This window comes from Arachnia sp. (genome assembly GCF_057238465.1).
On record NZ_DBHHFZ010000021.1, the window covers coordinates 1 to 45,515 of the forward strand.

Below are 45,515 nucleotides of genomic sequence, written 5' to 3' on the forward strand. Positions count from 1 at the left end.
AGGGGCGGACGAGCCGACCTGTACGCCGGGTTCTGTTGCCGCCGACCGTTGCCGGTGCGGCGGTGGCGACCATCCATCTTGGCCCGCCGTTGCCGGCGGGCTCACGCGACCTACCCGCAGGCTCGGGCGAGCAGCCCTCGGGCGCCTGCTGCGCGGTCTTGCTCCGGGCGGGGTTTGCCGAGCCGCCGCGGTCGCCCGCGGCGCTGGTGGGCTCTTACCCCACCGTTTCACCCTCACCGGCCGGGGCCGGCGGTCTGTTCTCTGTGGCACTGTCCCGCGGGTCGCCCCGGGTGGCCGTTAGCCACCGCCCTGCTCTGTGGAGCCCGGACGTTCCTCGATCCGCGGGTCGCCCCGCGGTACCGCGGCCGCCCGGTCGGCTCGTCCGCAGGACGCACTCTATCCTCTCCCCCGCCCGAGCGCAGACCGGGCACGGCCCAGGACACCCCCGCGACTCACTCCTCCATGCGCACGAGTATGACGTCGTTGGCCTCGGCGTGGATGACGGCATCCTGCGGTGCGGCTGCGATCCGGGCGTGCTCGGCGGGGCTGATCTCGACGGCGCCCTCGACCCGCCGTCCGTACAGGGCGATCGCGCCGATGCCGCCGGTCGCCGCCCGGGCGGCGTCGTACTCGTCGAGCAGGGCGGCATCGATCGTGCCGGCCAGCTCGGCGCGTCGGGCGCGGAGCCGCTCGATCTCGCCGTCGAGACGAACGAACTCGGCGTCGCGGGTCGCGGTGAGCTCACGGCCGACGGCGCGGATCTCCTGCTCCTCGGCTGCGAGGCGATCGGTCTCCGCCTGAGCGGATTCCATGGCCTCCATGGCGGTGAGCTGGGCGTCCTCCAGGACGCTCTGGCGTCGGCCGAGCTGGTCGATCTCGCCCTGGATGGCGCTGAGGTCACGGGCCGCAGCGGTACCCGAGGAGAGCCGCTCCCGCAGAATCGCGGCGCGGCGCACAACCTGCCCGACCTCGCCCTCGGCACGTGCGGCCTCCGCCTTCGCGTCAGCCAGGGCCCCGGCGACGACAGCGGCGTCGCGCCGGTTGGAGCGCAGACGCCCGACAGTGGCCTCAATGCGGCTCAGGACGGGCAGGTGGGTCCGCTCATGGGTGAGGCGGGCGAGACGGGAGTCGAGACTCTGCAGGTCGATGAGGCGACGCTGCTGGCGGAGGGGGGCACTCGTCACTGCTGTGGTCCTTCACTGGCTGGGTATCGAGCTCTGAGCGGTCCCGGCACCGGCTCGGGAGCCCGTGCTCAGACGCAGGGTCCAAGGGTCGGTGACGATCTCGGACACGTATGTGGTGAGTCTACGTCCACTCGCCGCGGCGGCCCGCTCCAGGCGGGCCGCGAGCGGCGGCAGGCCGACCCACTCGGTCGCCCAGTGGGTGCCGCACAGCAGGTAGGGGCGTCCCGCCTCCAGGTGCTCCGACGCCGGGTGGTGACGCAGGTCGGCGGTGAGGAAGGCGTCGGCGCCGGCGCTGCGTGCGGCAGCGAGCAGGGAGTCCCCGGCACCGCCGGACACGGCGACGGTCTCCACGGTCGCGTCGAGGTCCCCGCCGACGAGCAGGCCGGGTGCCGAGTCGGGAAGAGCGGCGGCGACGGCGACAGCCAGGTCGCGCAGCCGGGTGGGAGTCTGCAGGCCGCCGACTCGGCCAATGCCCTGGGTCGGGTCAAGCGGGTTGGGCTCCAGCGGCGTGGTGGCGAGCAGGCCGACGGCGGCGGCGAGCGCGGCGGCGACGCCCCCGTGGGCGGCGTCAAGGGTCGTGTGGGCGTTGGCCAGGGCGATTCCGGCGCGAATGAGGCGGTGCACGGAGCGGCCCTTGGGGTCGGTGGCGGAAACCTGATCCGTACCGCGCAGGTAAAGAGGATGGTGGGTGATCACCATGTCGGCGCCGCGTTCAATGGCCTCGTCGACGACGGCGGTGACCGGGTCGACGGCCAGAAGGACGGAAGCAACGGGCTCGGCGGGATCGCCGCATATGAGCTGGTTGGAGTCCCAGGGCTCGGCAAGCTCGGGCGGGGCCGCGGCACGCAGCACGGCGACGACGTCGGCCACGCTCAGCGGCGTGGCGGGGGAGATTTCGGACTGGCTCATGAGTGAAGACTAGACTCACCCGGGGCCACTGGGCACGGTTCTAAAATTAACCGACTGCTAACCGCCAAGATTGAGCGAAATATCATGAAAGGGTAACGAAGCCCCCGTTCATCTTCTACTCTGTAGATATGCGTCGAGGACTCAAGTCTCAAAAAGCTGACCTGCGCACGTTCCTCGCCGAACATCGTGCGGTGGTCACCCCGGCGATGGCCGGCTTGCCCGCCAACGGCCTGCCGCGCCGTGTGCCCGGGCTCCGTCGCGATGAGATCGCTCGGCTGCTCGGCGTCGCCACCGACTACTACACGGACCTTGAGAAGGGCCTGCTGCCCTCGGCGCCGGAGACGTCATTGCAGGATCTTCTCAGCGACGTGCTCGCGCTGAGCCCGGCCGACCGCAGGCGCCTCGGCCTTCTGCTCAACGCGGCCTATCCCGACACCAGTGCCGTGACGCAGCAGGCCGCCGTCGCGCCGCCCGTCCAGCAGCCGAGCGCCTCCGGAGCCGGACGGGTCACGGAGCGCAGTGCGGTGTCCGAGCCGACCCGCCGGCTCCTGGACTCCTTCGACATGCCGGCCTACCTGCGCAGCCGGTCGCTCGACCTCGTAGCCGTCAACAGGCCGGCTCGCCTTCTGTATGCGCCCGTGCTGGAGTGGGCCGGCACCCAGAAGAAGACGGTGAACCTGCTCGAGTTCGCCTTCTTCGACCAGGAGTCGGCACAGAGCTTCTGGCCCGACTGGGGAGATGTGATCACGCGCGCGGTGGCGGACCTGCGAGGGGCGCTTCAGGAGTACCCGGACGATCCCGACCTCATCGGCGTCGTCGGTACGTTGAGCGCCCGCAGCCGCCTGTTCTGCCGGCTGTGGATCGACCAGGACCTGCCGCCACGCTCCTCCCAGGGCGAGGAGAGGATCTTCCACTCCCTCATCGGAGATGTCACGGTCCCCTTCCGCATGCTCGCGGAGGACGACGGCGCGCAGGTGGTCGTCGTCACACCGCCCACCGGCTCCCCCGTACACGAGGCCATGCAGCGCCTGCGCGCCTGGGCGGCAGCCGGCTGAGACGTACAGCCCCACGGCCCGGGCCTCCACCGTCTCCGCTGCCGCCCGACCGGGCGGACCGGGGCTGTGCGACTGCTCAGTCCCTGCGGGTGGTTGTGCCGTCGCCGAAGAAATTGTTCCTCGTGTGGTACACGGAGCCGTCCGATCCCCGGGTCGTGTACCCGCCGCCGAAGAGATCCTTGGTCGTGTGGTAGGTGGTCCCGTCCGATCCCCGGGTGGTTGTGCCGTCGCCGAAGAAGTCCTTGGTCGTGTGGTAGGTGGTCCCGTCCGATCCCCGGGTGGTTGTGCCGTCACCGAAGAAGTCCTTGGTCGTGTGGTAGGTGGTCCCGTCCGATCCCCGGGTGGTTGTGCCGTCACCGAAGAAGTCCTTCGTGGTCCGGTAGGTGGTCGACATTCCAAAACCACTGGCCGGCGCGGTACCAGAGGTATTCCCGTGCGACGAGCCTGTCATCGCATATCCTCCGGCGTAATACCCTCCACCGTAATACCCTCCGGCATAGCCCGCGCCTTTGAGGCGGCCGCTCGACCGGGGCGGCTTTTCCTTGCTGAGGACAGTGAGCAGGACGACGACAGCCGGTATCAACCACAGACCTGAGACAATGATCTGTCTTTGGTACTGGAGCCAGTCGATGCCAGCGGCCTCCAGGATCGCAAGTATCAACGAAATCACTGCGGCGAACATTATCGAGCCGAAGAATGTGCCGATGGGGATGGCGACCGCCTTGACAACGCCCAGCCTCCTGCCTCGCTTGCTCTCGCCCGGAAGCAGGCTGATAACGACCCCGGCGATACCGCCCACAGCCCCTCCCGCAATCGCGAGGATATGCGCCATCGCAATAGCCATGTCCGAGGTCACAGACAACTCGCCGGTCGAGAAGTCTATGTCTGAGAAGATCAGGACGAGTATGCCCGTGGATACGCACATAAGGGCGCCGAAAACAGCATATGAGAATCCCAGCTTCAGTGTCGTAGCCATAACGCAAGTGTCAGGATCCCACCGCGGGCCCGTCAAGTATCAGAACTTGTACTGCCGCCAGCCGCCCCGGGACGGCGCGCGATACCGGCGCGAGCGCCTCCGGCGGGGCTGGCACTCGCAGGCTCTCCGGACGACGCCGCGCCGAGGGGCCGGCTACCGGCGGCTGTCAGGAGGCTTCGCACCGGAGCCAGGAGACCGAACGAGCCTGTTGTGAGGACCCGAGGAGCAGCACGAGGCTGAGCAGAAGCATGAGGGCGGACAGCGCCCCCGTCACGTACCGCTCCGCGGGGCTTGAGGTGATGAAGAGGTTGAAGACCGACGCGAGCAGGAGGAACACGGTCATGACGACGAGGCCCGAACGCAGGCGCCCGCGCGAGGCACGATGGGCGACGACGCCGCCGTAGGCCAGGTACGCCCACCCGCACACTCCCCACAGCACCACCAGAAGGGCGTTGACGGGTCTCATGGCGACAGGCATGACCTCGTGCCCGCCGCCGAGCACGAGCGCCCCCAGAGGCATGCCGGCGAGGAGCAGCAGGTGGAGCAGGGCGTTCGCGAACCATCCGAGCGCGCACACGGTGGAGACCGCACGGAGCACGGCGCACATCTCGGCGGCATCTTCCCTGCCGGGGTCTGAGCGAGATCTCATGCCACGATTCTAGGCCGACCGGCAGCGCGTCCCGGAGCAACGCGGCACTGTCTCGGCCCCGACCCGGAGAGCAAGGCCGAGGCGAGCGCGCCCCGGAGCACCGCGGCGCTGTGCGCCTCGCCACCGCAAACACGAACCACTGGTCGACGTTGTTGGCGTTTGGCAGGACGCTTGCATCGCACGGTTCCCGTCAGGGTGGCGATCTGGCCATCGATTCTAGAACTACCAGCCCCAGGAGCGACAGCCTCGGCATGCCTAGTTATGCCGACTGCAGTGTCAAAGGTCCTAGCAGTGTCCTTGGTCATACTGACCCCATCACGTCCGACCACAACAGCGCCAACCGTAACGATCCGGCCAGCGGTGCCAACCAGACGAGCAGCGCTACCGACAACCCTGCCACCGATCCTGCTCGTGCCCATGACGGCAGCGATGCCCCCTCGTCCTCAGGCCTGCCTGGAGGCTCAAACCTTCCGGATGTACTCGAAGACGCAGGTCTCCCAGTCTCACCCGAAGGCTCAGAGTCCCCAGTAGTCTCGCCTGAAGACGTAGATCGTCGACCGACGGGGCCTGTTAATCCCAAGTACCGACCCCTGCCGCCAGCCACGGCTGCGCGGATACAGGAGTTGCTCGGTCAGGGCCTTGGCATCACTGAAATCGCCAGGCGGGTCGGTGTCCACAGAGATGCGGTACGTCGTATCCGCCGTAAACAGCTCTATCCTACAGGGCGGAAGCGTCGCTTCACCGATGAGGATCGTCAGCGAGCCCAGGCGCTTCGGCGTCAGGGAAAAACCTTCACGCAGATTGGCCTTGAACTCGGCTTCACCCGCTGCACCATCAGCAAGCACCTGGCTGAGCATTCTTCATAGCGCTACCTGCGACTGACATCTCAGCGGGTCAGGACCAATTGAGGCTGGGCTTGTGAATAGCCCTCATCGCAAGCCACCCCACTAAAAACCCTCCGCGATGCAGCTTAAAAACTACCTGCCGAGGATCCTTTGGGCGACACGGCGTATGTCTGTGTTGGATAGAGCGGAGTCGGTGGAAGAAGCCAAGGGGATGTAGGATTTTATGCATCAATAAAGAATGAAGTGTTTTGGTTGTATGGCTACGTTGGCTATGACGATCAGACCGTAGCAGCAGGCACTGCCTCTCGCCCACTGACGATGGTAGAGTGGCGTTCCCTGGCCCTAGTTTAAAACCGTACGCAATCTACTCCCGCGCGAGTAAGCGTGTGCTTTCAGGATATTGCTTTGGTCTCACCTGCTCGGCTTAGATTTGTGCCATGAGATATCACGTGGTCGGTTGCTGCACAAGATCTGGGAACTTGGCCTCAACCAGACGCAGCCGCTTGTCGAGGGCCTGGTATTTTTTATCCTGCATTTCATAGACGGCTTCATCTGCTACCTCACGTGACCCCTCCTCAATGAAGAGACCATGTTTTAACTCTGCAATATCTGCACGAATGGTAGCCTGGCCTGTTTCCAGCCTGCTGAACCGTCCGTCGACTCTGGCAAACCGTCTGTCAATACGGAGCCCCATATCTTTCACGACATCTGTGAGGTTCTTATGGTCGGTGCGAATGTCGGCCAACTGGCCTTCGATATGTTCGAAGCGATCGTCCATCTGTTCGAACCGTTTGTCGATTTGCTTGAACTTGGCGTTCATTGTCTCGGCCAGCGTCTTAACAGCGTCTGTAAGGCTCTGAACCTGGACGGTTAGATCTTTTACTTGGATAGCGAGCTTTTCATTTGTCATAGTTCTATTTAAGCACAAATGGGCTGTGTTACCAAAGGGATTTGTTCTTTTACTCCGGAAAGCTTATACTAAGAGAGCGCAGAGTTATCGTCAGCGTCAGGGGGTTCCCAGGAGAGGCTCCAGATTTGTCGCCAATGAGGAACGAGGTCGGCCCGCCTTGCGGCCCAACTAATAGGATCGCGCAGACGTCCCTCAATCTCGTCCCGATCTTTTTCGCTGGCGTCGTCAGGAGACAGAACAACGAGTAAAGCCGCCATACGTAGCAAGACAGCAGCCTCGTTCTTTGGCAGACAGAAGCGATGCCCATGCGCTAGCGCGTTACGCCAGGTTGATACCGGATTACGCAGGCAGCGCAGCCAGTCAATATCAAAATCGACTTTCTCAAGTTCTTCAATATATTTTTCCAATGATGGAAACTTTCCATCACTTTTGCCTGTCTGAATACGATAGAGTGGTTTGCCAAGCAACTTGAGAAGCCCCCGTGCTCCCGCCTCCACCAACGGAAATGAAGCCCGACCAGCATCTGAGTAACGCTTTTCCCAGAACGATACAAGTGCCTTACTAAAGGCCTCTGCCAATGTAGCGTTGCATTGGTATTGTAGCGACAGGTGAGTCGTCACGTCCTTTGTCGACACCTCGCCATATTCTGTGTTGATCGCCTCCAGTTCATGAGCAAGAAGTGTGCCATATATTCTCGCTTTCAGCAGTTCCGCTCGTTCCAGATACAATTCTACCGAATCGACGGGTTCTGTCGTACGTGTGGGGAGCCCCTGGTCATACGTGACGCGAGTAAATAATGCCTGAAGACTGCCTTCCGTCGCACTTTTCGCAATCTCTAGATTACTGTCGTATTTTCCAAGCGGAGAGGGCGTTACCAGCCAGATGTCCAAGGCGGTCCCGAAGTTACGACATTGCCTGTATATAGCAAGACGATAGTCGTTGACATATCGCGGTATTACCAGTTCGGATGATACAGTATGCATATCCTGCCGACCCAATGGATGCTCTTGAAGTCCCTGGATAGCATATTCATAGAGATCATGGCATTCATGACGTTTTGCCATGTCGGCAGCCTTTTGATACTGCAAGGACGCTCTCATGCCTGTCTCTGTCTCAGCCATGCTCAAAAGCGCCTGTATAAGCAGTCGCCAAGCTTCATACTTTTCTGCTTTGCTAGCGGCAACCCTGACAAGTAATTCGGTAACATCCTCGGCCAGAGCAACATCACGCCAGGTCCAAGAACGAAGAATTTTAAGCATTTCCTGAACTTTGTGGCGAGTCGGGTTCTCGAAATCACCATATCGCGGCTTACACACCAGAAGCTCAAACAATTGAAGCAAAACACTTATCGAAGAAACGCCCTCTACAAATGTCAACTTCTCTGCCGCCGTGAAGGCCAATTGCCTGCCCTGTGCTTCCAGGTCAGGAAGATTGTACTGGCGAGCGATACTCCATACACGCCGCAAGCACATTGCCTGATAATAACTGTCTATGTTATCGGTGCCAGCGACCTTAACATACAGTTCGGCAATCTCCTTGGCTCGATCGCGGCCTCGACAAACACCTGTCAACAGGGCTAGATCTAGAAGGTGTGCCCGTGGGAGTGGCTCTTTGCATCGATCTGCTGTATCGCTCCAAGCTTTCTTCTCTTCGGCCGTTGTCTTATCAAAGGCTGGAGGCCAGTTCCCTTGAGCTGATGAAAAACGACATCCAAGCACAACCGCGCCAAGGCGATTCGGCTTCGGATCATCTACAAAGGCATAGGCAAGCGCTCTTTCAATGTAGCATGAGACGACCGGGAGATTTTCAGGGGCTGTCTTATGCTCGTGGGGACGGCGTTCCCATAACTTTTGCAATAAATCCCAGGGGTCGGAGGCAGAAGTTGCCAGACTATCCAGAACACCTGCCACTCGCTCTAACTCTTCTGGTGAAGGAGTTGTTTCACCATTGGATTTCATTATTTATTTTAACCTTCGATACGTTGTCGCGCGATAACAAAATTAACGCAGCATTTGATCGCAAGTAAACCTTTACGATACTTCACCACATTAATCACAAGCCAACAAAAGTCGGCTTGTGATCACCAGCGTGGCTTTACCAAACTCATTCCCTCACCCCCGCAATCCTCTCACCAGCTCCCCGGGGTCTACGCCGAGCGCCTGGGCGATGCGCAGGATGTTGTGCAGGGACAGGTTGCGCTGGCCGCGCTCGACCTGGCCGATGAAGGTCCAGTGCAGGTCGCTGTTCTCGGCCAGCGCTTCCTGGGACTGGCCCAGCTCGTGACGTCGGGCGCGTACCCGCGCTCCGAACTCGCCGGCGGCGGGCGAGACGGGCGGCTTGGGCGAGGTACCAGACACCTCGCCATCTCATCGATCCCAACTCTCTGCGTCCAGAGACTATGTATCTCAAGCAAATATGTCCTATGCTGTGGTGCGACCCGACCAGGAGGAGGTGATCGCCATGGGTGGCTGCTGACCCTACGTACCGGCGTCGGTATGCGCGCCGTGACAGCGTCCGTCAGGCAGCTCGTGCCGGGCGGACGCTGTCGTTATGGCTGCTAGCCTGTCGACCAGGTTGCTTTCGCGTAGCGTGGCTCACTGTTCGCTGCTGCTCCTCCGGTAGCGTCCAGGCGAAGACCAGGCCCGCTCTCGGGAAGAGCCAGCCGTCGTAGCGGTAGCGCACCGCGGCGTGCTCCGGCTCCTCAAGCGCCCGGCCGCCATCGCCGCGGGAGGCGAAGTCTATCACCCGCATGGTGGCGATGTCTGCTGAGTCGTAGCTCAGCTCAACGTCCAGCCCCTTGGTGGGGCGGTCGATGGCGAGATGGAAGGTGTGGCCGTCCTGTGGCGCCATGGTCCGGAACCGAAAGGCCACTACCACCGGCCGGCCGTGCTGGATGGGCTCCTGGCCCAGGTCGACCACGTAGACCTGGGAGACCTCGTCCGCCTGGCGCTGGAACGGCACCTCGACGCCGTCGACGGTGAAGGACTCCAGGGCGAAGACCGCCGGATCAGTCACGTCAAAGCCAGGGGCCGGCCGGCGGTACCACACACTGGTCTCCCCGCGCTGGGCCACCAGCTCCTCGTAGCGCTGGCGGTCCGAGACCACGGCGAACTTGCGGAAGCGGTGGCGCGGTACTACCCGGTACTCCCAGCGGACCACTAGGTCGAAGAACGGGGTAGGAGCAACGCTCCTACCCCTCGCTATAGCGAGGCGCGCGTCGACACGGGCGTCATACCAGCGCTCCTCCGCAGCGATGGCCTGGTGCTTGATATCCCCATAGACCTCCCGGCCGAAGGCTGCGTCACCGAAGCGCAGGCCCAAACTGGTCTCAGCCAGATCATCGAGCAGCTCCGGGGTGGCCACCCGGGCCACATCGTCCGACTCAAACCTGAACGCCTCGATGACCGCGTCACGCAGCGCCGGGGCCTCATCGCGCAGCACGCGGCGGAACTGGGCCCGCACCGACGCTTCCTGATCGCGGCGCACCGCCATGTCCAGAATGGTGCCGATCAAGCCAGCCGCCAGCAGCGTCCCACCAACCTCACTGACTGGCAGCGCCCGCAACCAGCCCCACGCACCCAGATCCAGACCACCCAGCCAGGCGTTGAGCATCAGCAAAAGGATACCGGCCAAGGTGAAGGACACCGCCAACAATGCGGTTTTGAGGCGGAGGATACGGTATAAGTGAGAAGTGGATTGTGGGCTGTTCAAATGCATCATATCCTAGTAAACTATACCAAAATCATTGCGTATTTGCTATAATTATAGGTACCTATGACCACCGCGGAACGCCTCAGAAGACAACGCATCGTCGACGCCGTTATCGGCTCGCAGGAGCTGGAGGGCGGAACGGTTAGCCCTGAAATACGGACAATCCTGACCGCTTTTGTCGAGGGACGGATATCGGCCGACGATTTGCAACATTCAGCAAACGAACAACGTAACGGCACTGCGGCCACCTAAGCGAGGCCATGGTCTACCAACTGCTGCGCGACCCGTACCTCGATCCGGACACCGGAGTGATGCGTAACAGATTGGGTATCACTGATGCGGATGAGCTGGCGCAGCGAGAGGAGGACGAGGCAGCGTTGGCTACCGCTAAGCTGCTCTTCACACTCCGCCCCGCCCACTGGGACCCGAGCCTTCTATGCTTCCTCCACCAGCAGCTGTTCGGCCAGCTCTACGACTGGGCCGGGCAGTACCGGACGGTAGAGATCAGCAAGGGCACCTCGCGCTTCGCCGCTGCTCAGCACATCCCAGCGCAGGTCGAGGCCGTCCTGGCCCAGCTGGAGCAAGAGCGCGCCAGCTGGTCTCCCGGTGACGACGCTGTGTTGGACCGCTTGGCCCACTTCTACTCCGAACTGAATGCCATCCACCCCTTCCGCGAGGGCAACGGCCGAACCATCCGGCTGCTGCTGTCCCTCCTGGCCAACCGCTACCACTGGGACCTCCAGTGGCAGCACACCACCGCCGAACACAACCAACACGCCTGTGCCCTCGCCTTCTACGGCGACGAAACTGCGCTACGGGAGATGATGCGACGGGTAGCCCTCAGCTCGCATGGAACCAGCCGACGGTTGTGATTCAGTGGGCACAAGACCATCGGCACACGCCTCACCTTCTGTCCGTCATACACCGCATGGAGACAAACCAGCAGCCAAGACGCCGGCGGAGACGTGAGGGAGGAGGATGTCAGGCTGGCTGGCCCGGGTGGCTGACCCAGCCTTGACAGACCAGGCAGTGGTGCACGCCCGGCCGCGATGGGTGCCAGGGCCTACGGCCACCCAGCATCGCCCGCAGCCTGGCTGCACAAGCGACCTGTTCCAGCCTGGCGAGGATCCGAGGATCATCATGGCTGCGGAGACACGGTGGAACAGTTGCTGCAAGGGGTTGCATAACGTCCTGATGTTACGGTATGGTAACGCCAGGTCCACAACAGCGCGTGGACGTCGCCCGAGGAACTGCATCTGGTTCCTCGCACAGGCTGCCTTTCTGGCACTATCCCGTAGCTCTTCGCTACCTCTGGTTCGATCCACTGGTGCAGGTTCCATACCAAGCACTCACTGACCGCTACCCGTACGCATGAGCGGGCAGAGACAACACGGTTTTCTTTGCTCGGGAAAGGAGCCATCATGGCTCGCATCACTACGCCGCCGGCCTGGGCGGCACTCCTGGCCACCATCCTGGTGACAGTCCTGGCAGTCGTCCCGACGAGCACTGCGCAGGCTGACACCCAGTTCACCGCCACAGTCCTCACTGTTGAGGGCTGGGACCACGCTGATCTCTACGCTGCTCCCGGCACCAGTTACGCCATAGCCGGAACTGCTGCCGCAGGATTCGACATCACTCTTGGATGCTGGATCCAGGGTGACATGACAACAGGGCCATCAGAATATAGCTCGCGCCTCTGGTACACCGTCGTAGGCAGCAAGAGCGAACTCGGCACCGAGAGCTACATCAGTGACACCATGATCTGGACCGGAACCAATGATCCGGTGACCGATCCGTGCGGTGGGCTTCCTGATCCGGAAACCACCCCGCCTACTCCCGCTCAACCATCACAGAAGTACGACCGACAGGACGCTGTGGACTGGGCTCTCGCGAACGTAAACAGTGGTCACCGTTATGAGCAAGATTGTACTTGGTTCGTCTCCCAGGCGCTCTGGGCCGGTGGAATGCCTAAGACTGAGGAATGGAATCCCGACCCTGGTTTTGGTGCGATTGATCCACCTCCCGCTGCAAGAATAGCCGATGATTTCACGACCTACCTTACGCATGAGATGGCCTCTGCCTATGCAGGAATCGACGAGCTCTCCTGGAATCAAAACGACGTGCCTGAAGCTCAGTTGGGAGACGTGATTGTCTATGATTATGGGAATGCAAACACCCCGGCTGACGGAATCATTGATCACGTCATGATCATCACTGGATTCTCGGGTCGGTACCCGCTGGTGTCCGGTCACACCAACGATGTCTCCAATCAGGGGTGGACGTACTCTCAGACGGGCGGCAATTGGATTAGCCAGGATAATCCTGGCTCTCGGGTCTACCTCGTCCACATTATTTACTAGTTGACAGATGTCGATGAATAACCGATAATACCAGTGAGCGGAGTGAATTTTTGCTCAGCAGTGTCATCATGTGCTCAATTGCAGAATATCCATATTACGATGAAGCCGGTGTTCCACTACTTAGTCCGATTCATGGCAAAGTAACCTGTGGTGGTAGACATGTTGCGCATCAAACCCCCTGGGTTGTGCCAATAAACGACAAGTATGGCTTAGACCTAATAGGTTTAAGCGGCGAAGCAGTGATCATCACTGCCTTGATGTTCGTCATATTGGCTACCAAGAAAACTACCGAAGGCAAACGAGTCAAGCGCTGGTCCAATCTATCTGTCGTGAGTTTCGTGCTGGTAACTATATACATATTCGCCATCATCGTCACAACATGTGTGCGGCTGGGTGTTGGCAGGACCTGAGACAGCACGATGTGTTTTTCGCTAGTCGTGGGATATCTTCTCGGCGCATCGAGATCGACAGCCTAAACGTCATCGGTTCTAGTCTGCGAAAACACGGGTCTTAAGTGCCGCTGCGAATAGTCTTTATCCGGTTGTAAACCGCTTGGTCGGTGCTGCGGTGCCGTAGCGTGACTGTGTAGAGTTCGGCCTCCTCGCACCCGTTACCTTGTTGGTGGTCGCGGGGAGAAGCCTCGCGGCTGGGCCGGCGACGGCCGGCATGATGTCTTGCCCCTGTCTATCGAATGATCCGGGGGGTGTTGTCACCGGCCGTCGTACGGCGACGTGTGACCGCTGATAAGGGGAATGACCCACCACCTGCTACTGGTGGCGAGGTCTTTCGCAGGCGTGGGTGCGGGGCTCGTCGTCAACAGCCGGCCCTCGTCCCACGGAGCGAAGGAGCGTGTCATGCAGGTGGACGACATCGGCGTCTTCATCGGTATCGACGTCGGTAAGAGCGAGCACTGGGCCACAGCCCTGGACCGGGACGGGCGGAGAATCCATGACAGGGCCCTACCCAATGACGAGTCCCGTCTACGGGACCTGTACAAGCATCTGGCGGAGCACGGCCGTGTGCTGGTGGTCGTGGATCAACCCGCGACCATCGGGGCCCTGGCTGTCGCGGTGGCCCAGGATATGGGTGTCACAGTGGGCTACCTGCCGGGACTGTCGATGCGCCGCATCGCAGACTTGAGCCCAGGAAACGCCAAGACCGACGCCCGTGACGCAGCCGTGACCGCCCAGGCCGCCCGCACCATGCCTCACACCCTGAGAGCTGTCAGCACTTCGGATGAGGACACTGCAGCCCTGGGCATGCTGACTGGTTTCGACCTGGACCTGGCACGCCAGGTCAACCAGACCGCCAACCGCATTCGGGGCTTGTACACCCAGATCCACCCCGCCCTCGAGACTGTCCTGGGATCCCTCTTGGAGCACGACGCCATCTTGGAGGCCATAGCGGCCCGACGCCGCCCCCACCGCACTGAAGAAGGCCGGCAAGGCACGCATCGATGCCAGGCTGAACAAGCACGGAGCCCGCCGCCATGCCGCCTGGGCCCAGCAGATCTGCGATGCCCTGGACAAGCAGACCGTGACGGTGGCAGGCACTGATGCCGCCGGGGCGGTCCTGCCCCACCTGGCCCGCCAGCTCATCGCCTTGCACGCCCAAAGGGCTGATATCGCCGGCCGTGTCGAGGCCCTGGTGGAGGCCCACCCTCTCTTGCCCGGTCCTGACCTCCATGCCCGGCACCGGGGTCCCGGCCGCCGCCGTCCTCCTGGCCGAGACCCTGGGCAAGACCTTCACCACCGGGGCCCAGCTGGCCTCCTACGCCGGCCTGGCACCGGTGACCAGGAGGTCAGGATCCTCGATCAAGGGCGAGCACGTCTCCCACGCCGGAAACAAAAGACTCAAGAGAGCCATGTTCCTATCCGCCTTCGCCTCCCTCAGATCCGACCCCATCAGCCGCGCCTACTACCAGCGCAAACGAGACCAAGGCAAACGCCTGGGCCAAGCCGTCCTCGCCCTGGCCCACCGCCGCATCCTGACCCTGAACGCCATGATCCGAGACGGAGCCCTCTACGACCCCCAACCAGCAGCACAGCTACCCACCACCGCTTGACACACCACATAGGGGCACCCCCCTTTCGCCCCGCCGCACCAGTCCCGCTAGTTCCTCCACAATCACCACGCGGCGACTGAGACTATACGAGGCCGGTAGGCGGGGCCGCCCTCCCCCCTTGTCGGAATGGACGTTGATGTGAAGTGGCGCCAATATCAATTGATCAACGGCCGGGCCGCCGAGATGCCAGCGGTTGGGGCGTACCTGCCGGCCAGGGCCCGCACCCGCTGCCGCACCGTCGTGCGCGCAGTGCTGAGGGCGGTCTCGACCACCTCGATGTCCCGGGCCAGGCTCTTCATCAGCCGCGAGATAGTGGCGTCGGAGGCCACAAATGTCGACGTGGTGGTCGAGGCTGACGTCATGATCGGTGGTGGCTTTGGGATGGCGAGACAGCAGGTACGGATACGTCAAAGACATCGCGGGCTTTGGAGCGGCGCACGAAGGCATTGATCTTGAACGAAGCGAACCTGTCCGGCCGGGTGAGTGCGGATACCGTCCTTCTCAAGAATGTCCCCCTCATCACTCTCCCACATACTCTCCCAGCGCCCGTACTAGGCGGCGGGCACTCTCGGGGCTTAGGTCCAGGCCACGGATGCCATCACCGATGTAGACCCAGTCCTCGGTCTCACCGTTGAAGCGGTAGCGAACGATGTCGAGGGTAACCGCCTCAGGGTGGTGCTGCACGATCACGGGCCGAGGCGGGCTGGGGCTGCTGGAGTTGTGGTCGATGTCCTCATTGCTAGCGCTGTCGCTCGCAATACCGCCGATGCTGGTACTGCTCGTGCTGGAATTCCCCTTGGTACCGTTCGAGTTCTGGCTGTCACGAGCACTGTTACCGCTACGCGTGGAACTATCACTCCCGCCAGCACCAGTGTTGGTGATTCCGCATTCACCGTCTCCACCAGCACCGGCACCGTTGCTGTTAACCCAGGAATCACCGCTGCTCCCACTGCTCACCCTGCTGCCGCCATAGCCCGCGGCATAGCGCCGCTGCCGCCACAACTCCACACAGGCCACACCACGACGGGCGGCGGTGTGGACATGCTCATCCGGGGCTTCACCAGGCTCACGCGGGATGATGCACCAGGCAGGACAGGGCTCTGGCTCCTGGTAGTGGTCTTCGGGATAGTCGATGAAGTGCGGCATGGCGGGATATTCCTTCTTCTCGTGCGGCTGTCTGGGAAGGCAGCCAATCCAGCGGCAGCCCACAGACAACGCCTCCAGCGGCCAAGCAGTCCAGCACGAGAGTGAGGAGAACGCTGAGGGCAGAAGAGGGAGGATGACACATCGTGCAGACGAGTGTCAGGCAGTTCCACTGCCCTTATTTGGCTGTATACTCGCCCGGTGACTAGCGACAACAACCAGCCAGACCCCACTGATGCGCAGCAAGTGTGGTCGCTGATCCTGTCTGGGTAAGCCTTCGCGCCCTTCCACGTTCATGCCTGTCAGCGCGAATGGTAGAATCACTCCATGCTCAACCCTTCGCCTTCGGACAGTTTGAACACTGACATGGCCGCTGCTCTCAACACCAGTATCGTCCCGCTAGGTGAGCGTGCCTGGCGAAGCATTCTCGACCACATCATCGCCGTTGGAGATGAGGCAGAGACGTCCTATCTTGAGGTCAAGAGATGTCTGGACATGAGCGGCAAAGACAAGGCTGCCACGGCCAAAATAGCAAAATTCCTTCTCGGAGCCGCCAACCGTCTGCCGCGCCAGGCAGCCCAGTACTTCCAGGGCTACGCCGTCCTAGTAATCGGCTCTGAGAAGGGCGAGGCCCGCGGGGTGCCGCGCGGTACCGAGGCTCATGAACTCGAAGATCGGCTCCGCCCCTACCTCGGTTCGCAGTTCCCCGCGTTCGAGTTCGGACGGATCGCTCTTGACGACGATCGTGAGGTGCTGTTCATCATCGCGCAGCCACCGCAGGATGGCCAGCCGATCTTCCCCTGTTTCAAAGAGTTTCATGGAAACGACAAGCGTGACAACCTCGAGGATGGCGCCATCTACGTGCGGGCATCTAGCAATACGCGGCGTGCCAAATCAGGTGAAGTTCTGGCACTCGTCGAACGTGCCCAAGCAAATAGCAAACCACCGATCGATCTCGAGGTAAAGCTGGTCGGTGGAATCCACCGTGTCGACCGCGTTGAGGAGGTTCTGGAGCAGTTGCTGGACTGTGAGGAGGAACAGTTCAATGAGAAGTTGCAGGCTGAGATAGAGAGCACCTCCATCCCTAGCCCCATATTCTGTATAACATCACCGAGTTTCCCCCGCCCTCCAATCGCTGAGGATAAGTATAAGGCTCTGGCAGCTTGGCAGCGCAAAAAAACTGAGCATATCAAGGAGGGCAGGAAGTACTTTCTGGGAATCGGATTGACAGGGGCCGGAATCCGCGTGATCAGTCGTGACCGCTTCATCGCTAATCCGCATTTGACTGTGACCTTCCATAGTTGCGAAGTGTTCGACTACCTCGATCCGGATCGGGTCGACATCGATAAGGTGGTTGAACCTGTGATACGAACACAGGGCCCGTTTGGGTCGTCCTTCGATCCAACCGCCCTTCACGTCCATCCACGAGACTATCCGGTTGATTGGCGGAACCACGGCGATGACGCCGAAATTACGCTGACGCCGGAGTCCTTTCGTCCGAACACAGCATGGACAAGCAATCAGGACGATTACGTGATCGTCTCAAGGGATCTCGAAGTTGACTCAGTGAATGTCTCCTGGGCCCTCACGGAGGACGGCAACGATAACGTAACTACTGGCGAGTTCAGTGTTCCTACTGAAAATTTGTTAGACGCTGCCGAGCTGTTTAAAGCGGTGTTTTTAGAGGAGACTTGAAGAAGCAACTGATCTCTAACATCTTCTTGGTTATCTTCGACGTGTCCGTCACAATGCTGTCGGTAGGGGTAGTCAGCACCCTCTAGCCCTCTACAGCCTGCGCTGTCGTCGGAGCATGCCGACGTTGTCGATCAGGGCTACGGCCACGTGGGTCAGGTCGTGGTCGCGTAGGATGCGGTCGTGTTGCATGATGTTTTCTAGATCATCCAGGCCGATGCGGTCGATCAGGTCATCGATGCGCGAGCAGGTCGGTGTCGCTGATCTGGTCTGGGTAGCGCTCCAACAAGTAGCTGACGCCGAAGATGTAGTGATCCGGCGTGGTGACAGGGATCTCCACCTGACGGGCGGGCCGCACCAGTCGCTCTGTATATAAGCCTGGCTGGGATGGCATCATGGAGAACTCTTTTTACGGATTGCTGCTATTACGATGGTATTGATGTGATATAGCATGTTCGCGGGCGGGATTGAAATCAGTAAGAGCGCATTCATATTATTCGCTTGCCGTTCAGTGGCGGGAACGTCCAAGAGATCACGGGGCCTAATGGCGAGAGCATTACGGCGGTCTTCGACAGGACGACGGGTGTCAGAGGGTCGCTGTTGTGGATTCGGGCCAGTTGACGCACTGTAGTATTATGAAAATGCGAGAAGATGTGCTCGGCCTGTTGTCCAACGAGGTGAGGCTGTGATGCAGTGCGAGAGATCGACGGGGTCCGATGGGCAATGTTGTGCTTGCCAATATGATCCTGAATTCCTGGAAGGATGTCCTGTGCAGTCTGATTGACTTCGAAAACGAGCGACATAGTGTAGCCCTGCCAAGCATCCCCCGGCGGGGGTGGAGGCACCGCTATGCGGGGAGTGGCCAGGGGTAGTGGAGATGATTCATTTTCGCGTAGGCTGCCGCAAACGGGCCCTTGGCCACGGGCGAGTACTCATGAAGCAGTTAGCTGGTAGCTGCTCCACTGCCTGCTGCTACTCAAAAGCTGGCCATTCCTCAGCGCCATCGTCTGTCGCGTCACTCTCCATGGCTTTGAGGGTCAGGCGACCGTCATGCTCAACCTGCAGAAAGGCCGTCATCCGCCCGGTAGACGGCGTAAAAGACTGCCGCACCGATGATCATCAGTCTGCCATACTTATAGATCTCGTCCGGGTTGAGTGACACCCACCTCGGCCTGCCATGATACATGCTGGCAGCTTCTATAACATCCGGCGCAAACACCAACGGGACCGAGGTGTCACCGTTGACTTTCCTGTGACGGCGAATGGATAGTTCATCGGGCTGTTCAACCACCAGCAGGTGGATTGTCAGGTTGGACAGCGGTGTGGCTTGTATCCGCTGTTCTAAGACGGATCGATTGGGCGGTTCGATGACGGTGCAGTCTAACTGTCTCATGAGGGTGTGGACTTAGGAATGATACCTATCGGTGGTGAACGTTTGGAGGTTTAGGAGAGACAACTAGGATACCCTTCAGGCTAATTAGTTGACTTTCCCCATGAAACGGCCCCTGACCGTGACCCATCTGAAAACACTGTTTATCGTGAGGAAGGTAAGTGATTTGACGTCAGAACCGTATACTAACTGCTACCTAATGCGAAGAAATTGAAGCAAGAAAAATACGCAATAAATGATGACAATTATCACGACGCAAAGTAAAATCTTTACAACACAAGAGCCTGTCTGCATATATTTTCGTTCATCTTCATCTCTGCATCCCAGCATGCCACTATGTTTAAATTTTCGAGTACGGCAGGACACTAGAGTGCGCATAGCAGTTATTCGCATTACCTGAAAAACTGTCAGCACAAAGCCACCTAATGACAAAAGTACGCCAGTGTGCAGGAATTTTAGCAACACACCTTCGGAAGCAGCACTAAAATATTCTTTTGAATCAAATATGATCAATGCACCGGACACTATTGAAAGTATTCCGACTACGGCCAGCAGCAGTCTATGCAAACCAAAAATTTTCGACATTCGTTCATGCTCACGCTCGCGAAACAGCATGGCCATTAGTATGGATGGTAATATGAACAGTGCAGGAGCATAAGTATCGGGAAGATGCTGCTTAAAACAGTCACCTTGACCTTGCATTTCTACATAATAATGAAGCGGGATAATAAGAAGTGCGGCTAGAAGAATAAAACTTCCGAGAGCGGGGATAACGAACAAAGCTCGTTTCGGATTAATTTTTACTTTGAGTAGCCCGCCAACTTCGCCAATGCTATCACGATGAAGTATCGCTCGTTCATGATGGAAAAGTGCATAACTTACGTCAATATGCTCCGTTTGAGCACTACGTTCAGAGCCTCGCTGTTTTAGTATACAATCATCTATGACCATTCCATCAGGAGCAATAAAGCGGATATGAACCGGATATAAATCACCACGAACTGGATTCAATGGGACACGGCACCAATCAGAACTAAGACCTAATAGTGTAGGTAATTGTAACACTCGCTTTATAAAAACATCCCCATGAAGCCGTCTCAATATTGCTTTAGACCTTGAGGTTTTTTGAATATTTTTTCCAACTAGAGCACCTGACCTGTCGATATTATTAGCAATAATAATGTTATCGAACGCCCCTAGTGGCTCAACTCTCTTTCTTACAACAAACTTGATAATAGCGATCTCTGGACATGGATCGAAACTGTCGCTCTGTATACATTGAATATAATTGCTGGACATAAGAATCAGCAATTCCGTAAATAACCAAAAATCTTCGTCTAGGGCTAGCGAATAACGTGTCCCCAAATCGGCAATAATTTTGTCCAGTTCATTATCGCTAATTCTGTAAAATTCCTTCTTTAGAAATTCGCTAAAATGCTCATACATATCTTCGTACTTCGTTTGCGAAACACCTAGAGAGAAGCATAGTCCGATCAATAACTTTGCCGTTACATCAATATTGATGCGTTTTCTACATAGATGAAGACTTACACCAGCAGATGAGAATAAATCGACATCGTAATAAAGTCCTTTCTTCAATACGACTAAAGGCAAGAACTTCGGAACTGGCACTCCCTTCTGTTTACATGTTTCATCTAGCAATTTTTGGCTAGCATCAAACGTGTACGAGTGCTCATAGATTGATCGATCGACTATGCTATAGGTGTCGATTCTTCTTTGTATTATCTTCCTTCGATTTTTCCAAATCTCCCACAATCCTATACACTCATCAATATTATGGTTGCAAATCTGGCTGTCGAAGGATTTTTCATTATCGCTGTTTTCCACTTCGCAATCGTCTGTTGGGGCATCGGACTCGGTGACTTTTTCGATCTTGTTTTTCCATACTTTCTTCCAAAGCAAACTAATTAGACCAGTGATATGTGAATACATAATCTCAATCAAAGTAAAGTACAAACTATCGTGTTTACAGTCATAAACCAACAGCTGGATCAAATGTCAAAGCTATTCCCTTATCGTTCAAGGTAACCGACCGCCGACGTAAAGTTCTATAGTCGCCTATCGCAGCAGCAATCATGCTCAAAATCGCCTTTTCTTCTATAAACTCAGAGGTATGCTCAGGATTCGCTGCATCGGGAAGTGAAGCGAGCTTCTTTCTCTGCTGGTGTAGTCGCTCTCTCAGATAATTAATCACTTTTCGACAAGAGTCGATCCGAATTGTAATAGATGCATTCTCGTCCTGATACGATCGCAGTGCATCATGTGCCTCGTCAGGAACTGAAGTTCGAACAAAATAGGTTCGATTGTTATAATCGGTGACAGTCCAAAACTCAGCGCCAGGTATTTGCTGGCCCAAAACTTCGCGAAATTCCTGAGGAATGCGACCTGGCTTAGTTTCAGATTTGGTACTCCACTCGGGTGACACTTCGTATATCTTATGCTCCGCGTCAATAAAACCAGGATGGTGCTCACGACCGCCTAATTCATTTTTGAGAGAAATAGCGAACGACAATTTTGATACCCACTTTCCAAGACGTTGCCGTATCCCCGATGAATTGTCTTTATTTTTAATTGACTCTGATAAGGCACCATCATTACTGGCCGGTGTGTCTTCATATGTTGACTTACTTTCGTTCTGATCTTGCTTTGGGGATATTGACTCTATCATATAAACTGATCATATCAGCATATACAAATTACGAGAAGAGTCCGAGAGTCAGAATCCATTATGTAATTCAAAAGCATCGCAATACGATTACTGCGGAAGACTGCCCTGACCAATTCTATCCGTCGTCGAAAAACATTGCGCTGCGCCTCCAGCCTGATCCGCCAGCCGCGTTGCCGGGGCTGTCGCCTGCACAGGCCGCGCAGCCAGCAGGACGGGTAGTCCTGGCCAGAGCGTCGAACAGACACAAGCAGATCCTTCATGCCGGCTGTCCTGGCGGCAGTTCCTGCTGCCAGCCTGGTGGAGGCCGGTACGTCAGATAGTTGGATCGGCACCATTCGGTCAACTGTTGCAGCGAGTGGACCCTGTCGAAGGTCTCTGAGTAGTCTGCACGAAACCGGTGATAGAGATAGAGATGGTAAGCGTCGAGGCACGGCAGTCGTCCTGGCGTTTGCGCGCCGCACAGAGCCCGGCAGCGCAGCGACTGACTGCGTGGCCGTCTGGACCTGGTCGGTCCGGTGCGTCCCGGCTGCCTTACACATGACTCCTCACTTGGCACCACAGCAGGCGTGACGCCCTGGTGCTTCCTTCAGCAGCCATTGCCTCGGGCGGTACGTGATGGTATGGCGCTCCTGCTGGAACAGTGATGCCATATCGCAATACTGCCCGGCGCGTAACTGCTGCCCTCACGCCTCCAGCGAAACTGGGTGCATGAAGACCGTCATGGTACCGAACACCCCGGCAATTCAGGCCCCACAACCATGCGCAAAGCGGCTCCCTCGTGGTAAACTTCACAGTGAAATACATCACGACATATGGATGTTCGGGTCGTGAGTGGGACCTCAGTCCCACACACATATGGCGATGGGTCCGTCATGTGTACGGGCGGTTGTTGGGGCCCACCCTCTTTGACCACCCTCGGCCACCGTTGCTGGCGCATCGATGCGTGCTGTCGGCTGAAGCAGGACCCACGCGATCCACCACGCCAGCCGTCCCAGCCCGCACCAGCAGCCACCTGGCGCTGAGGCAGGATACTGGTCGGGCGATTGGGACGCAGGCTGCACAAGGCCGTCGCTGGGCCGCATCGGACTGAAGCATGCATGGCCTGTTGCCGCGTCCGTCTCAGTCCCGCCGGCCGGCGCTGTCCACTGGCGACACCTCGATGGTCACGATGGAGCGGTAGGTGGTCAGGCGGGTCTGCAGGTGAGGCGGCAGGTGGCTGTGGTCCTCGAAGAAGACGCTGCGCATCGGTGCGTCCCGCCCGGTGATGGACACGGACAGGAGTGGGATGTCGTCATCGTCGTTCTGCCGCTTGGCCAGACTGGCCAGTACCTCCTCGTGCGCCCGTGCTGCTCCATCGTCCTGAATAGCACGGGCTTGGCCACCGCTGCCGGCCTGACGGTCGAGACAGTTTCTGTCGGGAAGGCGGCCGCCACCAGTATCGCTTCCACTCTCAGCGTCAGCCTCACCAGCACAGTCCTCCGCCGTGGCCGCCTGATCAGGCAGCTCCAGTAGCAACCGGTAACGGCGCATCATCCGGTCTGGGCGCCTCACCTCAGTACTGGCGTAGTGGTCCAGATCCAGCTCCACCTGCCGCGGCTCCTCACCATCTGGGTAGTGCCAGACCTGGATCAACGGCGAACGCACCGGCAGAGCAGTCGTGGTCATCTGGTCGATGATCACCATAAGACCAGCCTGAGCATCACCACCCAGCGTGACAGACAGCGTCTCACTCCCCAACCGCCCACTGACCCGGGCGAAGTAGACCAGGTCCCGGGCGATCACCGGCATACCCGCATCACTCCAGCGCCGAGCCGTGCGCTGATCACGCCACGCTTCCCCCGGTGAAAGCGCCTCAGCCGTCAGCTGGAGACGGTCCAGCACCGAGTCCGCCGCAGACGAGAGAGACAAAGCAGCCGCCGCCTCATTGCGCCCGGAGTGCCGGTAGCGCTCCAACTCCCGCTGAAACATCAGATAGGCATCCAGCAGATCATCCCCACCACAGACGAGCCGCAGCGTCTCAAACCGGCCGAACTTCTGCACTGTCAAGACACCCGTCGCCTTGCGCAGCCCCAGCAGTTCACCCAACACCCGCTGCTCCAAGGCCACCCGCTCAGCCACCTCATCCGCGCCAGCACCCAGCGCGAAAACACCCTCTAGCACCCCGTTCTCAGACTCATCTTCCGGCGCCATACCAACAGTATCCCGCATCCCACCACCTGAGTGCACTTTTTTGTCACGACCCACACCCCCACCCCGCGGTCTGCTAGATACCACCAGGCCAGCGCCACCTCGACCGGGAACCGCTCGCCACAACACCACACCGGAGAGCCGCGGTCCAGCAGCAGACCATCCGGCACCGACCTGCCAACCAGTCCACCCACCCACAGAGAGCGCCCACCATGCCTCACCTCATCACCACCAGCCCCGAAGCCCTCACCCCCAGCCTCATCCCCATCCAGCCACCGGTGGGTCGGGCCGTCTCCCGGACCGCGCAGCGCCAGCTGGACCAGGTAGCCGCCCACGGGCAGGTCGCCCTGGCTCGCGACACCACCCGGGCCTACCTGGCAGCCAACGCCATGGGCAACATCGCCGCCCTATCCGGACTGGCCCAGGGCTACACCCAGGCCAGCCCAGCCAGCGCTGGCTACTGCCAGGCCATCCTCCACGCCTACGCCGTGGGAGCTACGCGGGGCGTGGCGGGATTGTGAGGACAAGCTCTGCAGCCGTGGCTAGCACTCATGGCCAGCACTGCCCGGCGGTGACCGAACCAGCGCTGAGCCAGACCCGATACGGCAAAGCAGTAGGCCCGCGGCAAATGGCAGCACCGCTCCCTGGCCACCGGCCCTCCAGCCGAGCGGCACCGACTTCTCCATGGCAAAGGGCCAGGCCCGCAGCGGATGACGACAACACGCTCACCCCGATACGGCAGAGCAGCAGACCTGCACGAGTTGCACCAGCCCGGCTGTGGCTGGGCCGACCGAGAGCCCGCGAGAACCGCATCTGGAAGTCGGGATGGTGCAACTGCCGCAGGGGCCGATGCCAGACATTGCCAGCCACAGGCCTGGTGCAGCGTCATCGCCGGTTAAGACACAGCAGCTTTACCTATCGCCACCTGCCTCCCAGCGCTCGCACGCTGCCAAGCCGCAGATCTGGCGCCACAGCAGCACCGGCTGAGAGCCAGAACCTTGATACCCATCCACACCACCCACCGCACCATGCGAATCAGGAGGAGATACCTCATGCACTGGATCATCAACAGCCTGGCCTTTGTCGGGACACTGGCACTGGCAGCCATCACCATTTTCGTCTGGGCCTGCTGGCGGGATGTGACCAAGCAGCGCCCCGGAACGCGGCAGATCAGGCCTGGCGGTACCTCGGGGCGGCATGGGCCCGGTGGCAATGGCCCAGGTGCCACTGGGCGGGGTTCAGCGACTGCTTGCCACGGCTTCAGTAGCACCGGTGGAGCGGCGTCTGAGTGCCATCGCCGTGGCGCCTCAAGACGGTGTGGGGCTGATGGCAGTGGCCTTGGCGCTGCTCGGCCCGGCCATGATGACGACAGCAGAAGCAGACCCAGTGGCCTGGCAGGCGGATGCAGCTTCAGCAGTGCCAGCAGGTCTGCCCCTCCTCGGCCCGGCTCTGGCAGTACTGGCGCTCAGACTACGAGCCGGCGGCAGCCTAGGACCTCAGCGGCAAACCGGCAGCACACATCCAGCGCCGCAGCTGCCCAGCCAGGCAGACCCACAAACAGCCACGGTGCCTCGCCGGTCTTCTCTCCGAGCACCCATACGACGGCACTGTTCGGTCACCGCATCCACACCCTCCGTCACCAGCATCGCCAGGCCTGGGACCAGGCGATGCGGGTCAAGCAGGCTCAGGACCTGGCGGCCTTCTACGCCGCGCTGGCCATGGCCGAGGAGGCGGGGCGGACGCATGGTCGAGATGGTCGAGAGGCGCCGCGGTCATGAGGCTTTTGCGGCGTATCCGATTCCCCACTTCCCGGCCTTGTCATTCACACTATCTTGCTCATCCGTTGTTAATAAAACAGCAAACGGTTTCGTGACGCCAGATTCACGGCGCGGCCGTATGGATGCACTATTTTTCCTCTGGTGTCAGCGTGAGCATGAAAGGTTCGGGATGTCCAGTCGCTCGGGGTTGGGCCATGGATTGGCTTGCATGTCAAGAGGGTTTGTGGGACAACCGATCGTGGCGACGGCGGTGCAACAGTGGCTAAAAAGTTATCAGAGTACCTGGCCGGAAACTAGCCATGGTGCCGGATGACGATGAGGCAATGCCACTGGAGCAGTTCGCCACTAAATCGGAATTAGCATCGAAAAGGAGCACGTCTATGTCTACCAGCACGCAGCGCAATCAACTGGGCCGGGAGCGGTCGGGCTATCAGGGTCCGCGGTTTCGCACCATCCTGGCCGACCCGCCATGGCAGGCCCAGCAACAGGGGCGGCTGGGGGCGGCACGACACTACCGCCTGATGAGCCTGGAGCGCATCACGGCCCTGCCGGTGGCCGACTTGGCCGCCGAGAACGCGCATCTGTGGCTGTGGGTCACCAATGCCACGCTGCGCGATGGCTATGACGTGGCTGAGGCCTGGGGCTTCACGCCGCGCTCGCCACTGACTTGGATCAAGCCGCGTCTCCTGCTGGGCAACTACCTGCGCAATGCCACCGAGCACTTGCTGTTCGCCACCCGGGGTCGGGCGCCGGTGGCGTACAAGGCACAGCCGACCTGGATGTTCGCACCGTTGCAGGAGCATTCGCACAAGCCCGAGGAGCAGTTCGCCATCATCGAGCGGGTCAGCCCGGGGCCCTATCTGGAGCTGTTCGCCCGGCGTCGTCCGCCCTCACGGCGGGCCTGGCGGGTCTGGGGCGATGAGGTCGAGGCCGACATCCGCATCCCCGGCTACCCCGTACCGCGCTACAGCAGGCGGGCCGAATCAGCGGAGGACTCGAGATGACAGGGGGCACTCATGCAGCGCAGGCAGTTTTCGGGACCGTCGGGCTGGCTACTGCGCGTCGGCGCAGGCTTGATGGCCATGGCGTTGGGGCTGGATTGGCTGAGCCAGGTGCTGCGGCGGTCCTGGCCCTGGCTGGTCGGCAGCCTGCTGGTCGGCCTGGGCGTTTACCTGGGCCTGTCCTGGTGGCGCAGCCGAGGCCAGTGGTGAGGAGGCTGACATGAACCGGCAGATCGGTGACCATAGACCATCCCTCGCGCAGACGAAGCACAGGCGTGGGGCGGATGGTGTGATCGAAGGTGTGGCGGGTCTGGCGGGAGCAGACCGAGGTACGAGGGCTGCGGATGGTAACCAAGAGCCCACCACCCGTTCCACGCCGCCGAAACCACGGCACAGTGGGCGCTCGGCTTCCTCGCGGCAGGTCTGGGTGGTTGGGCAGCGGCGAGGGTTGGATCATCAGGAGTTGGCCCGAGTGCTGCTGGCGCTGGTCCGGCCGCAGGCCGAGCAGCTTGCGCACACGGCCGAGCTTGAGGTCGCGGCACCGGATGGTCCGGCCGATGAGGCGGAGGCGGCCCCATGACTCGCCATGGTGGTGCGGTGCCGCCAGAGTGGCGGCAGGTGCAGGTGGCTCGGCCGCTGTCGGCGCAGGCGGCGGTGACCTTGTTGGACCGGGTGCTGGCCGATAGGCATCTGGGGCGGGTGGTGCTGGAGACCCGGGCCAGTGGTGGACGGGCTCACCTGCTAGCGGCCAGTTGCCACCCTGTGGCGATAAGCCAGCTGGTCGAGTCGCTCATCCCGGGCAGTCGGGTTAGTCGGGCCGCGATATATCGCCACGATGTGGATATAACGCTGCGCCTGAGCCTGTCCCGGCCCAATCTGCCCTTAAACAGCCAGCGCCTGGAGGCCATCACCCGGGCGGTGCTGGCCGCCCTGGCCACCACCGGGATGGACGAGGAGCTGGTTATCCAGGTGATGCTGGGCCCGCGCTACCAGCCGTCCCTGTCCAATGGCCTGTTGCCGCGTCATGGCTGGCGGGAGTTGCTGGGCCTGGCCCATCCCGCCCAGGTGCCGGAGCTGAGTGCCGCTATCCGCCAGCGCGAGGGGCAACACCAAGCCGGGCTGCTTATCCGCCTGGGAGCGCGGTCCACTAGTCCGGCTCGGTGTCGGGCGCTGCTGACGAGCCTGCTGGGAGCGCTGCGCATGGCCGAAGGCGCCGGGCTGCGCTTGCGGGCCCGCCAGGAGGCCTCCATCCGGCTGGATACGGCCCGCCGCCCCTGGCAGTATCCCCTGACCCTGACGGCCCATGAGCTGGCCTGCCTGCTCGGTTGGCCCATTGGCGACGGTGAGCTGCCCGCAGTGCCCGGTGAGCACCCCCGCCTCCTGCCTCTGCCCGAGCAGCGTGACACTACCCGGGTGTTCGCCGCCTCGGCCGATTCGTCCCAGCCCGGCAAATTGGGCATCTCCATCGCCGACGCCCTGCACCACACCCTCCTGCTCGGCCCCACCGGCGCCGGTAAATCCACCGCCCTGCTGCACCTGGCCCTGGCCGACATCCACGCCGGACGCGGCCTGCTATTGATCGACCCCAAAACCGACCTGGTGCATGACCTGCTGGCCCGCCTGCCGCAGAGCCGCCGCCGGGATGTGGTGGTGATCGACCCGACCAGCCCCACCCCGGTGGGAATCAACCCGCTGGCCCGTGCACCGGGGCGCAACCCCGAGCTGGCCGCCGATGTGGTGCTATCGACCTTCAAACAGCTCTACGCCGACGCCTGGGGCCCGCGCACCGAGGAGATCCTGACCAGCGGCCTGTTGACCCTGGCCCGCACCCCAGGATCAACCCTGGTGGACCTGCCACTTCTCCTGACCAGTCCGACCCTGCGCGCCCGCATCGTGGCAGCCGCGCCGGACCCGCTAGGCACCGACCAGTTCTGGGCCAAATACGACCAGCTGTCCGACGCTCAGCGCCTGGCCTGGATCGCGCCGGTGCTCAACAAGCTGCAGGCCTTCCTGATCCGCCCTCATCTGCGGGCCGTCCTGGGCCAGTCCCAGCCCCGCTTTGACCTGGCTGAGCTGTTCACCCGACGGCGCATCATCCTGGTAGCCCTCAACCGCGGCACTCTGGGCCCGGAATCGGCCCGCCTGCTCGGCTCGCTGGTGGTCGGACAAATCTGGCCGCTCATCCTGGCCCGCGCCAGTCTGCCCGCCGCCCACCGCCACGTGGTCAGCGTCTACATCGACGAAGTCCAAGACTTCCTGGCCCTGCCCGGCGACCTAGCCGACGCCCTGGCCCAAGCCCGCTCCCTGGGCGTGGCCTTCCACATCGCCCACCAGTACCGCGCCCAGCTACCCCCTGCCCTGCGAGCCGGAATCGACGCCAACGTGCGCAACAAGATCATCTTCGGCCTGGGCGCAACCGATGCCGCTGACATAGCCAAACAAGCCGTCGAACTTGAGGCCCAGGACTTCCAACTATTGCCGCGCTTCACCGTCTACGCCCGCACCCTCCACGGCGGCCAGCCCCAGCCCTGGGCCCTGGCCCGCACCCTGGCACCACCCCCAGAAACCACCGATGCCGCCCACCTCAAAGCCCTCAGCGCCGCCCGATACGGCCAAGACGCCCACCACGTCGAAACAGCCCTGATGCAGCGACTGGGACTAGCACCGTCTGCGAGCCAGCCAGTGACAGAGAAATTAGCAAACGACGCGAAAAGCCAATCAGTCTCGCAAGAGCCGAAAACAGCAGCGGAAACCATCATCGGCCGGCGACCGAGGAAGAGAGCGAGGCCATGAGCGCGATTAGGTCTCCCGCCAGTCCCCGCCCGGGTCGTCTCCTCCCCATTGCCTGTCACACTGACACGTAACCAGGTCAAGCGTGTGGTCAAAGAAATTGGGTAGCGCTGAGCGGGGCGGCCACTCTTATTCGGCCGCCGCGCTGCATCTATCGGAACCTCCGGTCATGTGGTTCCACCCGAGCCCTATAACCCTTGCCCGATGTGTGGCCCCGTGTTCTCGGCGGGAGGACTGTTCTGCAAGAACAGCGCGAGGGAACGGAGGGCAGGGCTGTGGGGTGAGGGTGGAAGGAGAAAGGCCACCTAAGCACTCCCGCCAATAGTTCAGCCGCTCCACCGCTCCCACCAATCCGTTCATTACCAACAAGGAGGAGATCATGTCGCAGCCACATCACCCCAACAACAGCCAGCCCGAGGTCAGTCTCAACACTGCCGACAGAGCCCCCGACCACCACAGTGCTCTGCCCGGCGCCACCAGTGCCCATGGGGTCAGCGGCCAGTCCAGTCATCAAGACGGTGGCGAGACCACTCGCCAGACCAATCGCTGGACCAGTCGCGTTGTTGAACGTTCAGCGCAATCGGCGGCAGATAGCGGAAAAGTGCCCGCCTGCCGCGGCGACTGCTGCCCTGTTATGGCAGCGGCAGTACCCACCGCACAGTCACGGCCCGGCCCCGCTGGCAGGGATGCTCCAACTGCTTCATTCAGCTCACCCGACGCGGCCGCAGTTGCCACCGCGTCTCCCGCCCCGCCCCGTCGCCTGACCCGCCGTCAGCTGGCGGAGGTGGCGCAGCAGTTGGCCGGGCGGGATTGGCAGCTGCTGGAGCTGCTGGCAGCCCATCGGCTGGCCACCACCCGGCAACTGGCCCGGCTGGACAACCAGGCCCATGCCTCGGCAGCCGCTCGGCTGCGGCAGGCCAATCGGCATCTCAACCGGCTGCGCCTGTGTGGTCTGGTGGAGCGCTTGCCACGGCGCATCGGTGGGGTGCGGCGCGGCTCGGCAGGCATGGTCTGGTACCTGCGCCCGGCAGGCTGGCGGCTGAGCAACCCGGCGGCCAGACCACGACGAATCAACCAACCCTCACCCCTGTTCGTACTGCACACCCTGGCCATCACCGAGACGCGGGTGCTGATCCATGAAGCCATGCGGGCCATTGGCGGCTGGCTGAGCTGGGTACGCACCGAGCCGGCCTGCTGGCGTTCCTGGACACTGGTCTCCGGCGCGCGGCGCTGGCTCAAGCCCGACCTGGAAGCCGTCACTACCACGGCGCAGGGCGATGAGGACCATTGGCTGCTGGAAATCGACCTGGGCAGCGAGCATCCGGCCCGACTGCTGGCCACCTGCCACGACTACCAAGACCACCTGGACAGCGGCATCGAGCAAGCCGCCACGGGTGGCTACTACCCGCAAGTCGTCTGGGCCATGGACGACGCCGGGCGGGCCCACCAGCTGCGCCAGGCCATCGCCGCCGACCCCGGACTGAACACCGCCCTGTTCCGCGTCGTCACCGTGGAAGAGCTGGCTGGGCTTATACAGCAGGGCGCAGGGTAAGCGTAGAAGTGTTTTGGAGGTGGCTCGAGGATACCCACGTTCGCGGGATCCTACACAATTCCTCAACTAAAAGCGCATCCGACTCTCTAGCCAAACAGGTGTCCGAGCTGCGGAACCAACTTCCTGAATCTCAAAAATAGACGCGGCGCTATGTTCAGCCGCCCAACAAACAGCTGACAGTGTTCGTCAATAATGCGGATATGAAATCCAAACGTCCACTGCATGCATTTTTCCTGACCTGCACGCAGAAGCAGGCTCTATCTTTGGTGTGGCAGTCGAAGCGATGGAGCAGCATGAAGAAAGTAGCTCGGCCTTGTTTTGATCGTGGCAGCATGGTTAAATAGAGGCGTGACGAAAAATATAAAGTTGGACGATATAGCAGCAATGATGCGCGATGGATTTGCGCAGGTTAATGAGCGGTTTGACAAGAACGAATCACGGCTGACGGATTTCAAAGAGGAAGTCGGCCAACGGTTCGACGAGATGAACAAAAGATTTAATGAGGTCGATCAGCGCTTTGACGCTGTTGAAGGGCGACTCGACAAGGTAGAAGACCGATTGGATGGTGTCGAGGATCATCTGGTGAAGGTGGACAAACGGTTAGATAAAACAGATCAGCAGTTGACGTCCCTCCGCGCCGAGGTGGACAACGGCTTTGTGGCGATCGCCAAGGAGTTCACACGGATCGATGAGCGGTTTGCCACCATTGCGTATCGCTTGGACCAGCATGATGAGCGGTTCGATCAATTCGAGAAGCGGATGGATCAGCGGTTCGATCAAATGGTCAGCCACATCGATCACTTGGCGAATAGTCAAGACACACAGGACACCGAGGCGGCCATGGCGACCAACCGGCTGCGTCGTCACGAGCAGTGGATCGAAAAGGCAGCCGTAGCCATCGACATACCATACCAGCCAGTGGCCTGAGCAGCTAGTTGGCATCCCTGCCCGCTACAAGGGTCACCGACTGCCCGGTAGAGCATCGGCGCCGGATCCTTCCCACCAACTCCCGCTCCCACCACTACCCTCACCTTTCCCCGCCATTCCAACGAATAATGCCCTTGACTGTTCTGGTGAAGAGAGCGTTAATGGACGTAGGAGCAGGCAAACCTGCTTCTACCAGCTAAAACACCCACCCAAGCACCCGGGTCGCATCGACACCGGAGCAAGCTCGGCGCGGCCCAGAGCGAGCCCGCCGCCAGCCGCGGCGAAACCACAGCCCGAGAACCAAGCGCCGAAATCCAGGTGCCTCGGGGCCGGGCCCATGCCGCGTGGGTCATATGGAGGAGGACGCCATGAACCAGCAGCCATACCAATCAAGCAGCGGCCTACCAGCCGACCCGCTGACCGTCATGGCAGCCTCCCTGGAGCCCAAGCGGGCGGTGTCCTACATCCGCGTGTCCACTCGCGGCCAGGCCGAGCGCGGTGGGGCCGAGGAGGGTTTCTCCATCCCCGCCCAGCGCGAGGCCAACAAGCGCAAGGCCGCTTCCCTCGGAGCACTGATCGTCAAGGAGTTCGTGGACCGCGGCGAGTCGGCTCGCTCCGCCAACCGGCCCGAGCTGCAGAAGATGCTCCGCTATCTGCGCGAGACGCCCGAGATCGACTTCTGCATCGTCCACAAACCGGACCGCCTAGCAAGAAACCGCGCCGACGACGTCGAGATCAACAAGGCCTTCGACCAGGCCGGTGTGCGCCTGATCTCCACATCCGAGAACATCGACCAGACCCCCGGCGGCATGCTGCTGCACGGCATCATGAGCTCGATCGCCGAGTTCTACTCCCGCAACCTGGCCAATGAGGCTATCAAGGGCATGAGCCAGAAGGTCAAGAACGGCGGCACCATCAGCAAAGCGCCCCTGGGCTACCGCAACGTCCGAACACGGGATGAGCAGGGCCGCGAGGTCCGCACCGTTGAGCTCGACCCCGAGCGAGCACCCCTGATGCGCCTGGCCTTCAGCGAGTACGCCACCGGCAGGTGGACCGTCCGCCAGCTCGCTGAGCACCTCAGCGGCCTGGGCCTGGATGTCCCGGCTACCCCCAGCAAAGCCGCCAGGCCTCTGAGCGCCAACCGCCTGCAGAACCTGCTGCGCCACCCCTACTACCGCGGCGTGGTCACCTTCCAGGGCGTGGAGTACCCCGGAAACCACGAGGCACTGGTGGATGCAGAGACCTGGCAGACGGTACAGACCATCCTGACCACCCACCGCAACGGCGAGCGCCAGCGCCTGCACAACCACTACCTCAAAAGCACCGCCGTCTGCGGACACTGCGGATCACGCCTGATGGTCCAGAACGCCAAAAGTCGCGCCGGCCTCATCTACCCCTATCTGGTATGCACCCGGCGCCACCGCCTCCACACCTGCGACTTTAGCGCCGTCCTGATCGACCAAGTCGAACAGCGCGTAGCCGAGCTCTACCGCTCCCTCGTCCTCAGCCCCCAGGACCGCCACATGATCCAGGCCTACCTGGACGAAGAACTAGACCACATCCAAGCCAGCTCCCAAAAAGACATCCGCGCCCTGCGCATGCGACGAACCAAACTGGAAGACCAGCGCCGCAGCCTACTCCACGCCCACTACGCCGGAGCCATCCCCCTGGAATTGCTCAAAGAAGAACAAGACCGCCTGGCCCGCCAACTCACCGACATCGAGCGCAGCCTCAAGGAATACCAAGCAGACGCCACCCTGGTCAGAGCCCACCTCGACCAAGCCCTCGACCTACTCGAAGACTGCCACCGCATGTACACCGCCGCCCCCGACCACCTCAAGAAGCTACTCAACCAAGTCTTCTTCAGCCGCATACTGATCAACCCCAAAACAGACCACCGCGGCAACGTCATCTTCCCGCCAGACAGGCTCAACCCCACAGCCACGCAGCCACCGACGGCACCAGACGCAGCAGACGACCCAGACCCGGCCCACGACACTGCACCCGCGGCCATCATGACCAAGCTGCCCCTCACCAAAGACGCAGCCAACACCACCAGCGCCCTCGGACTGCTCAACCCGCTGTTCGACCAGCTAGCTAGCCCTGCCCTGCGCGCCGCCGCCCAACAGACACCCACTGACCAAGGCGCGTCCATGAGCGACCGGCCATCACCGGGCACAGACCAAGACGCACCGGGCATCGGCCAGCAGGAGCCAGGTGCAGACCACGAGACGAAGATCACCGGCATGCGAGCGCCAGATCCAGGACGAGAGACATGGGATGAGGCAGACCAAGAGACATCTGCCACCGACCACAACATGTGGGACGCCAGCCAGCAGGCGCTAGGCACCGACCGAGAGACGTGTCTCGCCGACCAGGGACCTGATCCGGAACACAGGCCCCACGGACCTAGCAGCGGCAATGGCCAGTCTCCACAACGCAAAGCACCTGCCCTGAAGGGCAGGTGCTTGCAGACCCCCGACACAGACCCCAACCATGCGCTGCATGACGAGGGTTTGAGTAGGGGGGTTGTGGTGCCCCCGGCGGGACTCGAACCCGCACGCCCACAGGCAGCGACTTTTAAGGTCGCGGTGTCTACCAGTTCCACCACGGAGGCCGGGCGCGCCCTGAGGCTCTCCCGCCACCGCAACCTAGCACTCCGGTCGCCGGCTTGAAGGACGACGTCGGAGGCTCACGCAGTGTCCGCGCGCCCGCGGGCGACGCGACGCCCCGTCTATGATGGTCGCCATCATGTTCGACATCAACGCCATGCGCGAGGTCCCGCCACAGCATCGACTGATGGGGACGACCGGATACAGGGAGAAGCTGAGCGATGCCGGCGAGCGTGTTGTTCTGACGTCGGACGGCCGTCTGGATGAAGACTTCTTCGATGCTCTCAAGTCGGCAGGCCTGACCGCCGCGTCACGCCGGGCCGAGGACGGGCAACGCATGGTGGTATACCCTCGGAATACGTGGCTGCAATCATTTCGCGGTGTTCTCAGCGCGACCGCGGTCGACAACCAGGGCCACCTCAAGATACTGCTCTCCCTGTTGATCGACTACGCCGATCGGGCACAGCGCGAAACCGGTTACGCAATTGAGATCCCGTCCCTGACCGGAGTCGTCATCGACAGGACCAATCGTAGAGCGGAGGTCGTACCGATGGCCATGAAGGCTCGGCCTCACGTCGATGCCAATCACGGCAATCAAGGGGCGCGTCCTGCCGCCATCATTGTTGAGCAGGCCCTTGAGGGCGAGCGGCAGACCATTACAACGGCGACGACCTACAGACAGAAGATAGATGCGCTCATAAGGGGCGCTCGATGAAACCACCGGCACCCTGCGGCAGGAGGCGCCGCCTTGAGATCTTCCACGTTCCTGTCATCTCCGGCAACGGGCAGGGCAACCATGAGGGAGCGCCGGCTGGCCGCTCGCGAGCTGTCGCTCAGGCTCAGGTGCCGGCTGACCGAGGACCCCGTCGACCAGCTCGCCATCGGCGACAGCGCCCATGGCGTCTTCTTCCTGAGCGACGCCATGAGGAACATATCCGTGGCGGTCAAGATTCACCGCGCCCCGGAGAAGGGACAGCGAGAGCTCGAGGCGCTGCAACGAGCCCGGGGGTATGGGTTAACAGCGCTGATACCGGCGTTCGATGAGATGATAGACGCGCCCGGCGTCGACGGCGCCTTTCTGGTGACGACCACGATGCCCGGCCTGGATCCTTTGACCACCACCGACTGGGGAGGCTCCGGGGACTGGAACGGGTATGTCGTCGAAAACGCCTACCTCGGGCGCATCGCACTGACGCTGGAGAGCACGAGCCGTCATATCGCGCGGATGCATCGGCACCTGACACACGGCGATCTACAGCTGAAGAACATCGGCACCGCCCTCGACGCCCCGGACGACGGCTATGTCACCTACGACCTCGAAGGCAGCACCTTCAAGAGGGACTGCCGTGGTGACCAGGATGAGCACGACTACCTCACGCGCTGCGCCGAGGACCTCCTGACATATGTCAGGTCGCTGATATCCAAGGGATTTCTCGCCCACAGCAGCACCGAGATATTCGAGGGCGAGCTCCTCGACAGGATTATCGAGCCCTACCTGGAGGCCGGTGGCGACCCGGCAGTGCTTGATGGCAATATTCTCGAGTCCTGCGTCGACGCGCACCGCTTTCGCGACGGGCGTCTGCAGGGAGCAGCAGGCCATGGGCGGCTCCGGATCTAAATGGCGAGGCGAGTGCAAGCGCCTGCCCGCCGCACACAACTTCGGCTGCGGACCGTACAAGACCGCGCCGCGACCACAACCGTCTCATGACGCCGGGCCGCGCGACGGCACCGTGGTACCCCCACTGGGATTCGAACCCAGGACCATGTGCTTATCAGGCACGCACGAGGTATAAGCTCGCTGCTCTAACCGCTGAGCTATGGGGGCCCGCCGGAACCGGACGGTGGGCCCCGCTCGCTCCGACGCCCGAACCCTACCGCACCAGGAGCCTCAGCATCTCCCCCGATGTGGCGGACACAAGGCCGTCGTCGTCCTACGCTGTGGGTGAGAGCCCCGCCGCGGGGCGTCCCCGTCCGCACAGGAGTGTTCATGAAGCTCGCTCAGCGCGCCCGCAACGCCCAGCCCTTCCACGCGATGTCCATCGGCGCACGCGCACGCCAGATCGAGGCCGCGGGCCGCCATGTGGCCAAGCTGAGCCTGGGCGAGCCGGACTTCGGCGCCCCGCCCGGGGTTCACGAGGCCATGCGCGCCACCATGGACGGACGCCCGCTGCCCTACACGCCCGCCGCGGGACTGCCGGCGCTGCGCGAGGCCCTCTCCGAACTGTACGCCTCGCGGCACGGGGTGAGCGTGGATCCCCGCAGGATCCTCATCACGGCCGGGGCCTCGGCGGGCCTGCTGCTGGCCACGGCCCTGACCACTGAGCCCGGCGACGACGTCGTCATGGCCGACCCGTGCTACCCCTGCAACCGCGAGCTCGTCGAGGCCTTCGGAGGCCGGGTGGTCCTGGCCCCCACGAGCGCGTCCAGCCGCTACCAGCTCGACGTCGAGGCGATGACGGTGGCCTGGACTCAGGCCACGAGTGCCGTCATGCTCGCCACGCCGTCGAATCCGACGGGCACGACCATCCCCTTCGACGAGCTCGCCCGCATCTGCGAGCAGGCGCGGGCCCGCGACGCGTGGCGGATCGTCGACGAGATCTACCTGTCGCTGGCCGACCCCGACGTCGAGGGCGGCGCGGCCCGCACGGCGCTGGAGACCGACCCGGAGGCCATTATCGTCTCCAGCTTCTCGAAGTACTTCGGCATGACCGGCTGGCGCCTGGGCTGGCTGGTGCTGCCCGAGGAGCTGCTGGACGCTGCCGACAATCTGGCCGTCAACTTCTTCCTGTGCGCCTCCACGCCCACTCAGATGGCGGCGCTGGCCTGCTTCACGCCGGAGGCACTCGCCTCCTGCGAGGCGCGCCGGGTCGAGCTGAAGGCACGACGCCGGATCGTCCTGGACGGCCTGAAGGAGATCGGGCTGCCGGTGCCGGCGGAGCCCGACGGCGCCTTCTACGTGTACTTCGACGTCTCGGGCACAGGGCTGGACTCGATGACCTTCTGCTCGCGGGCCCTGGAGGAGGCGCACGTCGCCCTGACCCCGGGGGTCGACTTCGGTCCCGCCATGGCCGACACGCACGTGCGCCTGTCCTACGCCGCATCGCGCGAGGAGCTCGCCGAGGGCATCAGGCGGCTCGGAGGCTTCGTGGGCGCACTGGGCTGAGGTCCGGGACGGTCGTAGGCGCAGGGTGCCGCGAAAGATCTCGGCCGGCCGGGTCCGCTTTCTAGAAGAGATCATCTATTCCACATGCGGCCGCGCCGGGCATACGGTCGCCGTGTGGCAAGACCCTCGAAGTACACGGCAGACGATATTCTCGACGGCGCTCTGCACGCCGTCGCGCTCCACGGCCGACAGGCCTCCGTCGCCGACATCTCCCAGGCCACCGGGGTGACGACGGGCTCCATCTACCACCGCTTCAGCTCCCGCGACGAGCTCTTCGCACGCCTGTGGCTGCGCTCCATCAGGCGCTTCCATGCCGGCCTGCTCAAGCTCGCCGCGCAGGAGGACGCCGGCCTCGCCCTGGTGGCCAGCGCCGTCTACGTCGTGAGCTACAGCCGGGACAACCGCGAGGAGGCGCTCGCCATGACCCTGTGGCGCCAGCCCGCGCTGGCACGGACCGGGCCGGAGGCGGTCCGCCAGGAGGCCCTCCACATCAACGACGACTACCTCTCCGTCACCCGCGCGCTGGTGGCCAGGCGCTACGGGCGGGTCACGCCGCGCCGCATGGAGCTGGTCACGGCCGCCTGCCAGGCGGTGCCCTACGGACTGGTCCGCCCCCACCTGGCCGAGGGAACCCCTGTCCCCGACTGGCTCGACGACGTCGTGCGCGCCGCCGCCGGGGCGATCCTGGACCTCGGCGACCAAGAGCCGTGATCACTCGCGCGGCGACGCCACGACCAACTCGCTCCCGGCCCGTCGGGCAGCGGCCGCAATGCCGTCCGGCGGGACCCTGTCCGCGATGAGCCCGGTCAGGTCGTGCCACGTGCCGACCTCGAAGCTGCCCACCACGCCGAACTTGGTGGAGTCCGCCAGGACGTAGGTCCGGCGGACGCCGAATCGGCGCCAGTCCCTCCTGGGTGCGCGATGAAGCCGTGCAGCGGATACGTCGGCAGCATGCCGAGGGCGCGCGAATCGTCATTGCCACCGCCACGGAGCGGCGTCTTGCAGAGGCCCTGCTCACCGCCGTCGGCATCCCCTACGACCTGCTCTCCGCCTCCATCCTGATCGAGACCCCGTCCGGAATGGAGTTCGCCGACCACCGGGTCGGGACGCGCAAGGCGGAGGCGCTCCGCGAGCAGGGCGTGCCCATTGAGGCGGCGGAGTTCGTGACGGACTCCCTGGCCGATCTGCCGACCGCTCGCGCGGCTGCGCGAGTCGTCCTCATCGGCGCCTCCCCGAGGACGCGACGGCGGTACGCGCGAGCAGCCGTCTCGCTCGCGGTTCCCGTCATGTGAGTCGCCCCGCGACCTCATTGCGGAGGGACCGCCGCTCCCCCGCCCTGCCGCGCCTCCGGAGGCGCTCAGGAGCCGCCGTCGGGCCGGGCCGCGGCACGGGGCAGCAGGACGTGCTCGACGCCGTCGAGCAGCGAGGCGATAATGAGCTCGAAGTACTCCTCGCTGATGCGGTTCTTCTGCTCCTCGTCGGTCAGCGGTACGAAGAAGTTCCTGACCATGACATCGAGCCCCTCGGACCTCGCTGTCATCGCGCCGAGCCGTCTGACCATGGCGGACATGTCGTAGGCACGTCCACCGCCCCTGGTGCGGTGCATCCGCATGTCGCGCATGCCGATTGTGGAGACCGTCACGTTGAAGATCATTGCGTAGGCCAACGGCGCCAGAGTGCCGAAGCCGGCGTCGGCCAGCTTGGCCATCGCCATGTCGATGACGGGCAGGAAGGACTCGGTGATTCTACCCATGGCCAGCCGGTCGGTGACGCCGGGGTAGCGCAGGAACACCGGACGGTAGGCCGTGAGCAGCTCGGTGAACCACTCCTTCCAGTCCAGGTCGGCGCCGGGGAGCTCGACCGACGAGCAGACCTCCTCCACGACGGCGTCGCACAGGTCGTCCTTCTGCGGGAAGTAGTGGTAGATCACGGAGGGCACCACGTCCAGCGAGCGCGCGATGTCGCGCATCGACCAGCCCTCCACCCCGTGCTCCCGGGACAGGCGCACCGCCTGGTCGAGAACTGCCCCCCGATTCAGGCCCGCACGTCTGGAGGTCGGGGACCTGGTACTCATGCGCCCCAGGATAGACCACTGTCGTTCAGCCCCTGACGGGGCAAGACCTTTCAGCGGTCTCAGCCGCACCGCTCCGACCATCATCGCCGTCTGCCTCCTGGCCGCGACCTGCGCTCTCAACTCGTGCACCCGAGACTGCGGCCGGCCCCGCCGCCTTGGCCGGCCCTCCCCGCAGTCGTTAGACTCGCACCGCCCAGCGGCAATCCCAACACAGCGGACGAACAGGCGATGATTCATGTTCCTTTCGTGCTGTCTCTCTCCTCTGACAGCGAGCCTCCTCAGTACTGAGGACGGTGCCGACGTCGGCGGAGGGGAGGCCAACCTCGTACTCCCCGACCTGTCCGGCATCCTCGTGACCCCGGGCCTGAGCGGACGGGCCCTGCTCCTGGTGGGCATCGGCATCTGTCTGCTCGGCCTCGGCTTCGGCACGGTCACCTTCCTGCGCCTAAGCAGGGCCCCCGTGCACTCCTCGATGCGGGAGATCGCCGAGATCATCTACTCCACCTGTCAGGCCTATCTGGTGCGGCAGGGGCGCTTCCTCATAATCCTGTGGGCGTTCATCACCGCCGTCATCGTCGTCTACTACAAGGCGCTGGTCGGCTTCGGGTGGGCCAAGGTCGGTATCGTCGTGCTCTTCTCCCTACTCGGGATGGGCGGCTCCTACTGCGTGGCGTGGTTCGGGATCCGGGTCAACACCTTCGCGAACGCGCGGACCGCCTTCGCCTCCCTGCGCGGCAAGCCGCACGAGGTGCACAGGATCCCGCTGCGGTCGGGCATGAGCATCGGCATGGTGCTCATCAGCCTCGAGCTGCTCATGATGCTCGTGATCCTCCTGTTCCTGCCCCCGGACGTGGCTGGCGCCTGCTTCATCGGCTTCGCCATCGGCGAGTCCCTGGGGGCCTCGGCCCTGCGCATCGCGGGCGGCATCTTCACCAAGATCGCCGACATCGGCGCCGACCTGATGAAGATCGTCTTCAAGATCGACGAGGACGACCCCCGCAACCCCGGCGTCATCGCCGACTGCACCGGAGACAACGCCGGCGACTCTGTGGGCCCCAGCGCCGACGGCTTCGAGACCTACGGCGTCACCGGCGTCGCCCTGGTCACCTTCGTCCTGCTGGCCGTCTCGGACGCCCGGCTCCAGGCGCTGCTGCTGGTGTGGATCTTCACGGTGCGCGCGGCCATGATCCTGGCGGCCTGGGCCGCCTACGGGATCAACGCGGCGTGGTGCCGAGCGCGCTTCGGGGACGCCGAGAGGATGAACTTCGAGACCCCGCTGACCACCCTGGTGTGGCTCACCAGCGCCCTGTGCATCGCACTGACCTACCTGGCCACCTGGCTGGTCCTGGCCGGGCAGGGCACCGGGCTGTGGCTGCGCCTGGCCACGATCATCACCTGCGGGACCCTGGCCGGGGCGCTCATCCCCGAGCTGGTCAAGGTCTTCACCTCCACCGGGTCCCAGCACGTCCGCGAGACCGTCAAGTCCTCGCGTCAGGGCGGCGCCAGCCTCAATATCCTCTCCGGCGTCGTGGCGGGCAACTTCTCCGCCTTCTGGCTCGGCATCACCGTGGTCGGGCTCATGGGAGGCGCCTTCCTCCTGTCCGGCTCAGAGCTGGAGGAGATCATGGTGGCGCCGGCCGTCTTCGCCTTCGGCCTGGTCGCCTTCGGGTTCCTGGGCATGGGGCCGGTGACCATCGCCGTCGACTCCTACGGTCCGGTCACCGACAACGCCCAGAGCGTCTACGAGCTCTCGCGCATCGAGGAGCTCGACGGCATCGACGCCGAACTGCGGCGCGACTTCGACCTCGCCCCCCGCTGGGAGAGGGCCAAGTTCCTCCTGGAGGACAACGACGGCGCCGGCAACACCTTCAAGGCGACGGCGAAGCCCGTCCTCATCGGAACCGCCGTCGTGGGCGCCACCACCATGATCTTCTCGATCATCATCGGACTGACCGACCACCTGACCAGGGGCATCGAGAACCTCTCCCTCATGCACGCGCCCTTCCTCCTGGGCCTGATCACCGGCGGGGCCGTGGTCTTCTGGTTCTCCGGAGCCTCCATCCAGGCGGTGACCACGGGCGCTAACCGGGCCGTCGCCTTCATCAAGGAGTCGATCCACCTGGACAAGGGGGCCGAGCGCGCCTCCGTGGAGGACTCCAAGCGGGTCGTCGACATCTGCACCCAGTACGCCCAGCAGGGGATGCTCACGATCTTCCTCGCGGTCTTCTTCGCGACGCTGTCCCTGGCCTTCGTCGAGCCCTTCTTCTTCATCGGCTACCTGGTGTCGATCGCGGTGTTCGGCCTGTACCAGGCGATCTACATGGCGAACGCCGGGGGCGCGTGGGACAACGCGAAGAAGGTTGTCGAGGTCGACCTGCACATGAAGGGCACCGCTCTGCACGACGCCTCGATCGTCGGCGACACCGTCGGCGACCCCTTCAAGGACACCTCGTCGGTCGCGCTGAACCCCATCATCAAGTTCACGACCCTCTTCGGCCTGCTCGCCGTCGAGCTCGCCGTCAGCCTGACCGCACAGGGACTGGGGACCCTGGTGCACGTCCTGGCGGCGGCCTTCTTCCTCGTGTCCCTCTTCTTCATCCATCGATCCTTCTACAGCATGAGAATCCCCGCCCGCACGAGCAATGACGACGACCTTGATGAGATCCTTGTGAAGGACTGAAGAACCCGTGGAGGTACGGTCATGAGAATCGCCATTAAGTACGACGACATCGACATCTCGTCCGCCGGCCGTGTCGCGGGCCACGAGGCCGGCGACACCCTGGTGCGGCGGCTGCTGAGGATCTTCCCGGAGTCGACCGTCATCGCCCCCGTCCCCCGGCAGAGCGAGGACTTCGACGTCGTTCCCCTGGAGGGACTAGATCCGACGGATCTCGTGGTCATCAACATGGACGCAGCGGACTCCCCCCATATCTGGCAGGTGCTCTCCCACGCGCCCGGCACGGCACCGGGAACGGTGGCGGAGCCCCGGATCATGAACTTCGTCTGGCGCCCCGTGCCGTCGAACGCCCCGAAGGTCCACATGGCGACACTCGCGCTGTCGTGCGCCCTGTTCCCGACGTTCGCGGACTCCCAGCGCACCGCCAACGAGGTGCGCGAGCTCGTGGCGAAGTGGACGGCGCAGCACCTCTACGAGAAGTCCACGCTCGCGTGGGTGAACCTCGGATTCCGACTCGACCACATCCAGCCGCGCGCCTACTCGGATGTGCCGATCGTTCTGTACCCGTCGATCTACCTCACCCGAGGGAAGCACCCAGAGCAGTTCTTCCGGGTCATCGAGCAGGTGCGTAGGGCGGTTCCGCTCAAGGTCGAGATGCGGCTGCAGGAGGACAGCCTCGTCTCGGAGGCCGCAATGAGCATCTCCCAGCGGGACTGGGTGTGGATGGGGCCGCTGACCGCCACCAGGCAGTCCTACTGGGAGGCACTGGCGCGAACGACCGCCTTCCTGGCCACCGCGGACAAGGTGTCCTACGGCCTGCTCTACGTGGAGGCGCTGGGCGCGGGCGTGATCGGCATCCTGCCCGACCGAGACTGGGCGCGCGCCCTCGTTCCGCCGTCCTACCCCTTCATCTACCGCGACCTCGGGGAGGCGGCGACGATGCTCACCCGGGCGCTGAGGGAGCCGGAGGCCTGCCGCAGGCAGATGGACGAGGCCGCGGGTGGTTCATTCTCGGCCTGGATCGCCCGTCACCACTCCGATGACGCCTTCGACAAGGCGATCGTGGCGCGTGTCAGCGAGTGGTTCGGCGGCTGATCCCCTGGTCCCGGGGCCGCTGGTCTCGAGGCTGCTGGTCCCGGGGCCGCCCCCTTCTCGCCGAGATCGGTTCACTTCCGCACCGAGATCGGTCGTATTCCGCGTCGAGGTCGGTTTAAGGGGCGGGCGGCCGCTCTGCCGCGTGCGGCCCGCCTCCGCACCCGCCCCATAGGTGGAGCCCGGGGTCTGCGTTTCGACGCGAGCCGGGCGGCGCTGGTCGCACGAGCCCGCAGGGCCGGTAACGAGTCGAGTGGGCCCCGTCGGCCTGGCGCGGTCGTACTAGGTCCTGTTGTGGAAGTCGTCGGGGTCGGCGCCGGCAGTGCGTGCGTCGGCCTGGCCGGAGGAGAGGGTTGCACATGGGAGAGGAGGGGCTCGCCGGGACGAACGCGAGTCTTCCGCGTGATTCCGCGGTTTTTGAGTTTCCGTCAGGATGGGCTGCCGCGCTCCCATGTGCGCAGACCCCCCTGTGCGCACATGGGAGCGCGGCATCCGGTCTTGACGCTCCGCTAAGATCCGCGGAATCCCAACGAAATACCGTATTCGCCCCACGAAGGCCCTCCTTTCCCATGTGCAACCCCGCCTGAGCGGCCTTCCTGTCGGCCCCGACCATGAGCTTACGGCCGCCAACCGGTCGCACCGCCACGCGCCAGAACCGCCCCAGACCCTGCTGCGGAAGTCGTCTGAGCTAGTGGCCGGTGCCGGCGCTGCGTGCGGCGGCGTGCGGCGACCCGGTACCGGACGGCGAGCAGGACACCGCGTGCGGCAAGACCGCGATGGTGCCCGAGACGGCTGAAGCCGCGTTCCACAGCGCTCGGGGCCGCGGTGGGCGAGAGCATCTGAAGGCCGGCGGTCTTCTGCCGCGGGATCCCCTTGCCCTGGCGGTTCCTGACCCGGTTGTCGGGGGTGCAGGGTGGTGGCGCGGCGGTCTTGCCGGCCGGGGCCCGCTCGAGGCGTCCCGTTGATCAGGGCCCGCAACGGGCGCTCACCAGCCCCGCCCCCGCCGGAACGCCTCGCCAGCAGCCTCGGCAGCCCCACCTGCACGAGGCCATGGCGGGTCGCGATGTCTACTCCCGGCCAGAGACCTCCGCCGGTGTCACAAGATGAGCCCACAATCCGCGCCAACCCGCAAGACCCTGTCCGCGCCACGCCGACCGCCCCCGGCACTCCCGTAGCGGGGTCTAGTGGTCCTGGGCCTCCTCGGCGTCGTCGGTGAGGTAGGAGATGCTGCGCACGAGGTCGAAGGGGTCTGCGGTGTCGGTGGTGGTCAGGGTGCCGGAGACGGGCTGCGGGGGTCCGCCGGCCACGGAGTAGGTCGCGGTCCACGTCGTGGTCAGCGTGATGGTCACGCCGCGGGCCGTGCGGGAGTACCTGTGGTAGACGGTGTGGTCGGGGTAGGCGGCCCCCGGGTCGGTGGTGGTGGTCGTGGTCCCGTCGCCCCACTGCCAGGTGTAGGACACCGGCGTGGCGACGACGCTCACCTCCTGGTCCCCCACCCGGGTGACCAGCTCCTGGGAGGCCGACGAGGTGTAGACGATGACGATCCTGGACACCAGGGCCCGGGCCCCGGGAGGCTGGCGCACGACGCCCGACCCGGAGGCCATGACCCTGGAGACGTCGGCCGAGGTGACCACCACCGGCACCCCCGCACGCCCCCACGGCCCGGCGGACCCGCCCGGCCTCCCCAGACCGCGCCACGCGACCGCACAGCTCCCACGTCTCGCCTCAGGAACACCAGCACACGGATCCTCCCGCTCCTGCTCCACCACCCCCTCCCCACCACCAGAACCACCCCCATAAGACCCACCCCCCGCCTCCGGAACCGGATCCACCACCTCCGTACGCGTATGCGTCACTCCTACAGAATTCCCGCTCCCTTCAGAAGAGAAAACCGAGTCACTGTCATTCCCCATGGCGGTCGGTGGCACCATCACCTGCACCATCGTCACAACAGCAATCGGATGGACTGCCGGGCGTGTCTCGGACTGTGGTTGATTGTGTTGGTCAGGCGGCTTTGTTACTGCTTACCAAATCGTGTTCGGCCTCGTTGGGTGTCCGGTACCCGAGCGCCGAGTGAAGACGCG

General features: G+C 62.8%; 36 protein-coding genes, 2 tRNA genes, 1 other RNA gene and 2 pseudogenes. 20 read left to right on the forward strand and 21 right to left on the reverse strand.

What is annotated here, in order from left to right:
* Positions 1-5: 5 nt before the first annotated feature.
* From rnpB to ACO6D6_RS15040, 3 genes are all read right to left on the reverse strand, one after another.
* Positions 6-381: RNase P RNA component class A (gene rnpB / locus ACO6D6_RS15030), an RNA gene on the reverse strand.
* A 71-nt stretch (positions 382-452) separates the two neighbouring features.
* Positions 453-1,184, reverse strand: a complete 732-nt coding sequence (locus ACO6D6_RS15035) for a zinc ribbon domain-containing protein (protein ID WP_484786052.1) — start codon at positions 1,182-1,184, stop codon at positions 453-455.
* 12 nt (positions 1,185-1,196) lie between these two features.
* Positions 1,197-2,093, reverse strand: coding sequence for a Nif3-like dinuclear metal center hexameric protein (locus ACO6D6_RS15040; protein ID WP_484786053.1), 897 nt, complete (start codon positions 2,091-2,093; stop codon positions 1,197-1,199).
* A gap of 128 nt (positions 2,094-2,221) precedes the next feature.
* Between ACO6D6_RS15040 and ACO6D6_RS15045 the strand changes: the two genes are divergently transcribed.
* Positions 2,222-3,148 (forward strand): helix-turn-helix transcriptional regulator, encoded by a 927-nt coding sequence (locus ACO6D6_RS15045; protein ID WP_484786054.1) that lies wholly within the window; start codon positions 2,222-2,224, stop codon positions 3,146-3,148.
* 76 nt (positions 3,149-3,224) lie between these two features.
* On the opposite strand, the gene ACO6D6_RS15050 is transcribed toward ACO6D6_RS15045, so the two are convergent.
* From ACO6D6_RS15050 to ACO6D6_RS15080, 7 genes are all read right to left on the reverse strand, one after another.
* Complete coding sequence (locus ACO6D6_RS15050) at positions 3,225-4,124, reverse strand: hypothetical protein (protein WP_484786055.1); 900 nt, start codon at positions 4,122-4,124, stop codon at positions 3,225-3,227.
* Positions 4,125-4,290: 166 nt separating this feature from the next.
* Positions 4,291-4,773: a hypothetical protein gene (locus ACO6D6_RS15055; RefSeq protein ID WP_484786056.1), complete on the reverse strand. Its 483-nt coding sequence runs from the start codon at positions 4,771-4,773 to the stop codon at positions 4,291-4,293.
* A gap of 515 nt (positions 4,774-5,288) precedes the next feature.
* Complete coding sequence (locus ACO6D6_RS15060; RefSeq protein ID WP_484786057.1) at positions 5,289-5,630, reverse strand: hypothetical protein; 342 nt, start codon at positions 5,628-5,630, stop codon at positions 5,289-5,291.
* 433 nt (positions 5,631-6,063) lie between these two features.
* On the reverse strand, positions 6,064-6,528 hold the full coding sequence (locus ACO6D6_RS15065; protein WP_484786058.1) for a hypothetical protein: 465 nt from the start codon (positions 6,526-6,528) through the stop codon (positions 6,064-6,066).
* 68 nt (positions 6,529-6,596) lie between these two features.
* The gene (locus tag ACO6D6_RS15070; protein ID WP_484786059.1) at positions 6,597-8,486 is read right to left on the reverse strand and encodes a hypothetical protein; all 1,890 of its coding nucleotides are present in this window, start codon (positions 8,484-8,486) and stop codon (positions 6,597-6,599) included.
* A gap of 153 nt (positions 8,487-8,639) precedes the next feature.
* Positions 8,640-8,885, reverse strand: coding sequence for a helix-turn-helix domain-containing protein (locus tag ACO6D6_RS15075; protein WP_484765199.1), 246 nt, complete (start codon positions 8,883-8,885; stop codon positions 8,640-8,642).
* Between the two features lie 160 nt (positions 8,886-9,045).
* Positions 9,046-10,248, reverse strand: a complete 1,203-nt coding sequence (locus ACO6D6_RS15080) for a hypothetical protein (RefSeq protein ID WP_484786060.1) — start codon at positions 10,246-10,248, stop codon at positions 9,046-9,048.
* 54 nt (positions 10,249-10,302) lie between these two features.
* Here ACO6D6_RS15080 and ACO6D6_RS15085 point away from each other — a divergent pair, with 54 nt between their 5' ends.
* The 4 genes and pseudogenes from ACO6D6_RS15085 (at position 10,303) to ACO6D6_RS15100 (ending at position 14,664) form a co-directional block, all read left to right on the forward strand.
* Complete coding sequence (locus ACO6D6_RS15085; RefSeq protein WP_484786061.1) at positions 10,303-10,491, forward strand: antitoxin VbhA family protein; 189 nt, start codon at positions 10,303-10,305, stop codon at positions 10,489-10,491.
* Between the two features lie 8 nt (positions 10,492-10,499).
* Positions 10,500-11,111, forward strand: a complete 612-nt coding sequence (locus ACO6D6_RS15090) for a Fic/DOC family protein (protein WP_484786062.1) — start codon at positions 10,500-10,502, stop codon at positions 11,109-11,111.
* Between the two features lie 549 nt (positions 11,112-11,660).
* Positions 11,661-12,599 carry an amidase domain-containing protein gene (locus tag ACO6D6_RS15095; RefSeq protein WP_484786063.1) on the forward strand — a complete coding sequence of 313 codons (939 nt, stop codon included), beginning with the start codon at positions 11,661-11,663 and terminating at the stop codon, positions 12,597-12,599.
* An 854-nt stretch (positions 12,600-13,453) separates the two neighbouring features.
* Positions 13,454-14,664 (forward strand): annotated as a pseudogene (locus ACO6D6_RS15100) (IS110 family RNA-guided transposase).
* A gap of 155 nt (positions 14,665-14,819) precedes the next feature.
* Here ACO6D6_RS15100 and ACO6D6_RS15105 read toward each other — a convergent pair.
* Positions 14,820-14,963: a hypothetical protein gene (locus tag ACO6D6_RS15105; RefSeq protein ID WP_484786064.1), complete on the reverse strand. Its 144-nt coding sequence runs from the start codon at positions 14,961-14,963 to the stop codon at positions 14,820-14,822.
* A 220-nt stretch (positions 14,964-15,183) separates the two neighbouring features.
* Positions 15,184-15,810, reverse strand: coding sequence for a hypothetical protein (locus ACO6D6_RS15110; RefSeq protein WP_484786065.1), 627 nt, complete (start codon positions 15,808-15,810; stop codon positions 15,184-15,186).
* Positions 15,811-16,134: 324 nt separating this feature from the next.
* On the opposite strand from ACO6D6_RS15110, the gene ACO6D6_RS15115 reads away from it, so the two are divergent.
* Positions 16,135-17,502, forward strand: coding sequence for a hypothetical protein (locus tag ACO6D6_RS15115; protein WP_484786066.1), 1,368 nt, complete (start codon positions 16,135-16,137; stop codon positions 17,500-17,502).
* Positions 17,503-17,731: 229 nt separating this feature from the next.
* Here the strand turns inward: ACO6D6_RS15115 and ACO6D6_RS15120 are convergent, their stop codons facing one another.
* The 5 genes from ACO6D6_RS15120 to ACO6D6_RS15140 form a co-directional block, all read right to left on the reverse strand.
* Positions 17,732-17,896 (reverse strand): hypothetical protein, encoded by a 165-nt coding sequence (locus ACO6D6_RS15120; RefSeq protein WP_484786067.1) that lies wholly within the window; start codon positions 17,894-17,896, stop codon positions 17,732-17,734.
* A 657-nt stretch (positions 17,897-18,553) separates the two neighbouring features.
* A complete protein-coding gene (locus tag ACO6D6_RS15125) occupies positions 18,554-18,892 on the reverse strand; it encodes a hypothetical protein (protein WP_484786068.1) in 339 nt (112 codons plus the stop codon).
* Positions 18,893-19,081: 189 nt separating this feature from the next.
* On the reverse strand, positions 19,082-20,905 hold the full coding sequence (locus ACO6D6_RS15130; protein WP_484786069.1) for a hypothetical protein: 1,824 nt from the start codon (positions 20,903-20,905) through the stop codon (positions 19,082-19,084).
* A complete protein-coding gene (locus tag ACO6D6_RS15135) occupies positions 20,883-21,578 on the reverse strand; it encodes a hypothetical protein (RefSeq protein WP_484786070.1) in 696 nt (231 codons plus the stop codon). Before ACO6D6_RS15135 ends, ACO6D6_RS15130 begins: the two co-directional genes overlap by 23 nt.
* A gap of 1,119 nt (positions 21,579-22,697) precedes the next feature.
* Positions 22,698-23,768 (reverse strand): hypothetical protein, encoded by a 1,071-nt coding sequence (locus ACO6D6_RS15140; RefSeq protein WP_484786071.1) that lies wholly within the window; start codon positions 23,766-23,768, stop codon positions 22,698-22,700.
* 209 nt (positions 23,769-23,977) lie between these two features.
* On the opposite strand from ACO6D6_RS15140, the gene ACO6D6_RS15145 reads away from it, so the two are divergent.
* The 7 genes and pseudogenes from ACO6D6_RS15145 to ACO6D6_RS15175 all read left to right on the forward strand — a co-directional run.
* On the forward strand, positions 23,978-24,286 hold the full coding sequence (locus ACO6D6_RS15145; RefSeq protein ID WP_484786072.1) for a hypothetical protein: 309 nt from the start codon (positions 23,978-23,980) through the stop codon (positions 24,284-24,286).
* A gap of 1,637 nt (positions 24,287-25,923) precedes the next feature.
* Positions 25,924-26,547, forward strand: a complete 624-nt coding sequence (locus tag ACO6D6_RS15150; protein ID WP_484786073.1) for an MT-A70 family methyltransferase — start codon at positions 25,924-25,926, stop codon at positions 26,545-26,547.
* Positions 26,548-26,559: 12 nt separating this feature from the next.
* A complete protein-coding gene (locus ACO6D6_RS15155) occupies positions 26,560-26,754 on the forward strand; it encodes a hypothetical protein (protein WP_484786074.1) in 195 nt (64 codons plus the stop codon).
* A gap of 366 nt (positions 26,755-27,120) precedes the next feature.
* Positions 27,121-29,337 carry a type IV secretory system conjugative DNA transfer family protein gene (locus ACO6D6_RS15160; RefSeq protein ID WP_484786075.1) on the forward strand — a complete coding sequence of 739 codons (2,217 nt, stop codon included), beginning with the start codon at positions 27,121-27,123 and terminating at the stop codon, positions 29,335-29,337.
* A 631-nt stretch (positions 29,338-29,968) separates the two neighbouring features.
* Positions 29,969-30,886, forward strand: coding sequence for a replication-relaxation family protein (locus ACO6D6_RS15165; RefSeq protein WP_484786076.1), 918 nt, complete (start codon positions 29,969-29,971; stop codon positions 30,884-30,886).
* A gap of 366 nt (positions 30,887-31,252) precedes the next feature.
* A complete protein-coding gene (locus tag ACO6D6_RS15170; protein WP_484786077.1) occupies positions 31,253-31,813 on the forward strand; it encodes a hypothetical protein in 561 nt (186 codons plus the stop codon).
* Between the two features lie 425 nt (positions 31,814-32,238).
* Positions 32,239-33,291, forward strand: a pseudogene (locus tag ACO6D6_RS15175) (recombinase family protein); the annotation flags it as partial.
* A 1,054-nt stretch (positions 33,292-34,345) separates the two neighbouring features.
* Here ACO6D6_RS15175 and ACO6D6_RS15180 read toward each other — a convergent pair.
* Positions 34,346-34,430: transfer RNA gene (locus ACO6D6_RS15180), tRNA-Leu, on the reverse strand.
* A 134-nt stretch (positions 34,431-34,564) separates the two neighbouring features.
* On the opposite strand from ACO6D6_RS15180, the gene ACO6D6_RS15185 reads away from it, so the two are divergent.
* Complete coding sequence (locus ACO6D6_RS15185; RefSeq protein WP_484786078.1) at positions 34,565-35,140, forward strand: hypothetical protein; 576 nt, start codon at positions 34,565-34,567, stop codon at positions 35,138-35,140.
* An 81-nt stretch (positions 35,141-35,221) separates the two neighbouring features.
* Positions 35,222-36,043, forward strand: coding sequence for a BUD32 family EKC/KEOPS complex subunit (locus ACO6D6_RS15190; protein ID WP_484786079.1), 822 nt, complete (start codon positions 35,222-35,224; stop codon positions 36,041-36,043).
* Between the two features lie 113 nt (positions 36,044-36,156).
* On the opposite strand, the gene ACO6D6_RS15195 is transcribed toward ACO6D6_RS15190, so the two are convergent.
* Positions 36,157-36,250: transfer RNA gene (locus ACO6D6_RS15195), tRNA-Ile, on the reverse strand.
* Between the two features lie 162 nt (positions 36,251-36,412).
* Between ACO6D6_RS15195 and ACO6D6_RS15200 the strand changes: the two genes are divergently transcribed.
* The 3 genes from ACO6D6_RS15200 to ACO6D6_RS15210 all read left to right on the forward strand — a co-directional run bounded on the left by ACO6D6_RS15200 (position 36,413) and on the right by ACO6D6_RS15210 (position 38,880).
* Complete coding sequence (locus ACO6D6_RS15200) at positions 36,413-37,588, forward strand: aminotransferase class I/II-fold pyridoxal phosphate-dependent enzyme (protein ID WP_484786080.1); 1,176 nt, start codon at positions 36,413-36,415, stop codon at positions 37,586-37,588.
* Positions 37,589-37,702: 114 nt separating this feature from the next.
* A complete protein-coding gene (locus ACO6D6_RS15205; protein ID WP_484786081.1) occupies positions 37,703-38,299 on the forward strand; it encodes a TetR/AcrR family transcriptional regulator in 597 nt (198 codons plus the stop codon).
* A gap of 182 nt (positions 38,300-38,481) precedes the next feature.
* A complete protein-coding gene (locus ACO6D6_RS15210) occupies positions 38,482-38,880 on the forward strand; it encodes a haloacid dehalogenase-like hydrolase (protein ID WP_484786086.1) in 399 nt (132 codons plus the stop codon).
* A gap of 65 nt (positions 38,881-38,945) precedes the next feature.
* Here the strand turns inward: ACO6D6_RS15210 and ACO6D6_RS15215 are convergent, their stop codons facing one another.
* Positions 38,946-39,662 carry a TetR/AcrR family transcriptional regulator gene (locus tag ACO6D6_RS15215; RefSeq protein WP_484786082.1) on the reverse strand — a complete coding sequence of 239 codons (717 nt, stop codon included), beginning with the start codon at positions 39,660-39,662 and terminating at the stop codon, positions 38,946-38,948.
* A gap of 235 nt (positions 39,663-39,897) precedes the next feature.
* Between ACO6D6_RS15215 and ACO6D6_RS15220 the strand changes: the two genes are divergently transcribed.
* Positions 39,898-42,342, forward strand: a complete 2,445-nt coding sequence (locus ACO6D6_RS15220; protein WP_484786083.1) for a sodium-translocating pyrophosphatase — start codon at positions 39,898-39,900, stop codon at positions 42,340-42,342.
* Between the two features lie 21 nt (positions 42,343-42,363).
* On the forward strand, positions 42,364-43,434 hold the full coding sequence (locus ACO6D6_RS15225) for a glycosyltransferase family 1 protein (protein WP_484786084.1): 1,071 nt from the start codon (positions 42,364-42,366) through the stop codon (positions 43,432-43,434).
* 1,178 nt (positions 43,435-44,612) lie between these two features.
* Here ACO6D6_RS15225 and ACO6D6_RS15230 read toward each other — a convergent pair.
* Positions 44,613-45,287: a hypothetical protein gene (locus tag ACO6D6_RS15230; RefSeq protein ID WP_484786085.1), complete on the reverse strand. Its 675-nt coding sequence runs from the start codon at positions 45,285-45,287 to the stop codon at positions 44,613-44,615.
* Positions 45,288-45,515 lie beyond the last annotated feature (228 nt).

What these genes read in the sequence shown, in the direction of transcription:
- ACO6D6_RS15040 (WP_484786053.1), bottom strand. Translation starts at nt 2,093, where the DNA reads ATGAGCCAGTCCGAAATCTCCCCCGCCACGCCGCTGAGCGTGGCCGAC.
- ACO6D6_RS15045 (WP_484786054.1), top strand. Translation starts at nt 2,222, where the DNA reads ATGCGTCGAGGACTCAAGTCTCAAAAAGCTGACCTGCGCACGTTCCTC.
- ACO6D6_RS15050 (WP_484786055.1), bottom strand. Translation starts at nt 4,124, where the DNA reads ATGGCTACGACACTGAAGCTGGGATTCTCATATGCTGTTTTCGGCGCC.
- ACO6D6_RS15055 (WP_484786056.1), bottom strand. Translation starts at nt 4,773, where the DNA reads ATGAGATCTCGCTCAGACCCCGGCAGGGAAGATGCCGCCGAGATGTGC.
- ACO6D6_RS15060 (WP_484786057.1), bottom strand. Translation starts at nt 5,630, where the DNA reads ATGCTCAGCCAGGTGCTTGCTGATGGTGCAGCGGGTGAAGCCGAGTTC.
- ACO6D6_RS15065 (WP_484786058.1), bottom strand. Translation starts at nt 6,528, where the DNA reads ATGACAAATGAAAAGCTCGCTATCCAAGTAAAAGATCTAACCGTCCAG.
- ACO6D6_RS15070 (WP_484786059.1), bottom strand. Translation starts at nt 8,486, where the DNA reads ATGAAATCCAATGGTGAAACAACTCCTTCACCAGAAGAGTTAGAGCGA.
- ACO6D6_RS15080 (WP_484786060.1), bottom strand. Translation starts at nt 10,248, where the DNA reads ATGATGCATTTGAACAGCCCACAATCCACTTCTCACTTATACCGTATC.
- ACO6D6_RS15085 (WP_484786061.1), top strand. Translation starts at nt 10,303, where the DNA reads ATGACCACCGCGGAACGCCTCAGAAGACAACGCATCGTCGACGCCGTT.
- ACO6D6_RS15090 (WP_484786062.1), top strand. Translation starts at nt 10,500, where the DNA reads ATGGTCTACCAACTGCTGCGCGACCCGTACCTCGATCCGGACACCGGA.
- ACO6D6_RS15095 (WP_484786063.1), top strand. Translation starts at nt 11,661, where the DNA reads ATGGCTCGCATCACTACGCCGCCGGCCTGGGCGGCACTCCTGGCCACC.
- ACO6D6_RS15105 (WP_484786064.1), bottom strand. Translation starts at nt 14,963, where the DNA reads ATGAAGAGCCTGGCCCGGGACATCGAGGTGGTCGAGACCGCCCTCAGC.
- ACO6D6_RS15110 (WP_484786065.1), bottom strand. Translation starts at nt 15,810, where the DNA reads ATGCCGCACTTCATCGACTATCCCGAAGACCACTACCAGGAGCCAGAG.
- ACO6D6_RS15115 (WP_484786066.1), top strand. Translation starts at nt 16,135, where the DNA reads ATGCTCAACCCTTCGCCTTCGGACAGTTTGAACACTGACATGGCCGCT.
- ACO6D6_RS15120 (WP_484786067.1), bottom strand. Translation starts at nt 17,896, where the DNA reads ATGATGCCATCCCAGCCAGGCTTATATACAGAGCGACTGGTGCGGCCC.
- ACO6D6_RS15125 (WP_484786068.1), bottom strand. Translation starts at nt 18,892, where the DNA reads ATGAGACAGTTAGACTGCACCGTCATCGAACCGCCCAATCGATCCGTC.
- ACO6D6_RS15135 (WP_484786070.1), bottom strand. Translation starts at nt 21,578, where the DNA reads ATGATAGAGTCAATATCCCCAAAGCAAGATCAGAACGAAAGTAAGTCA.
- ACO6D6_RS15140 (WP_484786071.1), bottom strand. Translation starts at nt 23,768, where the DNA reads ATGGCGCCGGAAGATGAGTCTGAGAACGGGGTGCTAGAGGGTGTTTTC.
- ACO6D6_RS15145 (WP_484786072.1), top strand. Translation starts at nt 23,978, where the DNA reads ATGCCTCACCTCATCACCACCAGCCCCGAAGCCCTCACCCCCAGCCTC.
- ACO6D6_RS15150 (WP_484786073.1), top strand. Translation starts at nt 25,924, where the DNA reads ATGTCTACCAGCACGCAGCGCAATCAACTGGGCCGGGAGCGGTCGGGC.
- ACO6D6_RS15155 (WP_484786074.1), top strand. Translation starts at nt 26,560, where the DNA reads ATGCAGCGCAGGCAGTTTTCGGGACCGTCGGGCTGGCTACTGCGCGTC.
- ACO6D6_RS15160 (WP_484786075.1), top strand. Translation starts at nt 27,121, where the DNA reads ATGACTCGCCATGGTGGTGCGGTGCCGCCAGAGTGGCGGCAGGTGCAG.
- ACO6D6_RS15165 (WP_484786076.1), top strand. Translation starts at nt 29,969, where the DNA reads ATGGCAGCGGCAGTACCCACCGCACAGTCACGGCCCGGCCCCGCTGGC.
- ACO6D6_RS15185 (WP_484786078.1), top strand. Translation starts at nt 34,565, where the DNA reads ATGTTCGACATCAACGCCATGCGCGAGGTCCCGCCACAGCATCGACTG.
- ACO6D6_RS15190 (WP_484786079.1), top strand. Translation starts at nt 35,222, where the DNA reads ATGAGGGAGCGCCGGCTGGCCGCTCGCGAGCTGTCGCTCAGGCTCAGG.
- ACO6D6_RS15200 (WP_484786080.1), top strand. Translation starts at nt 36,413, where the DNA reads ATGAAGCTCGCTCAGCGCGCCCGCAACGCCCAGCCCTTCCACGCGATG.
- ACO6D6_RS15215 (WP_484786082.1), bottom strand. Translation starts at nt 39,662, where the DNA reads ATGAGTACCAGGTCCCCGACCTCCAGACGTGCGGGCCTGAATCGGGGG.
- ACO6D6_RS15220 (WP_484786083.1), top strand. Translation starts at nt 39,898, where the DNA reads ATGTTCCTTTCGTGCTGTCTCTCTCCTCTGACAGCGAGCCTCCTCAGT.
- ACO6D6_RS15225 (WP_484786084.1), top strand. Translation starts at nt 42,364, where the DNA reads ATGAGAATCGCCATTAAGTACGACGACATCGACATCTCGTCCGCCGGC.